This window comes from Paraburkholderia sp. Ac-20336, from assembly GCF_017105025.1.
Taxonomy (GTDB): Bacteria; Pseudomonadota; Gammaproteobacteria; order Burkholderiales; family Burkholderiaceae; genus Paraburkholderia.
This window is the reverse complement of sequence record NZ_JAAGPS010000035.1, coordinates 1-55,321: the sequence shown is the minus strand read 5'-3', so window position 1 is coordinate 55,321 and position 55,321 is coordinate 1. Positions and strand designations below refer to the sequence as shown.

The 55,321-nt window shown below is 62.2% G+C and carries 51 protein-coding genes and 1 pseudogene; 32 read left to right on the top strand and 20 right to left on the bottom strand.

Annotated features, from left to right (window positions below):
* Positions 1 to 148 precede the first annotated feature (148 nt).
* The 8 genes from GXB81_RS13405 to GXB81_RS13370 all read left to right on the top strand — a co-directional run bounded on the left by GXB81_RS13405 (position 149) and on the right by GXB81_RS13370 (position 7,592).
* Entirely contained in the window at positions 149 to 475 is a 327-nt protein-coding gene (locus GXB81_RS13405; protein ID WP_167042665.1) for a hypothetical protein, read from the top strand.
* A gap of 54 nt (positions 476 to 529) precedes the next feature.
* Positions 530 to 1,741, top strand: coding sequence for an AAA family ATPase (locus tag GXB81_RS13400; protein WP_167042663.1), 1,212 nt, complete (start codon positions 530 to 532; stop codon positions 1,739 to 1,741).
* Between the two features lie 21 nt (positions 1,742 to 1,762).
* A complete protein-coding gene (locus tag GXB81_RS13395; RefSeq protein WP_167042661.1) occupies positions 1,763 to 3,130 on the top strand; it encodes a CpaF family protein in 1,368 nt (455 codons plus the stop codon).
* A gap of 22 nt (positions 3,131 to 3,152) precedes the next feature.
* Positions 3,153 to 4,130, top strand: a complete 978-nt coding sequence (locus tag GXB81_RS13390) for a type II secretion system F family protein (protein ID WP_205989375.1) — start codon at positions 3,153 to 3,155, stop codon at positions 4,128 to 4,130.
* Positions 4,131 to 4,173: 43 nt separating this feature from the next.
* Positions 4,174 to 5,139 carry a type II secretion system F family protein gene (locus GXB81_RS13385; protein WP_167283756.1) on the top strand — a complete coding sequence of 322 codons (966 nt, stop codon included), beginning with the start codon at positions 4,174 to 4,176 and terminating at the stop codon, positions 5,137 to 5,139.
* 41 nt (positions 5,140 to 5,180) lie between these two features.
* A complete protein-coding gene (locus GXB81_RS13380; protein WP_205192896.1) occupies positions 5,181 to 5,651 on the top strand; it encodes a TadE/TadG family type IV pilus assembly protein in 471 nt (156 codons plus the stop codon).
* On the top strand, positions 5,648 to 6,142 hold the full coding sequence (locus GXB81_RS13375) for a TadE/TadG family type IV pilus assembly protein (RefSeq protein ID WP_205989374.1): 495 nt from the start codon (positions 5,648 to 5,650) through the stop codon (positions 6,140 to 6,142). Before GXB81_RS13380 ends, GXB81_RS13375 begins: the two co-directional genes overlap by 4 nt.
* A 130-nt stretch (positions 6,143 to 6,272) precedes the next feature.
* A complete protein-coding gene (locus GXB81_RS13370; RefSeq protein WP_205989373.1) occupies positions 6,273 to 7,592 on the top strand; it encodes a VWA domain-containing protein in 1,320 nt (439 codons plus the stop codon).
* A 20-nt stretch (positions 7,593 to 7,612) separates the two neighbouring features.
* On the opposite strand, the gene GXB81_RS13365 is transcribed toward GXB81_RS13370, so the two are convergent.
* From GXB81_RS13365 to GXB81_RS13350, 4 genes are all read right to left on the bottom strand, one after another.
* A complete protein-coding gene (locus GXB81_RS13365) occupies positions 7,613 to 8,257 on the bottom strand; it encodes a trimeric intracellular cation channel family protein (protein WP_167042651.1) in 645 nt (214 codons plus the stop codon).
* Positions 8,254 to 9,522, bottom strand: a complete 1,269-nt coding sequence (locus GXB81_RS13360; RefSeq protein ID WP_205989372.1) for a M20 family metallopeptidase — start codon at positions 9,520 to 9,522, stop codon at positions 8,254 to 8,256. Before GXB81_RS13360 ends, GXB81_RS13365 begins: the two co-directional genes overlap by 4 nt.
* An 86-nt stretch (positions 9,523 to 9,608) precedes the next feature.
* On the bottom strand, positions 9,609 to 10,058 hold the full coding sequence (locus GXB81_RS13355; protein ID WP_167042647.1) for a MarR family transcriptional regulator: 450 nt from the start codon (positions 10,056 to 10,058) through the stop codon (positions 9,609 to 9,611).
* A 142-nt stretch (positions 10,059 to 10,200) separates the two neighbouring features.
* Positions 10,201 to 10,728 (bottom strand): GNAT family N-acetyltransferase, encoded by a 528-nt coding sequence (locus tag GXB81_RS13350; protein ID WP_167042645.1) that lies wholly within the window; start codon positions 10,726 to 10,728, stop codon positions 10,201 to 10,203.
* A gap of 442 nt (positions 10,729 to 11,170) precedes the next feature.
* Between GXB81_RS13350 and GXB81_RS13345 the strand changes: the two genes are divergently transcribed.
* Positions 11,171 to 13,948, top strand: a complete 2,778-nt coding sequence (locus GXB81_RS13345) for a LuxR C-terminal-related transcriptional regulator (protein ID WP_205989371.1) — start codon at positions 11,171 to 11,173, stop codon at positions 13,946 to 13,948.
* Positions 13,949 to 13,992: 44 nt separating this feature from the next.
* Positions 13,993 to 14,107: pseudogene (locus tag GXB81_RS31435) on the top strand (IS3 family transposase); the annotation flags it as partial.
* A 147-nt stretch (positions 14,108 to 14,254) separates the two neighbouring features.
* Here the strand turns inward: GXB81_RS31435 and GXB81_RS13335 are convergent.
* On the bottom strand, positions 14,255 to 15,577 hold the full coding sequence (locus GXB81_RS13335) for an amidohydrolase family protein (RefSeq protein WP_205989370.1): 1,323 nt from the start codon (positions 15,575 to 15,577) through the stop codon (positions 14,255 to 14,257).
* Between the two features lie 636 nt (positions 15,578 to 16,213).
* Here GXB81_RS13335 and GXB81_RS13330 point away from each other — a divergent pair.
* A complete protein-coding gene (locus GXB81_RS13330) occupies positions 16,214 to 17,080 on the top strand; it encodes a MipA/OmpV family protein (RefSeq protein ID WP_205989369.1) in 867 nt (288 codons plus the stop codon).
* A gap of 140 nt (positions 17,081 to 17,220) precedes the next feature.
* Here GXB81_RS13330 and GXB81_RS13325 read toward each other — a convergent pair whose 3' ends face one another.
* From GXB81_RS13325 to GXB81_RS13315, 3 genes are all read right to left on the bottom strand, one after another.
* Positions 17,221 to 17,763: a thioredoxin family protein gene (locus tag GXB81_RS13325; protein WP_205989368.1), complete on the bottom strand. Its 543-nt coding sequence runs from the start codon at positions 17,761 to 17,763 to the stop codon at positions 17,221 to 17,223.
* 1 nt (position 17,764) lies between these two features.
* A complete protein-coding gene (locus GXB81_RS13320) occupies positions 17,765 to 18,481 on the bottom strand; it encodes a cytochrome c biogenesis CcdA family protein (RefSeq protein ID WP_205989367.1) in 717 nt (238 codons plus the stop codon).
* A 179-nt stretch (positions 18,482 to 18,660) separates the two neighbouring features.
* A complete protein-coding gene (locus GXB81_RS13315; protein ID WP_205989366.1) occupies positions 18,661 to 19,635 on the bottom strand; it encodes a LysR family transcriptional regulator in 975 nt (324 codons plus the stop codon).
* Between the two features lie 322 nt (positions 19,636 to 19,957).
* Here GXB81_RS13315 and GXB81_RS13310 point away from each other — a divergent pair, with 322 nt between their 5' ends.
* Both GXB81_RS13310 and GXB81_RS13305 read left to right on the top strand, forming a co-directional pair.
* Entirely contained in the window at positions 19,958 to 21,004 is a 1,047-nt protein-coding gene (locus tag GXB81_RS13310; protein WP_205989365.1) for an alpha/beta hydrolase, read from the top strand.
* Between the two features lie 386 nt (positions 21,005 to 21,390).
* Positions 21,391 to 21,738, top strand: a complete 348-nt coding sequence (locus tag GXB81_RS13305; protein ID WP_205989364.1) for a DUF4148 domain-containing protein — start codon at positions 21,391 to 21,393, stop codon at positions 21,736 to 21,738.
* 14 nt (positions 21,739 to 21,752) lie between these two features.
* Here GXB81_RS13305 and GXB81_RS13300 read toward each other — a convergent pair whose 3' ends face one another.
* Both GXB81_RS13300 and GXB81_RS13295 read right to left on the bottom strand, forming a co-directional pair.
* The gene (locus tag GXB81_RS13300; protein WP_167042629.1) at positions 21,753 to 22,226 is read right to left on the bottom strand and encodes an Lrp/AsnC family transcriptional regulator; all 474 of its coding nucleotides are present in this window, start codon (positions 22,224 to 22,226) and stop codon (positions 21,753 to 21,755) included.
* Positions 22,227 to 22,599: 373 nt separating this feature from the next.
* Positions 22,600 to 23,667 carry a LacI family DNA-binding transcriptional regulator gene (locus GXB81_RS13295; RefSeq protein WP_167042627.1) on the bottom strand — a complete coding sequence of 356 codons (1,068 nt, stop codon included), beginning with the start codon at positions 23,665 to 23,667 and terminating at the stop codon, positions 22,600 to 22,602.
* Positions 23,668 to 23,880: 213 nt separating this feature from the next.
* Here GXB81_RS13295 and GXB81_RS13290 point away from each other — a divergent pair, with 213 nt between their 5' ends.
* The 5 genes from GXB81_RS13290 to GXB81_RS13270 all read left to right on the top strand — a co-directional run bounded on the left by GXB81_RS13290 (position 23,881) and on the right by GXB81_RS13270 (position 30,220).
* Positions 23,881 to 24,906 carry a TRAP transporter substrate-binding protein gene (locus GXB81_RS13290; protein WP_167042625.1) on the top strand — a complete coding sequence of 342 codons (1,026 nt, stop codon included), beginning with the start codon at positions 23,881 to 23,883 and terminating at the stop codon, positions 24,904 to 24,906.
* A 62-nt stretch (positions 24,907 to 24,968) separates the two neighbouring features.
* Positions 24,969 to 26,855 (top strand): TRAP transporter large permease subunit, encoded by a 1,887-nt coding sequence (locus GXB81_RS13285; RefSeq protein WP_205989363.1) that lies wholly within the window; start codon positions 24,969 to 24,971, stop codon positions 26,853 to 26,855.
* 91 nt (positions 26,856 to 26,946) lie between these two features.
* Positions 26,947 to 27,486 carry a VOC family protein gene (locus GXB81_RS13280; RefSeq protein ID WP_167042621.1) on the top strand — a complete coding sequence of 180 codons (540 nt, stop codon included), beginning with the start codon at positions 26,947 to 26,949 and terminating at the stop codon, positions 27,484 to 27,486.
* Complete coding sequence (locus tag GXB81_RS13275) at positions 27,483 to 28,781, top strand: ribulose-bisphosphate carboxylase large subunit family protein (RefSeq protein WP_205989362.1); 1,299 nt, start codon at positions 27,483 to 27,485, stop codon at positions 28,779 to 28,781. Before GXB81_RS13280 ends, GXB81_RS13275 begins: the two co-directional genes overlap by 4 nt.
* Before the next feature lie 23 nt (positions 28,782 to 28,804).
* On the top strand, positions 28,805 to 30,220 hold the full coding sequence (locus GXB81_RS13270) for a four-carbon acid sugar kinase family protein (protein WP_241016349.1): 1,416 nt from the start codon (positions 28,805 to 28,807) through the stop codon (positions 30,218 to 30,220).
* Here the strand turns inward: GXB81_RS13270 and GXB81_RS13265 are convergent.
* From GXB81_RS13265 to GXB81_RS13245, 5 genes are all read right to left on the bottom strand, one after another.
* Positions 30,217 to 30,342, bottom strand: coding sequence for a DUF3309 family protein (locus GXB81_RS13265; protein ID WP_167042616.1), 126 nt, complete (start codon positions 30,340 to 30,342; stop codon positions 30,217 to 30,219). The genes GXB81_RS13270 and GXB81_RS13265 overlap by 4 nt on opposite strands.
* A gap of 42 nt (positions 30,343 to 30,384) precedes the next feature.
* On the bottom strand, positions 30,385 to 30,591 hold the full coding sequence (locus tag GXB81_RS13260; RefSeq protein ID WP_205989360.1) for a hypothetical protein: 207 nt from the start codon (positions 30,589 to 30,591) through the stop codon (positions 30,385 to 30,387).
* Positions 30,592 to 30,946: 355 nt separating this feature from the next.
* A complete protein-coding gene (locus tag GXB81_RS13255) occupies positions 30,947 to 31,156 on the bottom strand; it encodes a hypothetical protein (RefSeq protein WP_205989359.1) in 210 nt (69 codons plus the stop codon).
* Positions 31,157 to 31,348: 192 nt separating this feature from the next.
* Positions 31,349 to 31,630 carry a hypothetical protein gene (locus GXB81_RS13250; protein ID WP_205989358.1) on the bottom strand — a complete coding sequence of 94 codons (282 nt, stop codon included), beginning with the start codon at positions 31,628 to 31,630 and terminating at the stop codon, positions 31,349 to 31,351.
* Between the two features lie 88 nt (positions 31,631 to 31,718).
* Complete coding sequence (locus GXB81_RS13245) at positions 31,719 to 31,988, bottom strand: hypothetical protein (protein ID WP_167042609.1); 270 nt, start codon at positions 31,986 to 31,988, stop codon at positions 31,719 to 31,721.
* Positions 31,989 to 32,412: 424 nt separating this feature from the next.
* Between GXB81_RS13245 and GXB81_RS13240 the strand changes: the two genes are divergently transcribed.
* Positions 32,413 to 34,599: a serine/threonine-protein kinase gene (locus tag GXB81_RS13240; protein WP_205989357.1), complete on the top strand. Its 2,187-nt coding sequence runs from the start codon at positions 32,413 to 32,415 to the stop codon at positions 34,597 to 34,599.
* A gap of 154 nt (positions 34,600 to 34,753) precedes the next feature.
* On the opposite strand, the gene GXB81_RS13235 is transcribed toward GXB81_RS13240, so the two are convergent.
* Complete coding sequence (locus tag GXB81_RS13235; protein ID WP_205989356.1) at positions 34,754 to 36,835, bottom strand: SUMF1/EgtB/PvdO family nonheme iron enzyme; 2,082 nt, start codon at positions 36,833 to 36,835, stop codon at positions 34,754 to 34,756.
* A gap of 433 nt (positions 36,836 to 37,268) precedes the next feature.
* On the opposite strand from GXB81_RS13235, the gene GXB81_RS13230 reads away from it, so the two are divergent.
* The 3 genes from GXB81_RS13230 (at position 37,269) to GXB81_RS13220 (ending at position 38,770) form a co-directional block, all read left to right on the top strand.
* Complete coding sequence (locus GXB81_RS13230) at positions 37,269 to 37,700, top strand: DUF4399 domain-containing protein (RefSeq protein WP_240158978.1); 432 nt, start codon at positions 37,269 to 37,271, stop codon at positions 37,698 to 37,700.
* Positions 37,701 to 37,751: 51 nt separating this feature from the next.
* Positions 37,752 to 38,195: a DUF4399 domain-containing protein gene (locus tag GXB81_RS13225; RefSeq protein WP_205989355.1), complete on the top strand. Its 444-nt coding sequence runs from the start codon at positions 37,752 to 37,754 to the stop codon at positions 38,193 to 38,195.
* 290 nt (positions 38,196 to 38,485) lie between these two features.
* Positions 38,486 to 38,770: a hypothetical protein gene (locus tag GXB81_RS13220; protein WP_167042599.1), complete on the top strand. Its 285-nt coding sequence runs from the start codon at positions 38,486 to 38,488 to the stop codon at positions 38,768 to 38,770.
* A gap of 21 nt (positions 38,771 to 38,791) precedes the next feature.
* On the opposite strand, the gene GXB81_RS13215 is transcribed toward GXB81_RS13220, so the two are convergent.
* Positions 38,792 to 39,184 carry a hypothetical protein gene (locus GXB81_RS13215; RefSeq protein ID WP_205989377.1) on the bottom strand — a complete coding sequence of 131 codons (393 nt, stop codon included), beginning with the start codon at positions 39,182 to 39,184 and terminating at the stop codon, positions 38,792 to 38,794.
* Between GXB81_RS13215 and GXB81_RS13210 the strand changes: the two genes are divergently transcribed.
* From GXB81_RS13210 to GXB81_RS13185, 6 genes are all read left to right on the top strand, one after another.
* Positions 39,108 to 40,520 carry an efflux transporter outer membrane subunit gene (locus tag GXB81_RS13210; protein WP_205989376.1) on the top strand — a complete coding sequence of 471 codons (1,413 nt, stop codon included), beginning with the start codon at positions 39,108 to 39,110 and terminating at the stop codon, positions 40,518 to 40,520. The two genes, GXB81_RS13215 and GXB81_RS13210, sit on opposite strands and share 77 nt — an antisense overlap.
* A 248-nt stretch (positions 40,521 to 40,768) precedes the next feature.
* Positions 40,769 to 43,369, top strand: a complete 2,601-nt coding sequence (locus tag GXB81_RS13205) for an FHA domain-containing protein (RefSeq protein ID WP_205989354.1) — start codon at positions 40,769 to 40,771, stop codon at positions 43,367 to 43,369.
* A complete protein-coding gene (locus GXB81_RS13200; RefSeq protein WP_167042595.1) occupies positions 43,347 to 44,720 on the top strand; it encodes an HlyD family efflux transporter periplasmic adaptor subunit in 1,374 nt (457 codons plus the stop codon). Before GXB81_RS13205 ends, GXB81_RS13200 begins: the two co-directional genes overlap by 23 nt.
* Before the next feature lie 37 nt (positions 44,721 to 44,757).
* Positions 44,758 to 45,510 (top strand): peptidylprolyl isomerase, encoded by a 753-nt coding sequence (locus GXB81_RS13195; protein WP_205989353.1) that lies wholly within the window; start codon positions 44,758 to 44,760, stop codon positions 45,508 to 45,510.
* Between the two features lie 29 nt (positions 45,511 to 45,539).
* Positions 45,540 to 48,599, top strand: a complete 3,060-nt coding sequence (locus tag GXB81_RS13190; RefSeq protein WP_205989352.1) for a peptidase domain-containing ABC transporter — start codon at positions 45,540 to 45,542, stop codon at positions 48,597 to 48,599.
* A complete protein-coding gene (locus GXB81_RS13185; RefSeq protein WP_205989351.1) occupies positions 48,596 to 49,957 on the top strand; it encodes a sigma 54-interacting transcriptional regulator in 1,362 nt (453 codons plus the stop codon). Before GXB81_RS13190 ends, GXB81_RS13185 begins: the two co-directional genes overlap by 4 nt.
* Positions 49,958 to 50,016: 59 nt before the next feature.
* Here the strand turns inward: GXB81_RS13185 and GXB81_RS13180 are convergent, their stop codons facing one another.
* Positions 50,017 to 50,787, bottom strand: a complete 771-nt coding sequence (locus GXB81_RS13180; RefSeq protein WP_205989350.1) for a protein phosphatase 2C domain-containing protein — start codon at positions 50,785 to 50,787, stop codon at positions 50,017 to 50,019.
* Positions 50,788 to 50,792: 5 nt separating this feature from the next.
* Entirely contained in the window at positions 50,793 to 51,080 is a 288-nt protein-coding gene (locus tag GXB81_RS13175; RefSeq protein WP_167042585.1) for a hypothetical protein, read from the bottom strand.
* Between the two features lie 470 nt (positions 51,081 to 51,550).
* Here GXB81_RS13175 and GXB81_RS13170 point away from each other — a divergent pair, with 470 nt between their 5' ends.
* Both GXB81_RS13170 and GXB81_RS13165 read left to right on the top strand, forming a co-directional pair.
* Positions 51,551 to 52,072, top strand: coding sequence for a lecithin retinol acyltransferase family protein (locus GXB81_RS13170; protein ID WP_167042583.1), 522 nt, complete (start codon positions 51,551 to 51,553; stop codon positions 52,070 to 52,072).
* Positions 52,073 to 52,126: 54 nt separating this feature from the next.
* Positions 52,127 to 52,378: a hypothetical protein gene (locus GXB81_RS13165; protein WP_167042581.1), complete on the top strand. Its 252-nt coding sequence runs from the start codon at positions 52,127 to 52,129 to the stop codon at positions 52,376 to 52,378.
* A gap of 70 nt (positions 52,379 to 52,448) precedes the next feature.
* Here the strand turns inward: GXB81_RS13165 and GXB81_RS13160 are convergent, their stop codons facing one another.
* Positions 52,449 to 53,315, bottom strand: coding sequence for a LysR family transcriptional regulator (locus GXB81_RS13160; protein ID WP_167042579.1), 867 nt, complete (start codon positions 53,313 to 53,315; stop codon positions 52,449 to 52,451).
* A 330-nt stretch (positions 53,316 to 53,645) separates the two neighbouring features.
* Between GXB81_RS13160 and GXB81_RS13155 the strand changes: the two genes are divergently transcribed.
* Positions 53,646 to 54,137, top strand: coding sequence for a DUF4126 domain-containing protein (locus GXB81_RS13155; RefSeq protein WP_167042577.1), 492 nt, complete (start codon positions 53,646 to 53,648; stop codon positions 54,135 to 54,137).
* A 556-nt stretch (positions 54,138 to 54,693) separates the two neighbouring features.
* Positions 54,694 to 55,188 (top strand): DUF3828 domain-containing protein, encoded by a 495-nt coding sequence (locus tag GXB81_RS13150; RefSeq protein ID WP_205989349.1) that lies wholly within the window; start codon positions 54,694 to 54,696, stop codon positions 55,186 to 55,188.
* Positions 55,189 to 55,321: the final 133 nt, after the last annotated feature.

Below are 55,321 nucleotides of genomic sequence, written 5' to 3'. Positions count from 1 at the left end.
CGCGCCATCGGCGGCACTGTCGGACGACCGGACCGCGACGGTGGCGGCGCAAGCGGGCGGCACCACGGCCCACGCCGCCGGCGGCGACGGGCCCGCGCTCGCCAAAACCGATCCGGCCAACCAGTAACGCGCTGCGAAGGGGACTCTCATGAAACTCGAACATCTTGTGACGCATCTTGCGACGACTCGCCGCGCGGCGTTGCTGCTGGCGCTCTACGCAACCCTGGGCGGCTCGTTGAGCGGCTGCATGACGAGCACGCCGATCTGGGACGCGCACTTCGGCGAAGCCGTGCGCACCGTGACGCGGATGCAGATCATCGATCCGCACGCGGGCGAGCACACGCCGTCCACGCCGGGGGTCGACGGCAAGGCCGCCGTGGCCGCGCAGGACCAGTACGACAAGTCGTTCCAGGCGCCCGTCACGACCATCAATCCGTTCGTGATCGGCATCGGCACGAACGGCGGCAGTCAGTGAAGCACAGCGCGGCGACGTCCGCCGGATAACCTTGATCGCTTGGGCGAGAACATCATGATCAACATCCTGGCCCTCTCTGAAGACAGCGCGCGGCTCGCGCAGATCGCGCATCTGAGCGGCGAATGCGGCGACTATCGCTTCACGCGCGCGACCGGCGGGCCGTCGCTGCTCGGCGAGCGCGGCGACAGTCTCGACGCGTTCGACGTGCTGATTGTCGATGCGGCGTCGCTGAAGGACGCGGAGCTGCCCGTGGTCGAACGTCTGCATCGCGCGCATGGGCGGCTCACCTGCATCCTGCTGATTCCCGATGCGTCGCCGGATACGCTGATCGCCGCGATGCGCGCGGGCTTTCGCGACGTGCTCAACTGGCCGCTCGATCCGCGCCAGTTAGGCGACGCGTTGCAGCGCGCGCAGTCGCGGGGTTTGCAAAGCGGCACGCGCGATACCCAGGTGCTGTCGTTCGTGTCGTGCAAGGGCGGCGCGGGCACGAGCTTTATCGCCGCGAACGTCGCGCATGCGATCGCGAGCCTGCCGCAGAAAAAGCGCGTACTGCTGATCGATCTGAACCAGCAGTTCGCCGACGCCGCCTTTCTGGTCTCCGACGAAACCCCGCCCTCGACGCTGCCGCAAGTCTGCGCGCAGATCGAGCGCATGGACGCCGCGTTCTTCGACACGAGTCTGATGCACGTCACCGAGAACTTTCATATTCTCGCCGGCGCGGGCGATCCGGTGAAGGCGGCCGAGATCAAGGAAGACCGCCTCGAATGGATGCTCGGCGTCGCGGCGCCGCATTACGACTTCGTGCTGTTCGATCTCGGTCAGACGCTCAATCAACTGTCGATGCTCGCGCTCGATCGCAGCGACCAGATTCATGTCGTATTGCAGGCGAGCATGCCGCACGTGCGCGCCGGCCGCCGGCTGCAGGAAATTCTCTGCTCGCTCGGCTATGCACAGGAGCAGATGCGCCTCGTCCTGAACCGCTACACGCGCCACGGCGAACGCGCGCGCACGGCGCTCGAATCGGTGCTCGGCATGCACGCGTACCAGGTCATTCCCGAGGACGCCGAGGCCGTGACCGAGGCGATGAACCAGGGCCTGCCGGTATCGAAGACCGCGCGCAGCAGCGGGGTCGCGCGCAGTCTGCAAACGCTCGCCGAGAACATCGTCAGCCGCGCGACGACGTCGGAGCGCAAACGCGCGAAGAGCGATTCGCTGTTCGCGCGGCTGCTCGGCCGTCAGGCGGCGCCGAAACTTGAAACGCTGTAATACCTGAGAAGGGGAGAGGCCATGTCGCTTCGTGAGCAGATTTCCGCGCAACGCGCGCAACCCCTGGGCGAGCGCCAGGACTCGTCGGGTACGCCGGCCGGCATGCTGCGCGCTGCCTATCAGAAACTCAAGCGCGAGATTCATCAGGCCGTGCTCGAACGTGTCGAACTCGAACGCCTGTCGCGTTTGCCGTCCGATCAGGTGCGCCAGGAGATTGCCGCGCTGATCGGCCGCATTCTCGAAGAGCAGAAGGCGCCGGCCAACGATCTCGAACGCCGGCAGCTGGTGGGCGACGTGCACGACGAAATGTTCGGCTTCGGTCCGCTCGAAGTGCTGCTGCGCGACCCGAGCGTGTCGGACATTCTCGTCAATACGTATCGCCATACCTACGTCGAGCGGCGCGGGCGGCTCGAAGCGACCGACGTGACCTTCTACGACGACGCGCATCTGATGAAGGTCATCGAGAAGATCGTTTCGGGCGTGGGCCGCCATATCGACGAATCGAGCCCGATGGTCGACGCGCGCCTGCCGGACGGCTCGCGCGTGAACGCGATCATCCGGCCGTGCGCGGTCGACGGTCCGTTGCTGTCGATCCGCCGTTTCGCCGCGAACCCGCTGCAGGTCGCCGATCTGGTCGAACTGCAAAGCCTCACGCCGCCGATGGCCGAAGTGCTCGATGCGCTCGCGCGCGCGAAGGTCAACATTCTCGTGTCGGGCGGCACGGGCAGCGGCAAGACCACGCTCCTGAACGTGCTGTCGGGATTTATTCCGGATGACGAACGTATCGTCACGATCGAGGACGCGGCCGAACTGCAATTGCGCCAGCAGCACGTGCTCAGACTCGAAACGCGTTCGCCGAACATCGAGGGGCGCGGCGAGATCACGCAGCGCACGCTCGTGCGCAACGCGCTGCGGATGCGGCCCGATCGCATCATCCTCGGCGAAGTGCGCGGCGCCGAAGCGCTCGACATGCTCAATGCGATGAACACGGGCCACGAAGGCTCGCTGTCGACGATCCACGCGAACACGCCGCGCGACGCGCTCACGCGCCTCGAAAACATGATTAACCTCGGCGGCCTGTCGCTGCCGACACGCACGATGCGGCAACAGATTTCGTCGGCGATCTCGGTCGTCGTGCAGGCCGCGCGTTTGACCGATGGACGCCGCAAGATCATCAGCATTTCGGAGTTGACCGGCATGGAAGGCGACATGATCAACATGCAGGAGATCTTCGTGTTCCGCCGCGCCGGTGTCGATTCGAAGGGCAACGTGCGCGGACATTTCTGCGCGACCGGCGTGCGGCCGAAATTCGCCGAGCGCCTGCAAGCATTCGGCGTGGCGCCGTCGGATCAGATCTACGATCCGGCCCGCCGCTTCGAGACGACGTGATTCGCTGTTTCAGGAGACTTGCATGAACCCGATCTTCTACGCCGCGATCATCCTGCTCTTCGTGGCCGTGGTGCTTGCGACGAGCGGCGTGTACGAGTACTGGGACAGCCGGCATGGGCCGACCGCGCGGCGCGTTGCCGCACGGATTCGCGCGGTCTCCGCGGGCGGCCAGGTGAGCCGCGAGCGGCTGTCGATTCTGAAGACGCGCATGCTGGCCGAGTCGGCGTGGCTCACGCGGTTTTTGCTGCTGATCCCGCGCGTGCATGCGCTCGATCTGTTTCTGCAGCAGTCCGGGCTCCAGTGGTCGGTGGGCCGGCTCGTCGGCACGTGCGCGGTATTGCCGCTGTTCGTGCTGATGATCGGCGCGAGCGTCGCGTTGCCGTGGTTCGTCTCCGTGGCGATTGCCGTGTTGGCCGCGCTGTTGCCGATCGCCTATGTGCAGCGGCGGCGCAATCGCCGCATCCGGCAACTGGAGCGGCAGTTGCCCGACGTCTGCGACATGCTGGCGCGCGCGCTGCGTTCGGGCCATGCGTTCACGGGGGCAATCGATATGGTCGGCAACGAGTTCGCCGAGCCGATGAGCGGCGAATTCCGCATCGTGTTCGACGAGATCAACTATGGCGTGTCGATCAGCGAGGCGCTGACGAATCTCGCCACGCGCGTGCCGATTCGCGATTTGCGCTACTTCGTGATCGCGGTCGTGATCCAGCGCGAGACGGGCGGCAATCTCGCCGAAGTACTCGACGGCATCACGGCGCTGATTCGCGACCGCTTCAAGCTGTTCGACAAGGTTCGCGTGCTGTCCGCGGAAGGCAAGATGTCCGCGTGGGTGCTGGGACTGATGCCGTTCGGCGTCGGCGCCGCGATGATGGTTCTCAATCCCGACTTCCTCGACATACTGTGGCGCGACTCCACCGGCGTAAAAATGGTCGTGAGCTCGGGCGTCGGGATGCTGTTCGGCATCTTCTGGATGCGGCACATCGTGAAGATCCGGGTTTGAGCGCGTCGTACCGCCCGCGAAGAACAACTACCGAGGAGAGACCATGCAAACGCTGAACATCACGCAGATTCTGCTGCTCGCCGCCGTGTTCGCGATCGTGTTCGCGGCCGCGTTCGGCGTGCTGCATCTGGCCGCGCCGCGCGACATGAGCCGGCGCATCGAGCAGGCGGGCGGCGCGAACGTCGTGCCGGCGCCGGAGCAACTGGCGCCATCCGCGGACACCGCGTGGTACGAAAAGCTCGTCGAAATTTCGCAGCCGATTTCGAAGCTGTCGGTGCCGAAGGAAGGCTGGGAGCAATCCGCGTTGCGTGTGCAATTGATGACCGCGGGGTGGCGCTCGGCCAACGCGGTGCCGATCTACCTGGCCGCGAAAACGGCGCTCGCGATCCTGTTGCCGTTTCTCGCGATGCTCGCGCTCTACGGCTCATCCTTCGCGCCCACGCTGCTCGGACGCTCGATCGTTCTCGTGCTGCTCGCCGGGCTCGGCTACTACCTGCCGAATCTCGTGCTGGCAAAACGTATTGCCGCGCGCAAGCGCAGCCTCGTCGAGGACTTTCCCGATGCGCTCGATCTGCTGACGGTCTGCATCGAGGCGGGGCTCAGTCTCGATGCGTCGCTGATGAAGGTGGGCGAGGAAATCCGCATGCGCAGTGCGGTTGTGGCGAGCGAACTCGAACTGATGCTGCTGGAAATGCGCTCCGGTTTCTCGAAGGAAAAGGCGCTGCGCAATTTCTCCTTGCGCACGGGCGTGGAAGATATCGACGCATTCAGCGCCATGCTGATTCAGGCCGAGCGTTTTGGCACGAGCATCGGCATGTCGCTGCGCGTGCTTTCCGACACGCTGCGCACGCGGCGGCGCATGCGTGCCGAGGAGCGCGCCGCGAAGATTGCGCTGAAGCTGCTGTTTCCGCTGATCTTCTGTATTTTTCCGGCGCTGCTCGTCGTGCTGATGGGACCGTCGATGATTCATATCTATCGGGAACTGCTGCCGAGCATGGCGGGCGCCTGAGCCTGCGCAGGCCGTTGCCTGTCAATACATACGAGAGTGGGATGAGAGAAAAAGAACGCATAAAACGAAAAACTCAACGGGGCGCGGCGGCGGTCGAACTCGCGCTTGTGCTCCCGCTACTGCTGGCACTGATATTCGGCAGCGTGCAATTCGGCTGGTTCGTCAACAACTATCTGATGCTGACGAATGCCGCCGCGCTCGGCGCGCACCAGCTTGCGTCGGAGCGCGGGTACGCAGCGCCGTACACCGACACGGCGAATGCGATCAACACGCAGACAGGCGCATTGAAAGGCACGTTGACGATCTCGATGAGCGTCGGCGGTACGTCATGTACCAGCGACAGTACGTGCGCCAGCGCGTTGGGTTCGGGCACGCAGGCGCCCGCGGCCGGCACGCAGGCGATCGTGCAGCTCGGTTATACGTTTGCGCCGCTGTTCGGCGGCGCTTTGTTTGGCCTGAAGAGCATCATGCCGTCGAGCCTGAGCGCGAGCATGTCGGAGGTGGTGCAATGATTTCAGGCACGAGACCGACGCACCGATTACGGGGAGCGTCGGCGCTGAAAAAGCAGCAAGGCGTGGCGGCGGTCGAATTCGCCCTGCTTGCGCCCGTGCTTCTACTGATTGTGCTCGGCGTCGCGCAGTTCGGCTGGCTGCTCGGCAACTACGTGATGGTCGCAAATGCGGCCTCGGCGGGCGCGCGCTATTTCGCGTCGCAACGCGGCACCACCAGTCCGTATACGGCGACGCAGACTCAGGTGAACGCGTCCGCGTCGCTGCTCAAAACCTCGAATCTGTCGATCGCGACGTCGGTGAACGGCACCGCCTGCACGAGCGATTCGGCCTGCGCGTCGGGCCTGACGAGCGCCGGCGGCACGTCGGCGGTCGGAACGGCGACGGTGACCGTCTCGTACACGTTCGTACCGATCTTCAAGGGCAGCCTGTCCGGTCTCTACGCGATGATGCCGACCACGCTCAATGCAAGCGCGGTGGAGCGCGTGCAATGACTGGCGCAAAAAGCAGGTGCGCAAAATCTTGTGCGCAAAAGAAGCGCACACAAAAGGAAAGCGTGCAAACAGACGGCATGCAAAAGAGCGTGAGCAGCAAGAAAGCGGTTCAACCGTTTTGGGGGAAATCATGAGAAGAACGACAACTGGCCCGCGCGGCGCGCTTCGTCGCCAGCGCGGCGCCGTCTCCATCCTCGTGGCGATTTCGATGGTGATGCTGTTGGGCTTCGCCGCGCTCGGCGTCGATCTCGGCTATCTGGCCTACAGCCAGAGACGCCTGCAGAGCGCAACCGATGCCGCGGCGCTCGCGGGCGCGGTGGATTTGTGGACACAGTCGTGGGCCACCGCGTCGAGCAACGCCCAGGCGTTCGCGGCCGGCAACAACAACACGCTGCCCGGCGGCGTGATTCCGGCGGCCGCGACGATCACGGGCCTCACGTTGTCGAGCGTCGCGCTGCCCTACAAGCAGGCCGCTTCCGGCTACAACGGCATCCAGGTCACGCAGCAGGCCACCGTGCCGCTCTATTTCGCACGAGTCTTCGGCAAAAGCCAGCAGACGATCTCGGCAACCTCGAAGGCGGGCGCGGGCGGCGGCGCGGAGCCCGCGCTCTACAACGTAATGATCGTTCTCGACACCACGCGCTCGATGGCCACCACGACGGACAGCAACTGCAAGAACGCGAAGGGAGCCGCGCAAACACGGCTGCAATGCGCGCAGGCCGGCGCGTTGCAACTGTTGACGGGTCTCACGAACGCCGGTGACAACGTCGGCTTGATGGCGTTTCCGCCGCAAACTTCGTCGACGTACAACTTCTCGTGCTCGGGCAAGTCGCCGACCATTGCGAGCAGCTATTCGGCTTCGAGCGCGAGCTACCAGTATTCGTCGCCGAGCTCGGGTTATCTCGGCAGCAACGGCCAGGTCAGCACGAGTTCGGGCATCGTGCAGGCGCTCGGCGGCGGCAGTTGCAGCGGCCTGCCGGCGCCGGGCGGTCTGGGCACGTTTTACGCGCAGGCGATTACGGTGGCGCAAACTTCGCTGGCCGCCACCGCGTCAACGCAGCATCCGCCCGGCCAGAACGTGATTATTCTGCTGAGCGACGGCATCGCTTCGTCGACGACGACCCAGTTGGGCACGACCTATAGCAGCACCTACGGCAGCGAGTGCCAGGCCGCGATCAATGCGGCTTCCGCCGTGAAGAACAATACGGGCACGTTGATCTATACCGTCGCGTATCTCGGCGGCGAGTCCAATTCGGCGCCGAGTTGCGGCGACGGCGCCGATAAGCTCACTGCGTGCAATACGATGGCGTCGATCGCCTCGGGGCCGTCTTATTTCTATTCGGACACCTGTGCGAACGCGGCGGGCGGCACGAATAGCCTGAATGCGCTGTTTTCGCAGATCGCCTATAGCCTGACCAAGCCGCGGCTGATTCCGCTGGCGGCGAGCTAGTTGCAACGCTTCGGCGCGCATTACCGGTGGTCGTGCGTTTCGGCCGCGCTCTTTCCCTGAAAGATCGGCAGGCGCCAGCCGTAACGCAGCGACGCGAGCCGAACCAGCACGCAGGCGAGCGTCGCGAACCAGGGTGTCCACCAGTCGGTCCAGCCCGCATACGAAAAGCCCACCTGCACCGATGCGCCGAGCAGCGCGGCCGATGCGTAGATATCTCGCTCGAGAATCGCGGGTACGCGCGAGAGCACCACGTCGCGCATCACGCCGCCGCCGACCGCGCTGACGATGCCGAGCAGAATCGCGAGTTCGGCGTTGTGGCTATGCACGAGCGACTTCTGCGCGCCCGACACCGCGAAGAGGCCGAGCCCGATCGCATCGAAGAACAGCACCGGTTGGCGCAGTCTGCGCACTTGCGGATACGCGAGAATCGTGACTGCCGAGGCGGCCAGCGCGGTTGCCAGGTAATGCCAGTTCGACAGGCCCGCGGGCGGAATCGCACCGATGCAGAGATCGCGCACGATGCCGCCGCCGCACGCGACCATGAACGCGATCACGACGATGCCGAACAGGTCGAGCCGCCGTTGCCGCGCGGCCACCGCGCCGCTGATCGCGAATACGAACGTACCGACCAGATCGAGAAGGGTATAGACCGCGTGCGAATTCACAGTGCTTGTTCTCGCTGATCGAACCAGGCGCCGGCTGCGCACAGCATCGTTTCGATGCCGGTGCGCAGCGTCGGGTGAAGCAGCGGGGCGAACTTCGGCGAATGGTTGCTCGGGATTTCGTTGAGCTTCTTCGCCTCGCGCGCTTTGCGGAAGGTCTCGGGATCGGTGCTGCCGACGAACCAGAACGAGTACGGCACGCCCCATTCGCGGCCGAACAGGCTGAAGTCTTCGCTGGCGGCGGCCGGTTGCGCCTCGTACGCATGCTTGCCGAAGCGCGCTTCGAAGGCGTTGCGCAGACGCTCGGTGGCGGCGGCGTCGTTGACCGTGAGCGGATAGCTCGACAGCGTGGTGAATTCGGGTTCGCGCGGCGCGGTCGACGCCACGCATTCGGCACAGCAGATGCGGCGGATCGCGCCGAGCATGTACTCGCGCACGTCTTCGTCATAGCTGCGCACGTTGAGCTTGAGCGTCGCGTCGTCGGGGATGATGTTCTCTTTCGTGCCGGCCTGTATCGAGCCGACCGTCAGCACGGCGCTGTCGCTCGGCGCGATTTCGCGCGACACGATGGTTTGCAGACGCAGCGTGGTGGAGGCCGCCATGATGACCGGGTCGATCGAGGTTTGCGGCTGCGAGCCGTGCGAACCGCGCCCGAACAGTTTGACCTTGAGGCTGTCGGCGGCCGAGAGGATCGTGCCGCTGCGATAGCCGACCGTGCCGGCCGGACCGAACATCACGTGCTGGCCGAGAATCACGTCGGGCTTCGGAAAGCGCGTGGTCATGCCGTCGTCGAGCATGCTGCGCGCGCCGCGCCCGATTTCCTCGCCGGGCTGGAATACGGCCATCAGCGTGCCGCGCCATGCGTCGCGATGCTCGGCCATCAGACGCGCGGCGCCGAGCAGCCACGTGACGTGCATGTCGTGGCCGCACGCATGGGCGACGCCGACTTCGATGCCGTCTTCGTCTTTCGCCTTCACCGTGCTCGCATAGGGCAGGCCGGTGGCCTCGGCCATCGGCAGCGCGTCCATGTCGGCGCGCAGCATGACCGTGGGACCGTCGCCATTGCGCAGCAGCGCGACGACGCCCGTGATGCCGACATGGCGCGTCACCTCGTAGCCGAGCTTTTCGACGTAATCGGCGACGATGCCCGCGGTGCGCACTTCCTGCATCGACAGTTCGGGATGCTGGTGCAGGTCTTTGTAGATGGCTTCGAGTTCGGGCAGAAGCGCGTCGATGGCACTCGACGTCGTTTCGATCAGCTTCGACATGGAAGACTCCTGGTTGCAGGATGAGCAGTAAGAAAGGCTGAAAAGAAGAGGCCGCAAAAAAACGGCGGGCAAAGTCGCCGGGAAGATCAATGCGGCGGCGTGCTCACGGACTCGCGTGCCAGCAGGCTGTTCGATAGTTTGCTGAGCAGCTGTTCGAGCAGCTTGCGCTCGCTGTCGCTCAGCACCGTGGCGAGCTGCGCTTCCATCGCGAGGCCCAATGCTTCCGACGCTTTCGCGACTTTCAGCCCGTCGGGCGTGGCGCGCAGCGCGATGCTGCGGCGGTCCGACGAATGCGCGTTGCGCGTGATGAAGCCGCGTGTTTCAAGCTCGGTGAGTACTTTGGAGAGCAGTGTCTTTTCGATCAGCGCGCGTTGCGATACCGCGGTGGGCGTGATGTCGGGCTCGGCGCAGACGAGGCGCAGCACGCGCAAGGCGCGCACGTCGAGGTTCCAGCGCTCGCGATAGACCACGTTCGCGCGGTTGGTCAGCAAGGCGCTGGTCAGATCGAGCCTGAAAGTCAGAAAGTCCGAGTACAAGATTGCTCCGCGTGTCGACCGTCGTGCCCGTTGCGGACACGACGGCCATTATAGGCATGTAGTTGAAATTTTCAATTACATGTTTGTGGCGGAGTTTCGGCGTAGTGGGCGAGCCAGTGAATGGCCCAGTGTTTGCTTCGGCTCAAAGCTGCTTGCAATAGAAGGTCGTGCTGCAGAATGCGCCGTCGGGCATCAGCGCGTAATTCGGCACGTTGCCCACGCGCTGCCAGCCGGCGCGTTGATAAAGCCGCTCGGCGTCGCCGCCGGTGACGGTATCGAGCACGAGAACCGACTTCTTTTCTTTGCGCGCGGTGCGATCTATTTCGTCCATCAGATGCTGCGCGATTCCGCGCCGGCGTGCTTTTCGATGCACGAGCATCTTTGCAACGTCGGCGCGATGTGGCTGATTTTCCGGCTGCGCGGTAATCAACTGCACGGTGCCGACGATTTCTCCATGGCCGTCTTCCGCGATCAGCAGCGCACGCTCGCCGCGCCCGACGCCCTCGGCGACGCCGCGCCAGAACGTCAGCGCGGTTTCCCGCGAGATCGGCAGCATGAAGCTGACCGAGGCTCCACCTTCCACGCAGTCGATCAGCACATCGGCCAGCGCTTCCAGGCAGGCCGAAACCTCGTCGGCGCCGACGCGCCGCACGGTCACATTGCCAATCATCCGGTTCTCCTGTCCAGTATTACCGTTATTACAGTTGTATATTTTTTGTTATAGTTTATTTTCACTATTATGTGAGTATATGCTGATGCGGGTCATGGCTAAATCGAGGGAGCATGAACGCTACGCATTGCATGAACGTCTCGCACACCTGTTCAGATGCACTGAATTAGGGCAGATTACCGGCATATATCAAGAGACTGCCGGGCACAGTCGAACACAAGAACGACTGACAACCCGCCGAATGGATTGACGAGGCAATTCATTCGGTGTGCGCTACCTTTTCGGGCGGCACTGCCGGCCGGATTGACAACGGCCTTATCGGCCATCCTCTGCCATGCCGGCCACGGCGGCGGTGCATTCATCGGCCGAATTAAGCGCTGATAGAACACCTGCTGAGAAAACTGAACGACCCGCGGTTGATCCCAGGAGACGGAGGGTGCTCATGGAAACGCCTTCAGACTTTGCCGACAGAACATGGAGCGCGTCGTTGATTCAGACCAAAATGGTGCCGCCGCTTCTTCCTTTTGGATGCGTTCGCCGGCACGCGCTGCTCGATCGGCTGAGCGAACAGCAGACTCATGGCATAACCGTGGTGACCGCGCCGGCGGGTTTCGGCAAAACGACGTTACTCGCGGGATGCAGTGAAGTACTTTCGCGGCAGGAGTATCCGGTTGCTTGGCTCAGTCTCGATGGCGAGGACAATCAGGAGCAGCAGTTCGGCGCGTATCTGGTCGCGGCGTTTTGCCGGGTGTCGAAAGACATCGGCAGGCCGGCCCAGCAACTTTTGAATAGCGATGCGCGAACCTCCATCAAAACGATCATTTCCGTGCTCCTGAATGGAATCGCGGCATTCGGCCGACGTGTTTTCCTCGTGCTGGATGACGTTGACCGCCTCACGTCGGCGCCTGTCATTGCCGTCGTGTCGCGTCTGCTCCGCTATGCGCCCGAAAATATGCACGTTTTGCTTGGTGCGCGCGGCGAACCCGGCATGAAGCTCGGTCAGCTTCGGGCACCGGAGAAGCTCACGCGGATCAGTGCCAATGACCTCCGTTTTTCGATCGACGACGCGGAGAAATTTTTCGAGGAGACCTGTGCTTTATCGCTCGACCGTGCCAATGTCGAGTTGCTGAATGGCGTGACGGAGGGGTGGGTGGCGGGCTTGCAACTGGCCGCCCTTGCGCTGCGTCAAACCAGCGATCCCGCTCAGGTAGTCGGCCGGTTCACCGTTACCCGCTCCGGAATCGACCGTTACCTGGACGATGCGGTGCTGACCCAGCTGCCACCCGCTATGCTGGAATTCCTGCTGAGCACGTCGATTCTCGAACGGCTTTCGCCCGCCGTGTGCGATGCCGTCATGGCCGTCGAGGGCGGCAGCGGTGAAAAGCTCGAATGGCTCGAGCAGCATAACGTCTTTATCCGGCCGCTCGATGAACGGCGTGAATGGTATCGCCTGCACGCACTGCTGTCCGATGCGCTGCGGCGTCGTCTTCTCGCTCATATGCCGCAACAGGTTCCGGTATTGCATCAGCGGGCGTTTCGGTGGTTCGCGGAAAAGCGGCTGTGGTCGGAGGCGGTCAGACATGCATTGGCAGCGGGAGAATTCGAGCAGGCCGCCCAGCTGGTCGAGAACGGTGCAATGGAGATGCTCGAACGCGGCGAGTCACGCACGTTGCTGGAGTGGGTCGCGAAGCTGCCACCGGATGTCGTTCTCACGCGGCGCTTGCGTCTTGCCAAAGCGTGGGCGCTCGCTTTCTCGCTTCAAACGACGCACGCCATCAAGGAAATTCGTGTCGTTACCGATGAGATTTATCGGATGCGCCGCGAGAGTGCCTGCAGCATCGACGAAGTCGCGCTGGCGGAGGTGAATGCCATCAGCGGGATAATCGCCTCTGCCAGCGACCAGAGCGAACATGCATTCGAATTCGGGCACGCCGTCGCGACCTCATCGGCGATTGCGGCTCCCTGGGTCAATAGCTGCGCGCAATTCGCGCAATTCTTTGGTCTATTGCATCGAGGCGAATTCGACCAGATACGTCGGATATGGGGAGGCGCTCAAGATCGACCGGAACAGGGACGGGGGTCGATCTACACGGATCTGTTTCGAAACACGATGTACGGCCTTGCCGCGCAGATGCATGGCGAACTGGCCGAAGCGGGGAGAGTTCTCGAAGAAACGCTCGTGCGTGCCGAAAACGCTTTCGGCTACGCATCGTCCTGTGCCGTGATCGCGGCGGGTTGCCTGGTGTCGATTGTCTACGAATACAATCAACTTCCTCGCGCACGGAAGTTGATTGCGAACCGCACGACGATTGCCCTGGAGGTTTCTCCACTCGGCACGCTGCTCCGGCATGTGCTGACGGAGGCACGCCTGCTGCAACGCAACGGGCAAGTGGGGTCGGCGCTGGCTGTTCTTGAAGATGGCCGGCAGGTTGCCATAACCCGACAATGGCTGCGTCTCAAGATGGCGTGCGACGCGGAGACGGTCAGGTTGCTCCTTCATAGCGGTGACGTGACCCGCGCGAGGCAGATCGCTAACAAACTACGCGCGAGTATGCCGGTGGTGCTTGACGAGCAGGCGGGAGCCGCGACTGAAACCTGGACACACTACTGCTTCCTGCAGGCTCGGGTTCTGATTGCCGAAAATGATGCTGAAAAGGCAGTCGCTTTTCTCGTACGCCTGCTCGATGCTTTAGCGGCCAGGGGATGGCGTTATCATGAAGCGATTGCTTCCCTGTTGCTCTCGCTCGCATACGAGCAAGGCGGAGCGTCCGGAAGCGCGCTCGGCGCGCTGGATCGTGCGCTACGTCTCGGAGAGGCTGTTGGCATGGTAAATAGCTTCATAGACGAAGGGCAAGGAGTCCGCGCATTGCTGCAACGGTTTCGGTGGAACGCTGGGGGCGACTCCACGGTGGACGCCACCTATGTCGACAAATTGATCCATGCTTTCGATAACGTCGACGCGCCGTCGTCTACGTCTCCCAGGCCGGTCAGGAACCTGAAGATGTCGTCTGAGGCTCTGAGTGCGCGGGAGTTCGAAGTACTCCGTTGCGTGGCCCATGGTCAATCGAATAAGGAAGTGGGCCGATCGTTAAAGCTCGCACCGGAAACGGTCAAGTGGCACATGAAGAACATTTTCGAAAAACTCGATGTCACTTCGCGAATTGAAGCCGTGCAGAGCGTGTTCGGATTCGGCGTGAGAGAGGGTAGCGACGCTATGTAGTCATTGAATGCCTTCCACGAGAGACGGAGTTGGCGCAAGTCAGATTCGAGAACATCGATGCACTGAAGGCCGGCATCAAACCGTACCCACTACTACAACCACAAGCGCATCGAGCTGAAATTGAAAGGGCTGAGTCCTGTGATGTACAGAACCCAGCCCTCACGGCCTAACCGACCAAATTGTCCAACTTCGCAGGGTCAGTTCAAGATTGCGCGCCCGTATTCCACGGGCACATGAAATGATTTCGCAGATTCAGACCGGGTACGTGCCGCGAGTTTTACGGCATGTACCCGGTTTGATGCTTCGTTATGCCTTGAGCGTGTTCTTGTAGAACTTGCCGTCTTTCATCACGATACGCAGGTTCTGCTCGGGGTTCGCGATAAGGTCGAGATTCTCGAGCGGATTGCCGTCTACGAGCAGCAGATCGGCATAGGCACCTTGTTCGAGCACGCCGAGTTTTCGCGGATACGGATTGCGATGGCCGGATAGCGCGAGCAGTTCCGCGTTGGTACTCGTGGCCATTTCCAGTGCTTCGGCCGCGCTGTACCAGCGCTTCATATGCGTGAGCATCGTGCCTTGCCGCGCGGCGAGCGTCTGCGAGAAGATCAGGTCGGTGCCGAATGCGACCTTGATGCCGTGCTTGCGCGCGAGCTTGTACATGTTGTCCGTGCCCGCGGAGACTTCCTGGAATTTTTCGATGCCCGGCCCGGAGAGCGGCGCGACATCGTCCTGGCTGACGAACGGTTGCGTGCTGAGCCATGTGCCGTTTTTTGCCATCAGCGCGGCGGTTTTGTCGTCCATCAGATGACCGTGCTCGATGCAGCGCACACCCGCCGCGACGGAGCGCTGGATCGATTCGTTCGTGTACGCGTGCACGAGGACATACGTGCCCCAGTCCGCGGCCGTATCGACGGCCGCTCGCAACTGCTTTTCCGTGAACGTGAGCATGTCGATCGGGCTGCGCGGGGTCGATACGCCACCGCATCCGACCAGCTTGACCTGGGTGGCGCCCTGAATGAACTGCTCGCGCACGCGCACGCGGACTTCGTTTTCGGTATCGGCAATCGCGCTGCCGCCGTCGAGTTCCGACTGGCTGACCCGCGCGCCGCTGCGCGGCAGATCGCTGAGCGGACGGAAGTCGCCGTGGCCGCCGGTCGTCGTGATCATCGCGCCGGACGGATAGATGCGCGGCCCGGAAATCATGCCGCTGTCGATCGCCTGCTTCAACGCGAACGAGGGGCCGCCCGCGTCGCGTATCGTCGTGAAGCCGCGCAATAGCGTGCGCTCCGCTTCGGCACTGGCCGCGAGATGCACGAACGCAATGTCGGATTGCAGCACGACCTGGATCGGCAGCGACGCGAGCAGCGAATGCCAGTGCATGTCGATCAACCCGGGCATCATGACCTTGCCCCCGCAATCGACGACGATCCTGCCCTCGGTCGAGGCGGGCTGGCCCTGACCCAACTGACTGATGGCATTGCCTTCGACGACCATATACAGGCTATCGCGCAACGTCGACGATTTGCCATCGAACAGGCGGAAGTTCGTGAATAGCACCGGCCTGGCGGGTGCACTGGGCGGCAGGACACTTTGAGCGTGGCCGAGTCCGGGCAGCACCAGGCCCAGCATCGAAGCCGCAAGACCGGTAACGAAGCCGCGGCGCGACAGATCGGCACTGATGCGGCGGTTCGCATATTGCGCTTGTGACTTGTCACAAAGACATGAAAGAGAAGGACTGACTGCTTTATTGCCGATGTACTTTCCTGAAGGCATAGCTCACCCATAACGTAAATCATCGTGCATAGAAAGCCGCCGCATAACGATAACTCGCGGGGAAGAACGTCAATCGAGAAGAAGAGTATCGCCTGCGGCGCCAGATGGCAAATGTTGAACCGGTCAATGACGATGGAAATTACTGTTCAGAATTCATTCGCAAAGAGGCAATGAAATGAGAATTGAATTGTGAATTAATGTGACAACGTTGCGAGATTAACTCATTGCACTGAGTGATTTAAAAAAATTGACTTGCGACGCCCGAAAAAAAGCGGCTATGCTCATATCACTCGCCGGCACGGTGAGGATTCCGGAAGAACACGCAGTGGCATTGAACGCGCTATCGCGAACTGGTACGCGCGTCCTCGCTTTTCAATAACGACAAAAGACATTTCCGCGGAATTAAGTTGCAGCACAGCATCGGTATTACGCAATCGACGTCAGGACCGGTGCCATTGCATCGTCCTGTTCATTTTCCACGGAGAAACCGAGATGATTGATGTGTCCACGCCACGCATGACCAAGGTGCTGGCCGGCTCCGCGCTGTCGCTGTTCGCCGTTGCCGCCATGGCGGACGATACGCTGGGCCTGTCGGAAAGTCTGTATTCGATCGGCGCCCCGGAAATCACCCAGGCATCCGGAGCCGGCGCAAGCCCGTGGCATTTTTCCGTTGGAGCCGGGGTGGTGAACATGCCGAAATTCCCCGGCGCGAGCGGCACGAAATGGGAAGTGGTGCCGACGGTCAGCGCGAATTACGACCGCTTCTTTATCGGCGCCAATCCGGATGCGGCTTCGCTGCTGTCGCTCGGCGGCTATCTGTATCGCGACAGTAACTGGCGCATCGGCGCGGCCCTGACTTACGATTTCATCCAGCCGCGCAGCGAGTCCGACGACGCGCGGCTGCGCGGTCTCGGCGACGTCAAGCGTACCGCGCATGCCGAACTGTTTGGCGTCTATATCTATCAGTTCATTTCGGCGCGCGCGAGCGTATTGACCGATATCGCCGGCAACGATCGCGGCACGGTCGCGACCTTCGACGTGCTCGGCAGCTATCAGCCGATTCCGCAATTGACGCTCACCGCGGGGCCCGGTTTGACCTGGGCGAGCAGCAAGTACAACCAGACCTATTTCGGCGTGACGTCGGAGCAGAGCGCACGCTCGGGACTGCCGGAGTTCTCGGCCGGTTCCGGTCTGAACCAGTTGCGCTTTTCGATAAACGGCGCGTATCGGATCGCGGCACGCTGGAATGTCGGCGCGAGCGTTTCGTTCGCATGGCTGCGCGGCGATGCGGGCGACAGCCCGATCACCGAGAAGACAAGTCAGATAACGTACGGCCTGTTCGCCAATTATCTGTTCTAGCCGGTTCATCGAATAGTCGAGCAATCATCGTCGAACGGTAAGCCCACCTGTGTCCGATTGTTCAGGCACAGGTGGGCTTCTTTCATTCAGCGAGCGATAAAGGCCACTTTGTTTAACACCGTTTCTCCGGCAATGTCGCATCAACTCTTCCGCGCAAGCAGCGCCTGAATCTTTGCCTCGGTCTGCGCATAGTCGCCTTCTCCGAAGTGCGAATAGACGATCTGCCCTTTCTTGTCGATCAGATAGAACGCGGGCCAGTACTGATTGTTATAGGCATTCCACGTCGCATACTGATTGTCCTGCGCGACCGGGTAGCTGATGCCGAGCCGCTTGATCGCGGTCTTCACGTTACCGGTGTCGCGCTCGAACGGATACTCGGGCGTATGCACGCCAATGACCGTGAGTCCCTGATCCTTGTATTTCTGGTTCCAGCTTTTCACATACGGCAGTGTGTTCGCGCAATTGATGCAGCTATAGGTCCAGAAATCGACCAGTACCACCTTGCCGCGCAATTGCTGCAGTTTCAGCGGTTCGCTATTGAGCCATTGCGTGATGCCGGTGAACTCCGGCGCGGGCGGATCGTTTTCCAATGGCGCGGCGATGGCGGCAGTACTGGTGGCGGCCGTCGCGGCGAATGCACTGAAAGCGGCGGCAAGAGCGAATGTCCTGAGTCGGGCGTTCATGTCAAAGTCCTTTGAGTGAGGGGAAAAGCGCGGCGAGCCGGGCGTACAGCAGCACGTCGTATTGCAGATAGATGGCGAGTGCCGTCAGCATCACCAGTACGCCGAATACCTGTTGCAGACGATGCGCATGGCGCGATACGGCGCGTACATGCCGGGTCACGTAATGTCCGCCGTAGATGATCGCGAGCATCGGAATCGCGGCGCCGATCGCATACAGCGTGAGCAGCAGCGCCGACCAGCCGAGGTCCTGTGCCTTGACCACGAGCACGAGGATCGACGCGAGCACGGGCCCCGCGCAGGGTGTCCATACCGCGCCGAGTGACATGCCGAGCACAAAGCCGCCGGCGTTGCCGCTGCCGGGCTGACTGCCCGGTGCAATGGCCGCGCCGATGCGTTCGAGCGGCCCCTGCACTCGCGCGACGAGCCAGTCGTAGGGCCGGGGCCAGACGCGCATGAGGCCGGACAGTGCGAGCAAGGCGATACCCGTGTTGCGCAGCACCTGCTGCGCGACGTGGACGGTGCTGGACACCGCGCCTAGCAGCAAGGCGAACGACGCGAAAGTCAGAATAAAGCCGGCGACGATAAAGAGCGGTCGTGTACGGCTCGGCTGTTCGACCGACGTGCCGAGCAGAATCGGCATGACCGGCAGGACGCAGGGCGATGCGATCGTGAGCAGGCCCGCGAGCAGGGCGAGCGGCGTTTCGAGCGTGCTGTGCATGGTGGGCGTTCCGGTGGGCGGGTATGGCCGTATTGGAACGCCCGCGCGTATCTGGTTTATGTCGCGGGAATGAGGCGTGTGCAATGTTTTGTGTCTGCGTACCGGGTAGATACATTGCGACACAAAACGGCGGGCGGACGCAGCGTGGATGCGCCTTTACGCGCTGTGCGAACGTGCGATCAGCGAGTTTTGCGCTTTCGTGCCGTATTTGCCGATGGTCTCGCCGCCCGTTTCTTCGTTTCAGGCGGCGAGAACATCGGCATGCGCTCCTGAATCCAGCGCAGCAATTCGAGCGGAGCCGGGGCGAGCGGCCGGCCGGCTTTGACCAGTACTCGCGCCTGTGCGCCCGAGAAGAGCGGATGCACAACCGGCACGGTGGTCAATTCGCCGCTCGCGATTTCGCGGTATGCGGCGAATTCGCCGATCAGCGTCATGAAGTTCTCCATCGTCACGAATCGCTTGAGTCCGCTCAGCGAATTAGTCGTTAGCGTCGCGCGGATCGAAACGTTCTCCGCCAATTCGGTCATCTTGACGACATGACCAATGCCGAATGTCGAGGGCATCAGCGCAAGAGGGTAGGCGCGCAGATCGTCGAGCGTGGCGGGGCGTTTCCTTTTAGCGAGCGGATGATCGCTTCTCAACAACAGCACGACGGGTTGCGAACAACTGGCGCGGGACTCGATGCGCGGATGCGGCGGCGGATTGTAGGCGAGCCCGATATGTACGCGGCTTTCCGCGATTTCTTCCTGGATTGCATCGACCGCGAGCATGTCCATGGCGATTTCCAGTTCCGGATATTGCGCACAGAACGGCGCGAGCACGTTGTCGACGAGCGTATCGACGAAGCCTTCGCTGACCGCGAGCCGGATATGCCCTCGCTGAAGACCTTTTAGCGCATGCAGCTGATCTTCGAGCTTCTCCTGCTGCGAGCGGTAGCCGCGCCAGAATTCGAGCAGGTGCATGGCGGCTTCGGTCGGCTTGACGCCACGCGGCTGACGCTCGAACAGCACGGTGCCGAGTTCGTCTTCGAGCAGCTTGATCTGCCGCGTAATCACCGACGGCGACGTATTGAGGTTCTCGGCTGCGCCGCGAATCGTACCGTGGGTCAGGACTTCGTTGAAGTACCGAAGGCGTTGCTGGTTGATCTCTCGCATGGGCTCACTCGACCGCGGTTAATGCGTTGCTCATTGGGCAACGATATGTGAACTTAGTTGCTCTTGCTGTCAGTGGTTGGGGCTGCCATTATGTATCTAAGCCTTGCGACAGCGGCAATTCACCGGTCCTGCCGGCAAAGCACTGCGTTTCAGATTCGCGCGGTTGCGCTTTACCGCCTTTACCACCCTTACCGCTTTTACCCATTCATGTTCGTTCCGTTCGCGTTGCGATTGCGTGCGGTGGCATCGTCATGCCGTCGATTTTTGCCGCTGCACGAGAGACGGGCGCACGGGCCGGATGAGTCATTCAAGGAGAATCAGCATGTCGGATCAGATCAATAGTCGGCGCCGTCGTTTTCTCGGAACGGCCGTGGCGGGTATCAGCCTGCTCGAACTGGGACTGAGCGGAATCGCGCATGCGCAGTCGACCGACGCGACCGGCATCGCGAAAGCGGGGCCGCGCGTTACTTCGTTCGAGAAGATTCGCTCGATCGATGCCGGCACGCTCAATATCAGCTATGCGAAAGCGGGTCCGCAAAACGGGCCGGTGGTGATTCTGCTGCATGGCTGGCCTTACGACATCTACAGCTTCGCCGAGGTGACGCCGCTGCTCGCGGCCGCGGGTTATCGCGTGATCGTTCCTTATCTGCGTGGCTATGGCCCGACGCGTTTCCTTTCCGCCGACACGCCGCGCAACGGTCAGCAGGCCGTGGTTGCCGTCGACATCGTCAATCTGATGGACGCGTTGAAGATCGACAAGGCCGTGCTCGGCGGTTTCGATTGGGGCGCACGCACGGCGAACATCATCGCGGCGCTGTGGCCACAACGCTGCAAGGCGATGGTCTCGGTGAGCGGTTATCTGATCGGCAGCCAGCAAGCGAACCGCGCGCCGTTGCCGCCGCAAGCCGAACTGGCCTGGTGGTATCAGTTCTATTTCGCCACGGAGCGCGGCCGCGCCGGGTATGAGGCGAACCGTCACGACTTCAACAGGCTGATCTGGCACACGGCCTCTCCGAAATGGAACTTCGACGATGCGACGTTCGAGCGTACCGCCGCATCGTTCAATAACCCGGACCACGTTGCTGTGGTGATTCACAACTACCGCTGGCGTCTCGGTCTCGCGCAGGGCGAGCCGCAATACGACGAACTCGAAAAGCGTCTCGCGACGGCATCGGCCATTGCCGTGCCGACCATCACGCTCGAAGGCGATGCCAACGGCGCGGCGCATCCGGAACCGGCTGCGTACGCGAAGAAGTTTACCGGCAAATACGAGCACCGCAATCTGAGTGGTGGTATCGGCCATAACCTGCCGCAGGAAGCGCCCAAGGCATTTGCGCAGGCTATTGTCGATGTGACGCGTATGACGTAATGCGGGCCGGCGAGTGCCGGCTGACTATTGCGGTTTCAGATCCGAACCCCAAGAGTTCAACACCGGCTTCTGGGTTTTTTTATGGGCGCGAGTCGCGAACGAGATGTGAGAGCGAGATGTGCGAACAAGATTAGTGGACAAAGCAGGGAACACGCAGAGCCGCTTTTTGTATCGCAATGTATCAGCCTCGTACGTAGACAAATACGCTTGCATAAAGGGGAGAAACGAAAACATTCCAGATACGTTGGCGCGCTCAAATGTCTTCACGCAAGGTTGATTCGCAACGTTGCGTGAATCAGGCGGGACATGAAGGCATATCGGCTTCGGTGGTCCGGTGTTCCGCTCAACCCTTGAATCCCGTGTATTCAGATATCTGGAGAGAACTCATGAAATTCGTTCAATCGCTGATCGTCGCCGCTCTCGTTGCCGTTCCTGTCGCTTCGTTCGCGCAATCGCAACATGAAGTCACGCGTGCCGAAGTGCGCGCGGAACTGGTCCAGTTGCAGAAGGCCGGCTACAACCCCGCGAGCGACAACGCGCAATACCCGCGCAACATCGAGGCGGCCGAGGCACGCATCAATGCCGGCAACAACGCAGCGGTCAATGCATATGGCGGCGTGGCGCAGAGCAACTCGGGCAGTTCGGCCGCGGGTTCACAGGCGTATGCGCCGATGAATCGCGCGGCGCCGGACCAGCCCGACATCATCGGCCTTGGTCCGATCTACGCGCATTGAAGTACGGCGTGTGCTCAGATCGCAATCGACGGAATGCTCTTCATGCAGCGCAGCGCGAACATCGAGCGGCTATGGCGAATGCCTGCGATCTTGTAGAGCTTTTCGCGCAGGAAGCGCTCGTAGCCCGCGGTGCCGTCCACGGCGACCTTGACGAGATAGTCGTAGTCGCCGGACACGAGATACGCTTCGAGTACTTCGCTGAGTGTCGCGAGTTCGGCGCCGAAGCGCGCGAGCGCGTCGTCGTCGTGGCGGTCGAGCGTGACTTCGAGCAGCACGATGTCGGCGAAACCGAGTTTCTGCTGATCGAGCAACGCGACATAGCCGCGTATATAGCCTTCGCTTTCGAGCTGGCGCGTGCGATTCCAGCAGGCCGTGGTCGACATGCCGACCAGCTCGGCGAGTTCCGCGTTGCTGAGGCGAGCGTTCTTCTGCAACGCGCGCATGATCTTGCGATCGAGCTGGTCGAGCGGGCGGTTTCGGGTCGTCATTGGCGTGAATGGAAGAATATTCCTTAAAAATTCATTATAGATGTAGATCGTCCCGAAGCAGCACCGCAACGCGATGTCTTTAAGAAGCCTATCCAGCGGGGCTCCCGGTATATTTTCTCCATGCATTCATGCCCGGGACAACCGTCCGGGCCGCGGGTCTCGCACTCAGCGGTCTGTTGCGGCCACAAGCCGCGCTCCGGTGTCTCGCCGTCTTCACAGGAAGGCGGCACGCGGGCGAATTCCGGCGCTACCCGTGCCGGAAGGCGCGCCCGCCGGGCATGGACGCATGTCATCGCAAGCGACTATCGCAAGGCTTGCATTTGCATTGCCCCCACCCTGGCCTCTGCCCCTGCATACCGCGAATCGCCCGCCATCAAGGCAGGTTCTCGCGCAACACGATACTGAACTGCACCGGCTTCACGTCGCTCAGTGCATCGCGTTTCTCGTGCACGTTGCGGAAAATTCGCAGACAGTTGCCGACCATGGCTTGCGGCGTTTGCGTAATCAGCGCATCCATCGTGCCTTCGATCAGCAATGCGCGCGTATCGGGCGTCAAGCCATGTCCAATGAACAGGATCTTCTGTTCCGAACGCGCTTCGACGATCGCGCGCGCGACGCCGTCCGAACCGCCGCCGCTGTTATAGATGCCCGCGAGATCGGGGTGCTCTTCGAGCAGCTTGCGCGTTTGCCTATAGTTGCGCTCGCTATCGTCGTGACCTTCGCGCAGTCCTATGACGCGCACTTGCGGAAAGGTCGATTCGATCAGATGCAGAAAGCCGATTTCGCGTTCCTCATGCCCGCGATAGTTGAGGCTGCCCGCCAGCATCGCAATCTTGCCGCTCGGCCGCGGGCCCATGAAACGGCCTAACAGCAACGCCGCGGTGCGTCCCGCCGAACGGTTGTCGATGCCGACATACGCGAGCCGCCGCGAATTCGACAGATCCGAAATCAGCGTAATCGCCGGTACGCCCTGGTCCGCGAGCGTATTGACCGCGTCGCGCACGACCGGATGTTCGAGCGCCATGAACACGACACCATCGGCACGTTGCCCGTAATACAGCAGACGGTCCGCGAGTTCGTTCGGATTGAAACTCTCGACGTAGTGCGCGCGGCACTTCATGTCCAATGCGCTCCACTGTTCATGGGCGAATTCGATGTAGTCGCCGAGCATGTGCAGATAGCGATTGGTGCCTGCGGGCAACAGAAACGCGATGCGCATCGGCCTTGCCGTCGCGACGGTGGGCGCATCCGGCGTAAGCAGATAGCCGAGCTGCGCGGCCGCTTGCAGCACGCGCTGCGCGGTGACGGCGCGCACGCCTTCGCGGCCGTTGAGCACGCGATCGACCGTGGCGGTCGATACGCCGGCCGCGCGCGCAATGTCGGGAATGCGTGCGCGCGCGTTGAGCGGCGCGGTTCCGGTGAGATGACCCGGTTCTGACATGGTAGTCCTCAACAGATGAGGTCCATCAAAAAACATCAAGCTCGCGGTTTGACAGCGGTTGCCGCGAGCGCCTAGTCTTGCAGCTATCGCACGACATCGCAACGCGCTTGACCGGAAATCAGCGCGTTGCAGCGGGTGATGATGAATTTTGATGGATTCGACAGTCACATCAATTATAAGCAGCAAACCCCATGCATGGGATAGGAGACGCTCATGACCAACCTCGCGAGACGCAGCCTGCTGCGTGCCGCAGCCGCCGTGCCGGTGGCCAGTACGCTGGGATTCCCGGCGATCGTACGTGCGGCATCCGGCCCGGAGTTCGTGTTCAAGTACGGCAATAACCTGCCGCTCACGCATCCGCTGAACGTGCGCGCTCAGGAAGCGGCGAATCAGGTCCGCGAGGCGTCCAAAGGGCGCATGGAGATCCGGATCTTCCCGAATAACCAGTTGGGCGGCGATACCGACATGCTCGCGCAGGTGCGCAGCGGCGGCATCGAAATGTTCACGCCGTCGGCGCTCGTGGTATCGACGCTTGCGCCGTCGGTCGCGATCAATGCGGTCGGCTTTGCGTTCGCCGATTACGACCAGGTATGGCGCGCGATGGACGGCAAGCTCGGCGCCTATGTGCGCGGGGCGATGCAGAAAGCCGGGCTCGAATCGTTCGAGAAGATGTGGGACAACGGCTTTCGTCAGACCACGACGAGCACCGCGCCGATCGTCAACGCGCAGAACATGCGCGGACTGAAGATTCGCGTGCCGGTGAGTCCGCTCAGCATCGATCTGTTCAAGGGGCTCGGCGCGGCGCCGACCAGTCTGCAATTCAGCGAAGTGTATTCGTCGTTGCAAACGCGCATTGTCGACGCGCAGGAAAATCCTCTGCCGATCGTGCTGGTTGCCAAGCTCTACGAAGTACAGAAGTACTGCTCGCTGACCAATCACCAATGGGACGGCTACTGGTTCGTGCTGAACCAGCGCGCGTGGCAGCGCTTGCCGAAAGACCTGCAGACGATTGCGAGCGACGCCTTCAACCAGGCGGCGATCAAGCAGCGCGAGGACGTCCGCAAGCTGAACGATGCGGCCGTCGCCGATCTGCAAAGCAAGGGTCTCGCGATCAATCGTCCGTCGCCCGACACGTTTCGTGCCGCGCTGCGTCAGGCCGGTTTCTATAGCCAATGGAAAGGCCGCTTCGGCAACGACGTGTGGGATCTGCTCGAGCAATCGGTCGGTAAGCTCGCGTGAGCGCGCCGGGTTCCGGCGAGCATCGGACGACGCGCGGCGCGCGGCCGCAAGGAGACAGCACGATGTCGAATCACGCATTGAATCCGGCGGAAGCGGCTGCGCCGTTGCACGCGGCGAGCCTGCCGCGGCGCTGGCTGCGCAGTTTCGATCGCGGTTTGATCGCGCTCGTCGAAGTGTGCGCCGCGACCTTGCTCGCGATCGAAATCGTCGTGATGCTGGCGGGTGTCGTGTCGCGTTACGTATTGCATGAGCCGCTCGTGTGGTCCGATGAACTGGCCGGCATTCTGTTTCTGTGGCTCGCGATGCTCGGTGCCGTGCTCGCGTTGCGGCGCGGCGAACATATGCGCATGACGGCGCTCGTCAGCCGTTTGTCGCCGCGAGCGCGCGCGTTCGTCGATACGCTCGCGATCGTCGCGTCGATCGCCTTGCTCGCGCTATTGATTGCGCCGGCTTACGATTACGCGTCGGGCGAAGCGGCGATCGTCACGCCCGCCTTGCAGATCAGCAATGCGTGGCGCGCGCTGGCCTTGCCGATCGGCGCGGTGTTGATGCTGCTGGTCGGCGTGATCCGCCTCGCGCAGGTGAGCCGCGTGCTCGACGTGCTGATCGTGCTGGCGATTGCCGCCTTGCTCGGCGCGGTGGCGGTGTTCGCGGGAGACTGGTTTCAGACGCTCGGCAAAGCCAACCTCGTGATCTTTTTCGTCGGCGTGGTGGCGGTCGGCATTTTCTCGGGCGTGCCGATCGGCTTTTCATTCGCACTTGCGACATTCGGTTATCTCGGCCTCTCGACCTATACGCCTCTCGAAGTGATGGTCGGCCGCATGGACGAGGGCATGTCGCATCTCGTGCTGCTCGCCGTGCCGCTGTTCGTCTTTCTCGGCCTGCTGATCGAAATGACCGGCATGGCGCGTGCGATGATCGAATTTCTCGCGAGCCTCGTCGGTCACGTGCGCGGCGGTCTGTCGTTCGTGCTGATCGGCGCAATGTACCTGGTGTCGGGCATTTCGGGTTCGAAAGTCGCGGACATGGCGGCCATCGCACCGGTGCTGTTTCCGGAGATGAAAAAGCGCGGTGCCTCCGAAGGCGACCTCGTGGCCTTGCTCGCGACGACCGGCGCGCAAAGCGAAACGATTCCGCCGAGCATCGTGCTGATTACGATCGGCTCGGTAACGGGGCTGTCGATTTCCGCGCTGTTCACGGCCGGCATGTTGCCGGCCGCGGTATTGGCGCTGATTCTGTGCGTCGTCGTGTGGTGGCGTTATCGCAAGGAAGACCTGAGCGGTGCGCAGCGTTACACGCGCAAGCAGATCGGGCGGATGTTCGTCGTGTCGTTCCCCGCGCTTGCCTTGCCGTTCGTGATTCGCCTGGCCGTGGTCGAAGGCATTGCAACGGCCACCGAGGTCTCGACGATCGGCATCGTCTATTCGATGCTGACCGGGCTGCTGATTTACCGGCGCTTCGAGTGGCGCCGGCTCGGCCGCATGCTTGTCGACGCGGCCACGCTGTCGGGCGCGATTCTGTTCATCATCGGCTGCGCGACCGCGATGGCCTGGGCGCTCACGCAATCGGGCTTCTCGCAGGACCTTGCGCAACTGATGGGTTCGATGCCGGGCGGCTCGTACGGTTTTCTCGCGATCTCGATCGTCGTGTTCGTGATGCTCGGCAGCGTGCTCGAAGGGATTCCCGCGATCGTATTGTTCGGGCCGCTGCTGTTTCCGATCGCGCGGCTCGCCGGGGTGCATGAAGTGCATTACGCGATTGTCGTGATTCTCTCGATGGGTGTCGGCCTGTTCTCGCCGCCGTTCGGCGTGGGTTACTACTCGGCGTGCGCGATCAGCAAGGTCAATCCCGATGCGGGCATTCGGCCGATCATCGGTTATATGAGCGCATTGATCTTCGGTTTGCTGCTCGTCGCGGCGATTCCGTGGCTATCGATCGGATTCCTCTAGACAGTTCTTACTTCACTGACATTCGGGCGCTGCGTTGCACGGCGCCGGGGTGTCGCTCGTCCTTCAAAACCCGCAGCAACGGGAGAGTTTCATGAGTCGTTTCTTTGGCGAAATCCGGCAGGCAGGCTACGTGGTGCGCGATATCGAGGCCGCGATGGACTACTGGAGCCGCGTGCTCGGCGTGGGCCCGTGGTTTTACAACGAACGCGTGCCGATCGAAAACTACACGTATCGCGGGCAGCGCTATGAAGTGCACAACTCGGTTGCGCTCGCGAACTCGGGACCGTTGCAGGTCGAATTGATCCAGACGCGCAACGACGCGCCCTCGATGTATCGCGACTTTCTCGCCGCGGGCCATACGGGCTTGCAGCACAACGCGTACTGGACCACGTCGTTCGACGCCGATCTCGCGCGTTTGCAGGAGCAGGGCTTCAAGGTTGCGATGAGCGGCGAGGTGGGGCGCAACGGCCGCTTCGTCTACTTCGATACCGAGAATCATCCGGGCACGGTGGTTGAACTATCGGAAGTCGCGGGGCCGAAGGGCAAGCTGTTCGACATGATCTACGCGGCCTCGCGCGACTGGGACGGCCGCGAGCCGGTGCGTCCGTTTCCCGATCTGAGCACGCTATGAACGTTATTCAGGCGCAGCGGCCAGTCGATAGCGATACGCTCGAAGCCGACTATCTGATCGAAACGCCGCTCGATCCCGCGCGCGTCGCGGACGTGATGGCCGGCGAGCAATCGAGCGGCACCTTCGTGCGCGTCGCGAACGAATCCGATGCACTGCGCGCGCGCAGCCGCGCCAACGTGCTGCATATCGAAGAGCTCGAAGCCGCCGCGCAACCGAGTCTGCTGAGCGCATGGCTCACGCGGCAGCGCACGCCGGGGCCGTGGCGTCGCGCGCGCATTAAGCTGTCATTTCCGCTGGCCAACATCGAGGCGAATCTGCCGACGCTGGCCGCGACCGTCGCCGGCAATCTGTACGACCTCGGCGAAGTGACTGGCATGCGGCTGCTGTCGCTGCGTTTGCCGGCCGCGTATCGTGCGCGTTTCGAGTTGCCGCGTCATGGCGTGGCCGGCACGCGTGCGCTGACGCAAGTCAGCGGCCGGCCGATGATCGGCACGATCATCAAGCCGAACGTCGGCCTCAGCGCGGACGAAACGGCCGCACTCGTGCGCCAGTTGTGCGAGGCGGGCGTCGATTTCATCAAGGATGACGAAGTTTGTGCGAACCCTGCGCATGCGCCGCTTGCCGAACGCGTGCGCGCCGTCATGGCCGAGGTGCGCGCCTATCGCGAACGCAGCGGCAGGCCCGTGATGGTCGCCTTCAACATTACCGACGATCTCGACGCCATGCGCCGTCATGCGGACCTCGTCGAGCGCGAGGGCGGTAGCTGCGTGATGGCGAGCATCAACTGGTGCGGCTTCTCGGCGATCCAGACGTTGCGCCGTGCCACGCCGCTCGTGCTGCATGCGCATCGCAACGGCTACGGGATGATGTCGCGCGACCCGGCGCTCGGCATATCGTTTCAGGCGTATCAGACGCTCTGGCGTCTCGCCGGTGTCGATCATATGCACGTGCATGGGCTGGCCGGCAAATTCGCGCAGAGCGACGCCGAGGTGATCGAGTCGGCGCGCGACTGCGCGCTGCCGCTCGCGCCCGGCTGCGACGACAGCGTGCTGCCCGCGTTTTCGTCGGGGCAATGGGCGGGTACCGCGCAAGCGACATACGACGCCGTGCATTCGACCGATCTGCTCTTCATGTGCGGCGGCGGCATTCTCGCGCATCCGGACGGTCCGGCTGCGGGCGTTCAGAGCGTGCGCCAGGCGTGGGCGGCGGTGCAAGCCGGCACGCCGCTCGCGAGTTACGCGCAGAACATGCCGGAATTGCAGCGCGCGCTGACGTTCTTCGGCGGCCGGGGTTGAGGGCGATGCCAGGCGCAGAAGAGATGAACAGTTCGCGCGATTCAGGCACGGACTACGCGTTCTACGGCGACGACTTCACCGGCGCGACCGATACGCTCGCGCATCTCGCACGCGCGGGCTTGCGCGCGATGCTGTTTTTCACGCCGCCCGATGCGGCGCGTCTGTCGATGCTGGGTCAACTCGACGCAATCGGCGTCGCGGGCGCGGCGCGCACGATGGCGCCGCCCGCGCAACAGCAGGAGCTTGCGCGTGTCGGCGCCGCATTCGCCGCGCTCGGTGCGCGCGTGATTCACTACAAGGTGTGCTCGACCTTCGATAGCGCGCCACATACCGGCAGCATCGGCGTGGCGATTCGCACGCTGCGCGAGTACTGTGCGAATGAACTCGTTGCGATCGTCGGCGGGCAGCCGAATCTGCGGCGCTATTGCGTGTTCGGTCAACTGTTCGCCGCGGCGGGCGCGGACGACGAACAGCCCTCGATCTATCGGATCGACCGTCATCCGACGATGAGCCGCCACCCGGTCACGCCGATGAACGAAGCGGACCTGCGTGTGCATCTGCAGCGTCAGGGTATCGAGCGGGTGCGGTCGATCGACTGGCGGTGCTATGCGGCAGGCGAAGCGGCATTGCAGGCCGAGGTACGCCGCGAACTCGATACGAAGCCCGAGGTACGGCCCGACGCGTTGCTGTTCGATGTACTCGACGATACGCATTTGCGCGCCATCGGCAAGGTCATCGTGCATTATGCGGCGAGGTCGGCGCCATTGCTCGCGGTCGGGGCGAGCAGCGTTGCGCAGGCTTATGCATCGGCGTGTGGAGTGCGCGGCAATTCCGATGTAGAGAACGAGGCCACCCCAGCATTGGCGCGCGCACGCGGCCCCGTATTCGTGCTGGCCGGCAGCCTCTCGCCCTTGACGGAAGTGCAGATCGGCGCCGCGCATTCCTATTTGCGAGTAGAGCTCGACCCACACAAGATGACGGGCGATACGGCAGCGGCCTATCTGGCGGATCGTGTCGCGGCCATTGCCGGACCCTTGCGCGACGGGCGCAACGTGCTGGCGTTTACGACACGAAAGGTATCGCACGCGACGCCAGTCGCTCAGGCGGCGAGTGGCGAAAATACGGCGAATGCCGACAACGAAAACGAAGCCACGCCACCGTCCCAACTCGCGCATGCGTGCGCGACGCTATTGCAACAGGTACTCGGCGCGGTGCGATTGCAGCGTATCGGCATCGCGGGCGGCGATACGTCGAGCTTTGCGGTGCGTGCGCTGGACGCGTGGGGACTGTCCTATCTCGCGCCGCTTTCGGCGGGCGTGACCGTGTGCCGTCTGCATTCCGATCGCGCCGAACTCGACGGCATGGAGACCATGCTCAAAGGCGGCCAGATGGGCGACGCCGATCTGTTCGAGCAGTTGATCGACGGTTATGCGGGCTAGCGCACATCGGCAATCGGCCGCACGATCGCCACGATCGGTACGCGGCCGACACCGCCGGTAGGGCCGTCGCCCCACGAGCGGCTATGCGGCCGGAGCGGCGCCCGTCTCACACAAAAGAACATCAGGCGGGTGCGCTCTTTCCAATTGCGGACACTTCGCGCGTCCTATAGATAGGTTCCGGTGATACGGCCTTCGAAGATGGCGGTATTGATGTCCCAATCGTCGACGTGACCCGTCGAAGTACCGTCCACGGTGACGACCACCGAGCGGCCACCGCGCAGGATTTTCATCTGTTCGACGGTGAGGGCTTTTTCGGCGGATGCGTCGTCTGCGCGATGCGGCAGGTCCTTGATGATGACAGTGGTTTTCATGGCATTACTCCTTGAGATCGAGAGGCGAGCACAGTGCAGCGCCCGTCTGGATTTTTGCAAGGCATATGCCAACGTGCCGAGGTGTGATGTGGAAAAGCGGTCACTCGCCGCCATGCGCATCCAGACAGGGATGCGCGCGCCCACCTCGCCGAATCGCGCGGATCGGGCCGGCGCATGCGAGGCGAAGTGTTCGTGCGAAGCCCACGTATTGCGCGTGCATGGTGGATTTGCCGCACCGCTTCGCGAAAAGCGGACAGCGACACGACGCATGGCGGAAAGTGGGATTGGCATGGAAACGGCACGCGCGAAGCGCGCGTGCCGTGGCGATGAAAAGCGGTGGGCGGTTCCGGCGGCGTTACCGCTTCGGCTTCAGGGCGGCATTGCCGATAGACAGATGCGCAGCGGGAAAGCCGGGTGGATAGTCGACGACACGCGTTGCGGCCGGCACGAGCGGCGCGGCGAGATTCGAGCGCGCCCCGATGCGCGCCCCGCCGACGATCGCGGCCATTGCCTCACGGTCGAGTTCGACACTTTCGGTCAGGTCCTTGATGACAAGCTTGGTCATGAGGGCTCCAGAAAAGCAATGAGGCGGCTCGGCCCGTCGAGGGTCCAGCCGCCGCGTTGGCGGAATGTTTGGCCTGTCGTTCGATGTACTGAGGTCTCGACGCACTTCGAGTATAGGAAATCCGTGTGCGGCCTGGGGCATGTCAATACAGCGGCAGTGCCGGAACCCCCGTTCCCGCGCTGCTGCATGCGCTTACACGGCGGCGTAGTTGGCGCCCCACAGCGTGGGGTCGACGTTGAGCTTCAGCGGCACGAAGCCCGCGCCGATCACGCCGATGTTGTTGAGTGCCGCGACGTTCACGTTTTGCTGCTGGAAGAGGCTCTGGTTCACCGTCACGTTGACGTTGGCAATGCCGGCGAGGCTGCCCAACGGCAAGCCGGGCACGCTGCCGCCGGTCCCGCCGGCAAGCGCGGACATGGCCCGGCGGTCGAGTTCGCGGGTGCCGGGCAGATCGCGAATCATGAGGGATGACATGATGTTTCTCCAAGGGTGCGCGAAAAGCGGAGACGAATGGCGTGCGGCGAAGCGGCCCGCGTGTGCGGGTGCTTCGCCGCGTCGCGCATTACATGTGGATGTTGTTGTTCGACGTCACGAACGGATCGTTCGTCGAGGTGATGCCGGCGGCGAACGCAACGTTGTTGCCGTTGGCGTTCTGCTGGTTCAGTTCGTTGCTGATCAGTTGCGTGGCGGTGAGGTTCTTGCTGTTGTTCGGAGCGACGATCGGGCTGAAGTTGTAGTACAGGCTCGGGCCGAAGCCGCCGCGCACGGCACGCATGGCCTGGCTGTCGAGTTGTTCGGTGACGGACAGATCCTTGATCATGAGCGTTTTCATGGTGAGTCTCCAGAAAGAAGTCATCGCAATGTTGCGAGTGGTGTTGAGCAACCTGTTTGCTCGGATATCACTCATGCACAGGCTGTGCCAGATTTGCTCAAGTATCCTGATGAAATGCCGGGAGTCTCGATTAACAGGGCGTTCCGGCGTGAAGCAGTCCCGGCGTGCCGTGCGTCCGCGCGGCTGATCGGGCGGCAAGCGGTGGTGTCTCTCCGACAGACGGTGCAATCCTGTTGGTTCGCATACGACACTCGCGTCACGCGCGTGCATGGCGTCGCGAGGGTCATTGCCGGTTTGCGAAAGCGCGGACCGGGAGCTAGTATCGAAGCGGCACATGTAACTGGTTACGACAGGTTTCTTATCGACCCGCGTGGCGTCGGTCGCATGCGACACGGTCCAGCGGCAACGGCGGTGCTTCGCACAAATGGCTAGCCTTGCGCGTGTGATTCACGATTTCCAGAGCGGCGAGCTGTCTCGTGACGAGTTCGTCGCCCGGCTCGACAGCGCGTTGAAGGCCGAGCAACTCGGTTCGACGCAGTTGCTGGAGATGCTGGGTGCCGCGCATCGGCAAACGCCATTGCCCGAGGAGTTGTATCTGGAAGTACGGCGGCGTATCGAGTTGCTGCGCTTATCGAACGTCGCGGCAGGCGGCGAGGAAACCGGCATCCAGACGACGGTGGAGATTCCGTCGCTGCGTTCGGGCAGCGCCGGTGTTGCGGGCGTTTCGGGTGTTTCGGGGACGGCGGACAATGCTTCCGCGCACGACACGATCAAGGGCATCGGCGATACGCTCAACAACCGTTTCGTGCTCGAGGAGTGCCTGGGCGTCGGCGGCATGGGCACCGTGTACAAGGCGCTCGATCTGCGCAAGCTCGAAGCATCGGATCGCAAGCCGTATCTCGCGATCAAGGTACTCAACGTCCAGTTCCGCGGCAATCCGAATTCGCTCGTCGCGTTGCAGCGCGAGGCGCGCAAGGCGCAGGTGCTCGCGCATCGCAACATCATCACGGTGTACGACTTCGATCGCGACGGGCCGATCGTCTATCTGACCATGGAGTACCTGAGCGGCAAACCGCTCAGCCAGTTGCTGCGCACGCCCGGCTATCAGGGCATGCCGGTGCGCGCGGCACTGCCGATCGTGCGCGGCATGTGCGCGGCGCTCGCGTATGCGCACGAGCGCGGCTTCGTCCATTGCGATTTCAAGCCCGCCAATGTGTTTCTGACGACGAACGCCGAAGTAAAAGTGATCGACTTCGGCATTGCGCGCGTATTCCAGCGGCCGGAAGAGGAAAGCGATGCGACGGTATTCGACCCCGGCACGCTCGGCGCGTTGACACCCGCGTATGCGAGCCCGGAGATGATCGAGCATGGGGAGCCCGATCCGCGCGACGATATCTATGCGCTCGGCTGCATCACGTACGAACTGTTGACCGGCCATCATCCGTTCGATCGGCTGTCCGCGACGCAGGCGCGCAATGCCGATTTCAAGCCGCAGCGTCCACCGAATCTCGACTCGCGGCAATGGCGCGCGCTGCGCGCTGCACTGTCGTTCGATCGCGCGACGCGGATGCCAAGCGTCGTGCGCTTTATCGCCGAGTTCGACAATGAAGCGCGCGCCGAGAAGTCGGGCACGCTCGCGAAGGCGGGACTCGCGGGGCTCGCCGTGGTTTGCGCGGCGGCGGTCGGCATTTTCGCGCTGCGTTCCGGGCCGAGCCGCGAGAGCGAGCCGCGAACCGACCAGGTCGATCGCGTGGGCGGAGCGTCGGCAATCGTGTCGTCGAACAGTACGGCGCAGACGTCGCCCGCTTCCGCGGTAACTTCTGGAGCAACTTCCGCGGTAACGAATGAAGCAGCTAATGCATCGGCAAACGCGGGGTCTTCTTCGTCTGCGCCGTTGCCACCGGCTTCACCGCCGCCGCCCGCTCCGAAGCCCGCGTTGACGCTAGCCGCGATTACACCGGTGCTCGCGCAGGTGCCGTGCTCGGCGCTATCGGCCGGGGTGCAGGATCACGCGCTGACGGTGCGAGGTTTCGTCTCGCAGCGTGATGGCGCCGCGCATCTGAAGGACACGTTGGCGGCGTTGCCGGGCGTCGATACGTTGACGCTCGACGTCCAGCCGCTCGCCGACGATAAATGCGACACCGTCAAAACGCTCGCGCCGTACTGGATGCGTAACTGGCAGCAGGGCCGCGTCGCCGCGCTGCACGTGCGGCCGCCGAGCGGTTTATTGAGCGATGGCGATGCACTCGTCGTCGACGTGAATACGCCCAACTTCGATTCGTTCGTGAGCGTCGACTATTACCAGCTCGATGGCCGCGTCGTACACATGGTGCCGAGTCCACGCGCGAAGGACAATCAGGCGCCGCCGAACTACTCGGCGACGATCGGTGGCGCGGACGACTGGATCATTTCGAAGCCATTCGGCTCGGAGATGGTGGTGCTGCTGATTACGCCGGTGCAGCTCTTCGACAAGCTGCGTCCGGAAAGCGAATCGCGCGCGGATTATCTGCGTGCGCTCGATGCGCGACTCGCACAAATTGGCGGTAAATACGGGCAAGACCATATCTTCGCGGATTTCGCGCCGATTACGACGAAGCCGCGTATGCCGTGAAGTCGCGATAGGGGGTGCAGTGCGAATGCGCAATGCCGTGAGTCGAGCCTGTGAGGAAAGAATGGCAATCGCCGGCGCAATCGTAAGCGCGCGAGCCGAAGCGCACTGCAACCGCGCTTCGGTGCCTTGTGCGTAGCCTCGAAGCTCAAGCGCCTTAGCGCAGATCCTTCACGACACGAAAACCATCCTGCGATTGGCGCACGCCCGCGCTGTACTTGAAGCGCGTTGCACTGAGCATGTAATTGCCGCCCTCGCGCCACGAGCCGCCGCGAATGACGCGCATTTCGCAGGCCGGGCTGTCCCATGCGTGGCCGTCGGCAGGCGCGCCCTGATACGAGTTGTGCCAGCAGTCGGCGGTCCATTCCCAAACGCCGCCATTCATGTCGTACAGGCCGAGCGGATTCGGCATGTACGAGCCGACGCTCTCCGGTCCTTCCTTGTGCCACGGGTCGCCGCAATCCTTGCAATTGGCGGTGCCCTTGCGCATCTGTTCGCCCCACCAGTACGCGGTCGTGGTGCCGGCGCGGTCCGCGTATTCCCATTCGGCTTCGGTGGGCAGGCGGTATGGTTTGCCCGTGGTTTTGGCGAGCCATTTGACGTATTGCTGCGTGTCGTCCCAACTGAGGTCGCGTGCGGGCGCGGCCTTGTTGGTATTGCTTTCGGGCGTGAGCTTTTGACATGCATTCGCGGCCACGCAGGCATTCCATTGCTCGACCGTCACCGGGTATTTGCCGATCGCGAACGATGCACCGATGCTCACGTGATGAACGGGCTTTTCCGATGGGTCGTCGGTGTTGCTGCCCATGGCGAACGAGCCGGCGGGTATCGCGATCATGATCGGACAGGTCGCGCAATCGCGTATTTCGCCGGCAGTCGGCGGATGGGCGACGGTTTTCTGCACGAGCGGGGCGGCGGTTGCAGCGGCGGCGGGCGGCGGCGCGGAAGGAGCGGGTTGTGCGGGTGATGCCGGTGTTGTGTGGGCGGGCGCCGGGGTTGCGGCACTCGCTTGTGCGGTAGTGGTCGTGCGTGTGGCGGGTGCCACCGTGGCGGCTTGAGAAGCCTGGCTGCTTTTCGCCGCGGGTGCAACCGCGGACGCCGCAGGCGCCGCACCGACCGTGGCATTCGAGGCGGCCGCCGCGCGCAACCGGTCGATCCGCGCATGCGCGAGCGTGGCGAAGCGGCCATCCGGATAGGCCTTCAGATAAGCCTCGTAATCGGCGGGGTAGTTGCTGTCCTTGATCGAATTCCAGAACGTGATTTCGTATTGCTCGTTGCTGTCTTTGGGCAGAAGGCCGCGGCTGCGCAGTGCGATGACGTCACGATCCGATGCGCCCGGTCGCGACACGGCGTCTTCGCTTACCGGCTCGACGGCGGAAAGCGCGGCCGTGGTCCACGGTTGTTGCGCACCGTGCGTTGCCTCGCGAACTTCGGCGGCGACGCGTGGCAGCAGGTCGGCAAGCGATTGCGACGGCGCATTTCGCAGTGCGCGCAGCCATGCGGCGGTATAGACGCCGTGACGCGGACCGTCCGCCGCAAAACTGCCCGGCGCGGTGGCATATGCAATCACCGTGTTGGCAGGCAGCGCCGAGGTACTCATGGTTGCCGCCGCGGGTGTAAATGGATTGTTCAGACAGGTATCGAGAATCACGAGGTTGAGCCGGCCGGCGCGCGACGATTGCATCGCATGCAGGACGGTATTCAGATCGACGCCGCTCCTGAGCAGTGAAGCAGGCGCGTGCAATAGCGCGTCTGCTTCGGGCTGCGCCGGCACAAGCAGCGTTTGCTGTTCTATTTGCAGGGCGTGCCCGGCGAAATAGAACAGTGCGATATCGCCTGTTTGCAAGCGCTTTGCGAATTCGTCGATGGCTTGCCGCATTTGCGACGGGGTCGTATTCGTGCGGGAAATGACGTCGAAGCCGCGCGCGCGTAGTACATCGCGCATCGCCTCGGCATCGCGCGGCGCGTTGTCGCGAAGCGGTTCCAAAGGATTGCCGTATTCGCCATTGCCGATTACTAGCGCAATACGTCGTGCGTGCTCATTGCCGCGCGATGGAGTAAGTGGCGAGAACATCGGCGCATTTTTTTTCCTCTCCGCCGAAGTACTCGCAACCGCGCTCGCGACAGTACTCACCGCGCTACTCGCGCCGATATTCTCACGTTCCGTCGCGGCAATAGAGACGCCCGACTGCGCGTGAATTGCCCCGGCCATGCACACCAGCAGGAATTTTCGCCACATCTTCATATCCTGTTTGTACCGGACAGAATTCAGGTATTCGAGGACCGCGTGGTTCGCGGTATCCGCTGAAATACGGCGGGGAAGCATCGATGCCGCTATCGGACATTGACCCGCAACCTGTCAATAACGATAGCACGCGCTTTGCACGTCACCACTGTCCGGAAGCGCTCGGCGCGTCATACGGTTAACGAGTATCGCGTATCTTTTTCGCAAGTTACGTCCTAAGCTGATTCACAAAGTCGCGCCGCATGGTCGTTTTAAGTAGGCGGCAGTCCGGACATCCGGGTTCGCGACATGCCGCTGGAACGCCCGGAAGGCCATGCGCGGCCGGGCCTGCCATGACCCCTCTTCGGGAGAGTGAGCGATGCGAAGAACCCGTATTCCCCATCTTTCCAGCCGGCTTGCGGCGCGCGCGCGTGGCGGCGCATTGCGCATGAGCTTGTGCGTGGCGGCCGTTGCGGTATTCACGAGCGTCGGGCCAAGCGGTGCCGCCTATGCCGAGCAGACGCCGTCGCCGCCGGGGGCGGAAGAGTACATCATCTGGCCGCCGGACGGCGCGGTGATTCATGGCGGCAAGCTCTGGGTGCGCATGGGCTTGCGCAATATGGGCGTGTGTCCGAAAGGCGTTGCGATTCCGAATACCGGCCACCATCATCTTCTGATCGACACGGACTTGCCGCCGCTCGATCAGGAGATTCCCTCGGACCGGCAGCATCTGCACTTCGGCGCCGGCGAAACCGATGCGCGTATCGAGTTGCCGCCTGGCAAGCACACGTTGCAACTGATACTCGGCGATCACAATCACGTACCGCACGTACCGCCTGTGTATTCGAAGAAGATCACCATCACCGTGCTGAAAGACTAGCGCACCCGGTTCGTTCCGTTCGAAACGGATCGGCGGCATCGGAGAGACCTCATGGACAAGATCATTGCGGCCGCGGCGCTGCTCGCAGCCTCGGCATTGACGGTGTGGGCCGTGCCGGAAGCGGCATGGGCCGGCACCACGCCGGCGCCGCCCGGCGCCTATGCCTATATCGGCTATCCGAACGACGGCCAGGTCGTGCCGGCCAACAAGCCTTTTCGCGTCTGGTTTGGCCTGCGCTTCATGGGCGTCGCGCCGAAAGGCGTCAAATACCCGAATACCGGCCACCATCATCTGCTGATCGACACCGACCTGCCGCCGATGGACCAGGAGATTCCCTCGGATCGTCAGCATCTGCATTTCGGAGCAGGCGAAACGGAAACGATGATTCAATTGCCGCCCGGCAAACATACGCTGCAATTGTTGATGGGCGACGACATGCATATGCCCCACAACCCGCCGGTGTACTCGAAGAAGATCACGGTCATTGCGCGCTGAGCGATGTATGGCATGACGTACGGAAGCGCGCGTGATCGACTGTCGCGATGCAGCCAACCATTTCGAATGCGATGTTGGCTGCAATCCACCACTTCCCGTTTCATCTTCCATCGGCCAGGTTTCCGAGCCATGTTGCCGATTCGCTGAAGCCCTTTGCGAGCAGGCGTTTCGAGGTATCGACCGGAAGGGAGAGCACGGTTGGCATAGCTCATGCGTGAATGGCGTCCGAGCAGACAGGTTGCTCGATTCCCAACGCAGGACTATGCGCTTGCCCTTCCAGGAGATTGACCATGAACACGCTGACGATCAAGGATCTGTCCATCACCGAGCAACTCGACAGCCAGGCCATGCGCGCCGTGCGCGGCGGCAACGGCTATTACGCTCCGTGGTCGTCGTATTACAGCTTCGCGCCCGTGTATGCGCCGAACAACAGCAAGAACGTCGACGCGACTCAACTGATCAGCACGACGATGAATATCCAGAGCGCCAACGGTAACAACTCGGCGCTCGTCAACGGCACGACGACGCAGATCGATCCGCATGTGACGTCGAACAACAACATCTTCGTGTCCTGAGCGACGCGGCGCACGCGCGCCTTATTGTCCGCGCGTGCGCATTTCACAGACGAGTTGCTTAAAAGACCGCTTATTCAATCGTCTTTTCCATGCACCCTTCGCGCTTTCGACTGATTTTCGACTGATTGCCGCTCGATTTCCGCCTGTTTTCCCGTGCCGACATTTCCGCTGCTTCGTGGCCGAAGCCGCGCGGCAGCGATTCGGTCTCGAACGCCGGTTTTTCTCGCGGATAAAGCGGGTGCCACCGGAGACAATCGTGTCATCGTTGCTCGATTCCTTGCTGCCTGAATCTTCGGCTTCCCGCCGCGCTCTTTCCGCGATCGCGGCATCGAGCGGTATTGGCAGTGCACTGCGCGGCGTTTGTGCCGCAACGGTCTGCGCGCTGTCGCTGTGCGCCTGTGTCGATGTCAGCATGCCGGCGTACAGGCGCCCCGACACGCCTGCAAAGACAGCGTGGTCGGATCAGAAGGGCCCGCCGGTCTCGGCTGCCGCGACGATCGAGCGCGACTGGTGGAAGGGTTTCCAGGACCCGTATCTCGACACGCTGATCGACAAGGCGATTGCGGGCAACTTCGACATTCAGGTGTTGGCCGCGCGGATCGACGTCGCGAGCACGCAGATCAGCGAAGCCAAGGCAGGGGCCTTGCCGACCATGGACCTTGGCGCGGGCGCCGATTTCCAGAAGACCACCGGCTTGCCTTTTACGAAACAGTACAACCTCGCGACCCAGGTGAACTGGGACATCGATATCTGGGGCAAAGTCGAAAAAGGCGTGCAGGCGCAAAAGGCCGAATTTCATGCGAGCGAAGCGGATTGGCGTGCCGGTTATCTCGAACTGGTCGCGAATGTTTCCAGCACCTATTTCCAGATCCTGCAATTCGACGATCAGATCGAGCAGCAGCAAAAAACGCTCGGCACGAACCGGCAGATTCTGACGATTTACGAAGGCCAGGCGCGCAATGGCCTCGTGCCGCAAACCCTGGTATTACGGCAGCAGGCCGAAATCAACCGGTTGACGCATGACCTGTACGAATTGCGCCGCGCACGTGCAGTCGCCAATAACGCGCTTTGCACACTGATCGGCGTGCCGGCCGGCGAATTCCAGCTGCCGCCGGGCCATTTGCAAGAACGCGTGAAACTGCCGGTCGTGCCGGAGGGTTTGCCCGCGCAATTGCTGTCGCGACGGCCCGATGTGGTCGCCGCGGAATTCCGGGTACTCGAGGCGTATGACCTCGTCGGCCAGGCGAAGCTCGCGCAATTGCCGAGCATTGGCCTGACTGCCCAAGGCGGTACGGCGAGTTTCGCGCTGAATCAACTGTTGAAATCGTTTACGTTCGGCATCATGCCGAGCATCGATATTCCCTTGCTCGATCCGGGCGTGCGTGCGCATGTGAAAGTGGCCGAGGCGCAATCGAAAGTCGCCGAACAGCAGTATCGCGTGGCCGTCATGGGGGCGTTCGAGGAAGTCGAAAACGCACTCGTCAATCTGAGCGCGCACAAGCAGCAGCGCGAGGAATTGCTGCAGCAGGTTGCGCGTTTGCAGATCGTGGCCGATCAGATTCAGGCGCAATTGCGGCTTGGCGTCGTATCGCAACTCGAAGTTTTCGAAACCGAGCGGACTCTACTCGACGCACAGCAGGCGCTGCTCGAAAATCATCAGGAGATTCTGTCCGACACGGTACTGCTGTACAAGGCGCTCGGCGGCGGCTGGCCGAGCGTCGACGTGCAGGCGCAAGTCAAAGACAAGTAAAGGAACATTGAGCTAATCCGCGTGGTGGCGTACGGCGCGGGTATTTAGGCCGCGAATGACGCATCCGTGCTGTTCCCGGCAGACGATATGGAAATTGACACTCGCCATGCGTGACTTACAATTCTTTAGGGGTCTGCGTTCGCGCGGCTCCTCACGACAACATCGTTGCGCCGTGGTTCTTCGTCCCTGTTCCACCGTGTCCTTCGCGTTCCCATCGCGACAGGTACACGCTTAGTGATCCAGACAAAATGGCCGCCGGCGAAGATTCGATTGCTGAGATGCGCGCGACAGTGGACGCTGCCTTCGACGTGGTGCTGTCGCCGGTTGCGTCCGCGCAACGCCCGTCGTTCGACGCGATCCGCATCGTCGACACGCTGTTTGCTGTCGGCCGCAGCGAAGCACCGTTCAACGATTACCCCGCGCAGTGGACCGCGAGTCTGTCGCGCCGTCATGCGCGCATTTTTATCGAGCATGGCACGGTGTATGTGGCCGATCTCGGCAGCAAGAACGGCACGACCGTGAACGGCGTCGCGGTGCGACAAACGCCGGCGCGCGTGCGCGCGGGCGACGAGCTGTGCTTCGGCGGCGAGTTTCGCTACCGCGCCGGCATCGAGCCGCGCGCGCGCATCGTCGCGAGCAGCGGCGAGTCTTGCGCGCTTCGTCTGCTGCTCGCGCCGCAGCGCGACGACCTCGGTCTGCAACCGGTCGAAGTACACGCGTTTCCATTTCTCGTCAGCAAGACGGACGAGGTTTTCTCGCGTTACAAGGAACGCTATCCGCATCAGGTCAATTACATTTCGCGGCGCCATGCGCATCTGTTTCTGAAGAGCGGCGAGTTGTTCGTCGAAGATCTCGGCAGCACCAATGGCACGTTCGTGAATGGCGCGCGGCTCGACGAAGCGGCATTGCCGCTCGCGGACGGCGACGTCGTTGCATTTGGCGGCGATCATTTCGTCTACAGAGTGTCGCTACAGAAACAGCCAGACGTCGAGCCCACCGTGACCCAGATTTCACTGAACCCGGCCGCGGACAGCGCGGCCGATGCCGACAAGACCACATTCGTGGGCGCCGCGAATTCGTTCCTCGATATCTTTTGCGTCGATCCGGCGCTACAACGCGAGGACGAGGTGAACGAGGCGGCACAGGTGGCGGCTGCGCAGGCAAAGCGCGACGGGGCCTATTCAGGAAGAAACGGTGCGCAAGCCGCCAATGGTGTGGGCAATCGCGGCGGCGCAATCGGTAAGAGCACGGCGAAGCATGAAAAGAATGCCGCGAGAAGCCAGTCGCGCTGGCGCCTGCTGGCCGGAGAATTCAAAAAGGCGCTCGCCGACGGCGAACGCACGAACGTCCGTCGTATCGCGGCGTGGGGCGGCGCGGGTGTCGTCGTACTGGCCGGACTGGGTGTCGCGCTTTATCTGCATGGCTCGTCGGAGCGCGAGTTGAAGAACCTGCTCGCCAGCGGAGAGTACGCGAGCGCGGTTACGGTTGCGCGGAGTTATCTCGCCAATCATCCGACGGACACGAAAATCAGTGCGCTCGCGAGCGAAGCACTCTTGAAGGCGCAACTTCCAGGCTGGCTCGATACGCTGCAAAAAGCGCAATTCGATCAGGCCGATGCGCGGCTCAAGGAGATGAAGTCGTTGAGCGCGAACAATGCGGACGCGGGCTCGCTGGTCGGCGAATTGCAATGGGTCGGCGATCTGGAGCGGTTCGTCGTCGCGCGCGGTGGTGTCGATGCGCCGATCCGCATGTATGCGGACGAACCGACGATCAGCAACCTGCTGCGCCGCTGGAACGACGATGCGAGAACGCACCAGCGCGCGCTCGACCGGATTGCTGGCTACGTGCCTCAGTTCGCGGAGCCCTATGCGCTGGCGCTCAGTCATTTGCGCAAGCTGGAAAGCGACGATTCGGTGTATGTTGCCGCAATCGATCGGCTGAACGGCGTGATTCGCGCCGAGCTTGCGCGCGACAAACCCGATGCACTCCCGGCCGTACTCGACGATTATGCGCAGCGTTATCCGCGCCTTGCGGGCCTCGATCGCGTACGCGAGGACTTGCGCCAATACACGGCATTGCTCGATGCCGCGTTGAGCCGCCAATTGACGTCATTGCTCGCGATGATGAAGTCGGCGCATTTCAGCACGCCGCCGTTTCAGGCGCAATTCCGGCAACTGGCCGCCGCGCGCTTGCCTTCGGCGGAAATCGTCAGGCAGCAGAATCGGGTCGATGCCGCATGGCAGCGTGGCGATGCACAACAGGCGCTGGCCGGTTTGCAGTCGATGCCCGCGAGCGCCTGGTCCGACGTGTTCGCGGCCGAATCGGCGCACAAGAAAGCGCTGTTCGATCAATACACCGATTTGCAGAAAACGCGCGATGCCAAAGATTATGACCAGCGTCTGCTGTCGTTCTACGCGAGTCTCGATCCGCAAACGGATGCGTGGTTCGTGCAGTCGATTCAGAAGGACGTCGCTGCATTGCACGACAAAGCGCTTGCTCGTGCGCAGGACTCGATGCTGCGCGCGCAGAGCTTGTGGAGAGCGTATCGCGCGAGCGGTCCGATCGGCGGCACGCAACGGCTCGAAGCCGGCATTTCGCCCGGCTTTCGCAACGAGGCGCGCCTGCTTTCCGATGCGCAAACCGCGGCCCAACAAGGCATGCGCATCTACACGCAACTGAAGGCCGACCGTCCGGCCGACTTCGACCGCCTGCTCGCGGATATCGAGGCCGAGGCGAGTCTGCAGCGCCGCTCGCTGACCGAATTGCGGATGGTGCTCGACCCCGCGCTATTGAAAGCGAAGCTCTCGCTGATTGGAGGCGATCAGAGTGAAACGCGACCCACACCCTAGACCGTTGTCCGAGGCGCTCGAAGATCACAGCGTCGAAGGCATCGCGATTCTGACCTCGGAGCCGGTGCGGATCGCGCGCGCCTTGATCTGGGCGATGGTGGCGCTAGTCGTGACGGGACTGCTGTGGTCGTTCGTCGGCCGCGCGGACGTGATCGTCAGCGCGCCGGGCACCTTGTCGCCGGAATCGGAGGTACGGCGCATCTACGCGCCGATCGACGGCGAACTCGCCGACCTCTATATCGCCGAGGGACAGCCGGTGTCGAAAGGCGACGTGCTCGCGCGGCTCAATGCACGCGGCGCGATCGAAGCCGCGAGTAATGCGTTGCAGGCGCAACTCAAGCTCGAAGACGCCGAGCGCGAATGGAAGCAGTTTCCCGAGAAAAAGGCGCTGCTTGAACGCAAGGCCGCTGCATTGAAAGCGCAACTCGAAGTGGAAGAGCGACTGCACGAAAACCGCGTTTCCGAGGGTACGACGAAGCTGGCCGAAGGACAGAAAGCCGAACTCGATGAAGCCCGCAGCGCACTCGACAATGCGCGTCGCACGCGCGAAGCGGCACGCCAGGAACTCGACCGGTATTCGCGGCTTTTCGCGCAGCCCGGTGGCGGCGGCATTGCCGAATTGCAGGTCGAGCAGAAGCGCACGGCGGCGCTCGAAGCCGATAACGCCTATCGTGTCGCGCAATCGAAACTTGCGGAACTCGACTTCCGCCTGAGCCACGAATACGCGCAGGCGAATGCGCAACTGGCAACCAGCGGGCAGCAAAGCACTGATCTTCAGTTGCAATACGACTCGGCCGTGCGCGATATCACCGATGCCGAAGACAAGCTGCGCGTGCAATTGCAAAGCGCGCGTCTCGAAGCCGATGCGGCCGCGCGAGTCCGTTTCGAGAACATCGACAAAGATAACTTCCTGCTGATTCTCGCGCCGGTTTCGGGCGTCATTACCGACGTCACGTCGACGCAGCGCGGCGACAAGATTCAGGCGAATGCGCCGCTCGGCGGTATTGCGCCGAAAGACGCGCGGCCCGTGCTGAAGATCGAAATCGCCGAGCACGATCGCGCGTTTCTGCATGAGGGGCAACCGGTCAGGATGAAGTTCAATGCGTTTCCGTATCAGCGCTACGGGCTTATCAGCGGCACGCTCGCATCTATTTCTCCGGCGACGAAACCGTCGGTGCAGGACAAGCAGCCGGTCTACGAGGGCCGCGTCACGCTCGATAAAGACTACTACCAGGTGGCCGGCACGCGTTATCCATTGCGTTATGGCATGACCGCCAACGCGGAAATCGTCGTGCGCGAGCGGCGCCTGATCGACCTCGGTCTCGATCCGTTCAGACAGGTGGCGGGTTGAGCACAACGATGACACGTCAATCAAAGGAGCGGATCAAATGACCGCGATAGTGCGTATCGACGACGAAGTCGTGGACATCGACGAGTTCATTCGTCTTCTGAAACTGACGGGCCAGTTCGAGAGCCTGATCGAGCAGATCGTGCGCGACAAGCTCACCGTGCATGCGGCGAAAAAGCAGGGCGTGGCCGTGAGTGCCGAAGAAATCCAGCAGCGTGCCGACCAGTTTCGCCGCGTGCGCGGGCTGCATCGCGCGGCGGACATGAATCATTATCTCGACGCGCTGCATGTGAGCCTCGACGAATTCGAGGTATTCATTACCGACGGGCTCTATCAGGAGAAGATGCTCGACGAGGTCGGTAACGATGTCGCGATCCGCGATTACTTCGCGCTCAATTCACCGAAGTTCGATTCGATCGAGGTGAGCCATATCGTGCTCGACAGCGAGGGCAAGGCGAAGGAAATGATTTCGTATCTGCGCGACGACCCCGGCAGTTTCGCGGAAATGGCGCAGGAGCATTCGATTGCCGATACGCGCGAATCGGGCGGCGTAATCGGCAAGGTACTGCGCGGTTCGTTGAAACCCGATATCGAAGCGAAAATCTTCAATGCAGCGGTCGGCGATCTGCTCGGACCATTCGCCTCGGCGGACCGTTCGTGCTTCGAGATTTTCGCGGTGACGGCCAAATATCCGGCCATGCTCGACGCCGACGTGGCCACTGAAATCCGCCGCCTGCTGCGCGAGAGCTGGCTGATTGCCCGCGCGCAGGAACACGTGATCGAAGCGCGCTAACGCGCTCGCCCGATTCGAATTCGACGCCCATGGACGCTCCCCAGACCGCGCCTTCCACCGCCGAATTTCTGGCCTCGGTGGAAATACTGTCGCCGTTCTCGCGCGACGAGATCGAGCGGCTCGCCGAGTATGCGCAGGCACGTTTCTATTCGTTCGGTGAAACGGTCTGCTCGACCGGCGAAGTTGCCGATGGTCTGTATGTGATCCGCTCCGGTTCCGTGCGCATCTTTACCGAGGAGCATGGCAAGGAAACCAGCATGGGCGTGCGCAAGTCGGGCGAGATCTTCGCCGACATCGCGATGTTGCGCACGTATATCCACGAAGCGTCGGTGCGTGCTTCGGCAAAAACCGAATTGCTGTTTATTCCGCGCACGGCGATCGAGCCGGTGATGGCCGGCAATCAGGCGGCGTTGGCGTTCGTTGCGAGCTATGTTGCGATCAATTCGGCGGGCGGCTTCGTCGCGCAACTGTTCGATCTGCGCGGCAAGCTGAACAAGGCCGAACTCGAAGAATACGTGCGCAGCGTCGGTGCGAAGAAAGTGTCTGCCGGCAAGGAGATTCTCAGGCAGGATGGCCGTGACGATCGCCGTCTCTATGTGGTGCGGCAAGGCGAGGTTCGCATCGTCCGGCACGAGGAAGGGCGCGATTACACGCTCGCGACGCTCGGCGAGGGCGAGATATTCGGCGAAAAGGCGTGCCTGATGCGCCAGGAGCAGATGGCTTCGGTCGTCGCGTCCACCGACACGCGTTTGCTCGTGATTCCCGAACGCACGGTGCATTTCATTCTCGAACGCAATCCGAAGCTGCGCGAAGTACTCGACGAACGCATCCGTTATGGCGACCGCGAATTGCAGCGGCAAAAGCGCCTGGAGCAGCGCCGCAAGCTGCCGTTGATGCTCGATTTGCGGAGCAAGCCGGAATTCGGCGAGAAGATCATCAAGCGCTTTGCGCTCGTCGAGCAGGCCGAGGAAATGGATTGCGGTGCCGCGTGTCTCGCGATGATCTGCCGCCACTACGGCATTCCGATGACGCTCGGCAAGCTGCGCGAACTCGCGAACGTAACGACGCAAGGCGCGACGCTCGACAGCCTCGCGCGCGCCGGCGAATCGCTCGGCTTTGCGACACGCGGCGTGCAATGCACGTTCGATTCGCTGCGCGGCTTCGATCTGCCGTTCATCGTGCATTGGGAAGGCTATCACTACGTCGTCGTGTACGGGCTTTCGAAAGAGTATGTGTGGCTGGCCGACCCGGCGCTCGGCTTCAGAAAACTCACGGTGGAGGAGTTCGAGCGCGGCTGGAGCGGTACGTGTCTGCTGTTTACCGGTGGGCCGCAGCTATTGCAGATGTCGGCCGCGCGCTCGCCGTGGATACGTTTTGTCGGCTACCTGAAGCCATACCGGACGATACTCGGCTACCTGTTTCTCGCGACCTTCGTGATTCAGGTATTGGGCGTGATCCCGCCGCTGATTATCCAGAATATTCTCGACGGCGTGGTCGTGCATCAGAACGTGAGCTTGCTGCATCTGCTAATCGGCGGCCTGATTATTTCCAACGTGTTCTCGCAATTGATGTCGACGATTCGCGCCTATCTCGCGAATTTCATGGTGCGTAACATGGACTTCGCGATGATGTCGCAATTCTTCAAGCATACGTTGTCGCTGCCGTTCTCGTTCTTCGCGAAGCGAAAAACCGGCGATATCTTCGCGCGCTTTCAGGAGAACCAGACGATTCGTGCGTTTCTGACCGAGTCGACCGTGACCACCGCGCTGAATCTGCTGATGATCTTCATCTACTTCACGATCATGTTTGTCTACAACGTGAAGATGACGCTCGTCTTGATCGCGTTCGTGATTCCGATCATGGCCTTGACCGTTATCGCGACGCCGAAGATCAAGTCCTATGCGCGCGAGGTGTTCACCGCGTCGACCGAGGCAAAGTCGTTCCTGATGGAAGCGCTCTCCGGTGTCGAGACCGTCAAGGGTATGGGCATCGAACGGCCCGTGCGGCTGCGTTGGGAGAAGAAGTACGCGAAGGCGCTCGAATTGCAGTATCGCGCGCATGCTTTCGGTATTCTCGTCAGCTTCGGCAGCCAGTTGCTCAATGCGGCGACGACGATCGCGATTCTATGGGTCGGCGCGAATCTGGTGCTCGCGCATGAATTGTCGATTGGTCAGTTGATCGCGTTCAATGCATTCATGGGCAGCGTACTGGGTCCATTGATGGGGCTCGTCGGCCTGTGGAGCATGCTCAACGACGCGGGCGTGGCGATGGAGCGGCTCGGCGACGTGCTCGACATCGAGCCCGAACAGAAACCGCAGGACCTGCCTTCGCGAGTCATGCTGCCGGAACTGCAAGGCGAAATCAGCCTGAGCGGCGTCTATTTCCGCTATGGCGAAGACGATTCGGCTTATGTGCTCGAAAACATCAGCTTCGACATCAAGCCCGGCGAACTGGTGGCGATAGTCGGGCGCAGCGGCTCGGGCAAGACGACGCTCGCGAAACTGCTGGTCGGCTTCTATCAGCCAACCGAAGGCAAGATGACGATCGACGGCTACGATGCCGGTGTGATCGACAAGAACTATTTCCGCGCGCAGATCGGCTACGTGATGCAAAGCAATCTGCTCTTTTCCGGCACGATTGCCGAGAACATCGCGAGCGGCGACGATGCGCCCGAGCGCCGCCGCATCGAGGAAGTCGCGAAGATGGCCGACGCGCATGGCTTTATCAGCAAGATGCCGCTCGGTTATGAGCAGATCGTCGGCGAGCGCGGTATCGGGTTGTCGGGCGGGCAGATCCAGCGGCTCTGTATTGCACGCGCGCTTTATCACGATCCGCGTCTGCTCGTATTCGACGAAGCGACCTCGGCGCTCGACTCGCAATCGGAGAGCAATATTCTCGGCAATATGCACGACATTCTGCGAGGCCGCACTGCGATAATCATCGCGCACCGGCTCAGCACGATCATGCGCGCGGACAAGATTCTCGTGCTGTATGAAGGCGCGATTGTCGAACAGGGCCGTCACGAAGAACTGATTCAACGCGGCGGCATGTATTACCAGCTCGTGCAGAAACAGTTGAGTGCATCATGATGAAGATACTCGATCAGACGGAAGAGGCCAGTCCCGCGATTTCGTATGCAGGGCTGATCGAGCGGATCGAGATTCTGCGCTCGACGTTGCGCTGGTCGTCGCGGCTCGAACGCGCGGATATCGACAAGCTGCTCAGGCAAGCCACCTCGCTGCGCGACGAAGTGATGCAGCTTTCGCACAAGGAGCGTTTCGTGCAGGCGGCCGTGGCCGCCGAGCCGCAGGAGTCCGCGGATCAATCGCGCGGCGCGCGCCGCAAGGCATTGCTCGAACGCAGCTTTATTTTCGAGGGAACGTTCGGTGACAATCCGCGCCTGCTTGAATCGCTCGAAATCGCCGAGAAAGCGGCGCCGACCGATTTGCCCGTGTTGATCGACGGCGAGAGCGGCACCGGCAAGGAGTTGATGGCAAAAGTGATTCACGCGAATGGCGCGCGTGCGGACAAGCCGTTTATCTCCGTGAATTGCGGCGCGATTCCAGACAACCTGCTTGAATCGGAACTGTTCGGTCATCGCAAGGGCGCGTTCACGGGCGCATCGAATGATCGCAAGGGCAAATTCGAAAGCGCGCATACGGGGACGATCTTTCTCGACGAGATCGGCGAATTGCCGCTGGCGGGGCAGGTGAAACTGCTGCGTGTGCTCGAAGCGCACGAGATTCAGCGTGTCGGGTCCGACGAAACGATTGCGGTCGATACGCGCATTGTCGCGGCGACCAATCGCAATCTGCGCAAGCTCAGCGAAGAGGGCAAATTTCGCGAGGATCTGTTCTATCGGCTCAGCGTGATTCACGTAACGCTGCCGCCGTTGCGCGAGCGTCGCGATGAAATACCGCTGCTGATTGCATGGTTCGGCGACGAGGCGGCCGGCAGCCTGAAGCGCCGGCCCGTCAGATTGACGCCGCGTTTGCGGGACTTTTTGTTGAGCTATGCGTATCCCGGCAATATCCGCGAATTGCGCAACGTGATGTACCGCATTTCATGTCTCGCGGGCGAGATGGCCGACGTCGATCATCTGCCGCTCGATATGCGGCCCGCTGCGCCTGGTTCCACGACGGCCGCCGCGGATGATGGCATGCACGCAAACGGCGCACAGCCGATCAGCGTCGCGAATCTGATGTCGTTGAGCGACGCGAAGCGTGCCGCGAGCGACGACGCCGAAAAGGCGTTTCTCGAACGTGGACTGCGCGAGGTGAGCGGCACCGTTGCCGAACTGGCGAGACGGATCGGCATGAACCGCTCGCATCTGCAGATGCTGCTCAAAAAGCATGGACTGCATTCGAAGGATTATCGCAATCGCAATGTACCGGCGGGAAAACAGAACGGCAGCGACGAGCCGGAGGAAGAAGACGGCGAAGCCTGAAGTCCGGTCGGCTCCAACGCGATCCGGAACCGCACGCAAAAGCGCAAGAAAAGCCGCGCTCACGGCGCGGGATTCAATAAGGTCTTCTCCGACGCATTCGGGTCTTGCGCTTCGACGACCACGGCCGTGATATTGTCGCGTCCGCCGCGTGCGAGCGCGAGTTCGACCAGGGCTCCGCATACGTTCTCGCGCTCGGTGGACGTCAGCACGCCGGCGATGTCGGCGTCGCTCAGTTCGTTGCTGAGGCCGTCGCTGCACAGCAGGAACAGGTCGCCGTCGGCGACTTCGATGGCATCGTCGTCGAGTTCGAGCAGGTCCGTTGCGCCGACCGCGCGCGTAATCATGTGCTGCGCGGGATGATGGCGCGCTTCTTCCTCGGTGATGACGCCGAGCGAGCGCAACTCCTCGACATGGCTGTGATCGCGCGTGAGTTGCCGCAACTGTCCCGCGCGATACAGATAGATGCGGCTGTCGCCTGCCCATACGTAGCCGCAAAAACGATCGTACGCGAGCAGCACGACCACGGTGCTGCCGATTCGCTGCACCCGGCGGCGCGCGGCCTCGTCGCGTAGCTGGCGGTTCGCGCCTTGCAGCCGCGCGCGCGTATCGGCGATCAGGGTTCTGATGCTGCGCGGCGCCGCGAGCCGGCTCAACGCTTCGATCACGGTGCGGCTCGCGAGATCGCCGACCGCGTGCCCGCCCATGCCGTCGGCGACGGCCCAGCGGCCGGCTTCGGGCAGATCGAGGCAGGCGTCTTCGTTGATTTCGCGTACGCGTCCCGCGTCGGAGCGCGCGGACGACGTCCAGCGAAATGGGCTCGCACAGGTCACAACGGCTACACCATATCGTTTCTGCTGCGTGCGTCGGGAGAGACGTTGATGTTCGAGTTCGAGCCGGTGTTGCGCACGTCGACCGACTGGAACTGGTTGATCATCTGGTTAGCATAGAAGTTGTTGGACACCTCGTACAGATTGACGACGGGTCCGATGCTCGGCGTTTGCGGCACGTAGGGCTGAATCCAGCCATATACCCACGGCGCGCCACCGCCGCCGCGAATCGCGGCCATCGCCTTGCGGTCGAGCGCGAGGTTCAGCGGGAGATCATCGACTGTGATGCGGGACATGGCGTTCTCCGGTTCGTCGCGTGTGCAACGCGCGCGGTTGAAGGATGTTGCGGACAACGATGCAAGTGCCATGCCAATGTGTGCCGAGCGCCGCGCATTTCGGGCCGTGCGTTGACTGTCGGGCGATTCCGGACGCCGTGCGTGATGCAAGGGACGACGCCAATGGCAATGAGTCGGCCTGCGGCCAACACACGCGCATTCGAATCGGTGTGTGCCCCAACACGTCGAACGACTTCCTGGTGTTTTTCCCGAGGCCGGCCTGCCGCGCGGTACGCGCTCCTACGAGTGCCGCAAAAGAGCGCCGCGCGCCAACATATCGACGCGAATCCTGTCGGCTTGCCGCCGACATCCTCACCCTTCAGAAAATCCGAAATCAGCCGAAAACCCTGTAAACAAGGGCTTTTCCATGCATGGCCCGGATGATGCGAAAAGCTGTCGCAACCGTGTTGGAAATCCGAACGAGGCCAGCCATGAACACCCGCACGCTCGATACAGGCAAGGAAAGCCGGCAACGCAGTGACGCATCATCGACGATCGATCTGCCGATCGGCGCGCATCTCGTCACGCAACGCAACGGCTACGAACATCACGGCATCTATGTCGGCAACGGCCGCGTCGTTCATTACGCCGGCTTTGCGAGTTCGGCGCATCGCGGGCCGGTCGAGGAAGTGGAGATCGCGCGCTTCGCGGCCGGTCATCCGCTGTCGATCCGTCCGACGCCGAGCGCCCGCTATGCCGGCGACGAAGCGGTGCGCCGCGCGCGTTCGCGTCTCGGCGAAAACCGCTACCGCCTGCTGACCAATAACTGCGAACACTTCTGCGCATGGTGCCTGCTCGGCGAAAGCCGCAGCGAACAGGTGCATTGCTGCCTGCGCCATCCGCGTACGGGTATGCGCGCGCTGATGTGTCTCGTGAAGGCGTTCGTCGAAAGCGGGGCGAGCAACGGTGCAAAAAGCCGCGGACGTAGTGCGCGCGTCGCGCAACTCGCGTGAACGTAGCGCAATCGGGGCCGCGCGCGCAGCAGCAGAAGATTCGAGGAGAGCATCATGGTTGCCGTCGAAAAAACCTTGCGCTGGGCCGTCGACAAATGGCTCGCGCCAACGCCGTCGACGCCCGCGCGCGTCGTGCGGTTCTGCCATCGCACCTCGCAGCGTTATGTCTGCGTCGAGGCGCTGAAGCCCGAAGGACTGCTGTCGATCTTCTTCTTCCGTCACGGCGACGGCTCATGGAACGTGTTTCCGCCGCAAGCCGAGCGGCCTGCAATGAGCGGACAATGCCGCGCGGTGCCCGCCTGCTAGTTTCAAGTAGTCTCAAGCAGTTTCAAGTCGGCACAAGCTTCGGGCCTCGAGATGCAAATCACGCAAATCCCTAAGCGGCCGCGGCCTTCGTGATCCATTGACTGAATAGCACCATTGCCGGTGTCATCGGCTTGCTCTTCAGACAGGTCAGCCAGTAGCTGCCCGCCTGGACTTCCACGTCGAACGGGCGCACGAGACGTCCCGTGTTGATCTCATGCTCGAACATCAGTGCGGGCGCGAGTGCGATGCCTGCGCCCTGCATCGCGGCTTCCGCCATCAGCCGCGACGAATCGAACACCGGCCCGCGCACCGGCCGCGGCGCGATGCCGGCGGCGGCAAACCAGCTCATCCAGTCGTCCACGCGATAGGAGCGCAGCAAGGTTTCGTTGGCGAGATCGTCGGGTCGCGCGAGACGCGCGGCGGTCTCCGGCGTGCAGAGCAGCGTGAGCGGCGCGTCGAGCAGTTTTGTCGCGAGCGAGCCGGGCCATGTGCCGTCGCCGAAACGGATCGCGAAATCGAGGCCCTCGGTCGCGAGATCGACGAGGTTGTTGTTCGTCAGCAGTTGCAGTTCGACGAACGGATGCGCGTCGCGAAACGATTTGAGCCGCGGCATCAGCCAGCCGACCGCAAACGTGCCCACCACGCCGACCCTCAGCACCTCATGAAAGTGACCGCCGTCGAACCGCCTGAGTACGGCCTCGATGCGATCGAATGCATCGGAGAGTACCGGGCGCAGCGCGAGACCTTCTTCGGTCATCGCGAGGCCGCGCGGCAGACGCTTGAACAACGCGGTGCCGAGCCGTTCTTCGAGCGAGCGGACCTGCTGGCTGACGGCAGCCTGGGTCACGTTCAGTTCGAGCGCGGCGCGCGTGAAGCTCAGATGTCGCGCGGACGATTCGAAGGCGCGCAACGCGTTCAGCGGAAGATACGGTCTCATGGTGCAGGCATTAGATTTTCTTGTGAGCTGGATAAATTAGCATCGTTGACGGCGACCGTATATCGTCGCGTCAGATTTTGTTCAGAAGAATTGTGCGACACTAGGGCCGCATCGAAGAGGGCGAGCACCGGCGCGGCGACGCCTGGACGATAACGGGCGCGCGGCGTGAAGCGGCAGGGAGGGGACGGTGACGGGCGGCTACGGCGGTTGCCTCGATGTGTAGCGAGAAGTTGACTGTTCAGATGGAATGATCGACATGTTCCGCCGGCGCGCGAGTGAAGGCGTCGGCTCGTTCAACCGTACGTCATTACCCTCGATCGGGAGCCCGCTATGTCCGTGTATGTTCTGGCTTTGCTCATCGGTGTCGTCGCCGGCCTGCGCGCCATGATTGCACCCACCGCCGTCAGTTGGGCCGCGCGTCTGGGATGGCTGCCCTTGCAAGGCACGCCGCTCGCTTTTTTCGGTTTTGCTGCCACCCCGTATATCTTCACCGTGCTGGCCGTGGTCGAACTGATTACCGATCAGTTGCCCGAAACACCGAGCCGCAAGGTGCCGCTGCAGTTCGGGGCGCGCATCGTGCTCGGTGCGTTGAGCGGCGCGGCGATCAGCGGGGCGCATGGCGGTCTCGCGGGTGGTGCGATCGTCGGCGTACTCGGGGCGGTGCTCGGTGCGGTCGGTGCGATCATCGGCACGCTCGGCGGGGCCAAGGCGCGCGGCGCGCTGGCGCGAATGTTCGGGCGCGATGCACCGGCGGCGCTGATTGAAGACGTGGTGGCGATTGTCGTTGCTGTGCTGCTCGTCGTGTCGCTGCACGGCTTATGAGGATTTTCTGTCAATGGCGGGACGCTGTGCGCGTCCCGCCGCCTTCGTTCGATAGATCGAGCCGATCGACTAGCTGGCGCGAGCGACTCGCGAGCCGGCCGTGATGTGCTTGACCGGCGCGGCAGCGGTTGTTGCGTTCACGCAATCGATGGCTCACTGTAAAAGGAGGCGGCGAAGCGGAGAACGTGGGAAACGCTCGATAAATAGCGCGGGCGTCTCAAGGTGGGTTTTCGCGGGGGAGTGGGAACGTTGGATGGGAATGTGAACAGGAAAATGCGAGTGTCTGCTGAACGGGCTGGCTTAGATACCCGTTCGCGCGAGCAGAGAGATATCGTGGAGTTTACCTTCTGCAATGTTTGGTCGCCAGTACCTCGCGGCTGATCTATCAGGTAGATCGACGGTCATGGCGTGCCAGGTCAACCGCTTTGCTATTCATCGGGACACGGTTTGTGTTTACGAGGGCCGTTTGCCACTACTCGTTTGCACGACAATCCAATACCGTGGAACTCCTTTGTGAAAACCGGCCCGCCGACAAAATCTATCGACACGACTGACGATGAAAAACATTTTCTTGCGCACGTTCGCCTTGCTGGCCGTTGTTCTGGGCTTGAGCATCATGCAGTCCGCCGTGGCGGCGGAGACGCCCGAAGCGACGGTCCGGGAGTTCTACACCTGGTACATCGGAAAGCAGGACACGCGCGATGCCCACTACTTTCAGCTAACGGACAACGCCATCTATCGCTACGTGTCGAAAAACACGGTAGATACGTTGAGAGACGACTACAAACACCACCGTCTCCCTGGGGATGCCGACTACTTCACGCGCGTTCAGGATCTCGACCCGCATGTATGGCTTGAAACGATGCTCGTGCATCCTGCCATCATGCTCGATGGCGTGGCCGTTATACCGGTGACTTTTGGCGTGAAGCCACAGGATAGGCAAAACCTCGTGGTGTTCGTCGCGAAGGAGAACGGGCACCGGCGAATCACCAAGGTAGAGGACACCCATAACGGCTACCTCGGCTATCACCAGTACGATGCGGCAGACTAGAGCGTGTTAGATGGTATGGACGCCTCCCCCCGGCAACGGGTAAGGGAAGCCAGGCGACAGAGCGCATCTGCAACTGCCTGTACAGTGGATGCGTCGTGCCCATCAGCTCACGCAGGAGGTTTCCAAATGAAGA

Excerpts from the sequence above, each read along its gene's own strand:
- GXB81_RS13405 (WP_167042665.1), top strand. The coding sequence starts at position 149 with ATGAAACTCGAACATCTTGTGACGCATCTTGCGACGACTCGCCGCGCG.
- GXB81_RS13400 (WP_167042663.1), top strand. The coding sequence starts at position 530 with ATGATCAACATCCTGGCCCTCTCTGAAGACAGCGCGCGGCTCGCGCAG.
- GXB81_RS13395 (WP_167042661.1), top strand. The coding sequence starts at position 1,763 with ATGTCGCTTCGTGAGCAGATTTCCGCGCAACGCGCGCAACCCCTGGGC.
- GXB81_RS13390 (WP_205989375.1), top strand. The coding sequence starts at position 3,153 with ATGAACCCGATCTTCTACGCCGCGATCATCCTGCTCTTCGTGGCCGTG.
- GXB81_RS13385 (WP_167283756.1), top strand. The coding sequence starts at position 4,174 with ATGCAAACGCTGAACATCACGCAGATTCTGCTGCTCGCCGCCGTGTTC.
- GXB81_RS13380 (WP_205192896.1), top strand. The coding sequence starts at position 5,181 with ATGAGAGAAAAAGAACGCATAAAACGAAAAACTCAACGGGGCGCGGCG.
- GXB81_RS13375 (WP_205989374.1), top strand. The coding sequence starts at position 5,648 with ATGATTTCAGGCACGAGACCGACGCACCGATTACGGGGAGCGTCGGCG.
- GXB81_RS13370 (WP_205989373.1), top strand. The coding sequence starts at position 6,273 with ATGAGAAGAACGACAACTGGCCCGCGCGGCGCGCTTCGTCGCCAGCGC.
- GXB81_RS13360 (WP_205989372.1), bottom strand. The coding sequence starts at position 9,522 with ATGTCGAAGCTGATCGAAACGACGTCGAGTGCCATCGACGCGCTTCTG.
- GXB81_RS13350 (WP_167042645.1), bottom strand. The coding sequence starts at position 10,728 with ATGATTGGCAATGTGACCGTGCGGCGCGTCGGCGCCGACGAGGTTTCG.
- GXB81_RS13345 (WP_205989371.1), top strand. The coding sequence starts at position 11,171 with ATGGAAACGCCTTCAGACTTTGCCGACAGAACATGGAGCGCGTCGTTG.
- GXB81_RS13335 (WP_205989370.1), bottom strand. The coding sequence starts at position 15,577 with ATGCTGGGCCTGGTGCTGCCCGGACTCGGCCACGCTCAAAGTGTCCTG.
- GXB81_RS13330 (WP_205989369.1), top strand. The coding sequence starts at position 16,214 with ATGATTGATGTGTCCACGCCACGCATGACCAAGGTGCTGGCCGGCTCC.
- GXB81_RS13325 (WP_205989368.1), bottom strand. The coding sequence starts at position 17,763 with ATGAACGCCCGACTCAGGACATTCGCTCTTGCCGCCGCTTTCAGTGCA.
- GXB81_RS13320 (WP_205989367.1), bottom strand. The coding sequence starts at position 18,481 with ATGCACAGCACGCTCGAAACGCCGCTCGCCCTGCTCGCGGGCCTGCTC.
- GXB81_RS13315 (WP_205989366.1), bottom strand. The coding sequence starts at position 19,635 with ATGCGAGAGATCAACCAGCAACGCCTTCGGTACTTCAACGAAGTCCTG.
- GXB81_RS13310 (WP_205989365.1), top strand. The coding sequence starts at position 19,958 with ATGTCGGATCAGATCAATAGTCGGCGCCGTCGTTTTCTCGGAACGGCC.
- GXB81_RS13305 (WP_205989364.1), top strand. The coding sequence starts at position 21,391 with ATGAAATTCGTTCAATCGCTGATCGTCGCCGCTCTCGTTGCCGTTCCT.
- GXB81_RS13300 (WP_167042629.1), bottom strand. The coding sequence starts at position 22,226 with ATGACGACCCGAAACCGCCCGCTCGACCAGCTCGATCGCAAGATCATG.
- GXB81_RS13295 (WP_167042627.1), bottom strand. The coding sequence starts at position 23,667 with ATGTCAGAACCGGGTCATCTCACCGGAACCGCGCCGCTCAACGCGCGC.
- GXB81_RS13290 (WP_167042625.1), top strand. The coding sequence starts at position 23,881 with ATGACCAACCTCGCGAGACGCAGCCTGCTGCGTGCCGCAGCCGCCGTG.
- GXB81_RS13285 (WP_205989363.1), top strand. The coding sequence starts at position 24,969 with ATGTCGAATCACGCATTGAATCCGGCGGAAGCGGCTGCGCCGTTGCAC.
- GXB81_RS13280 (WP_167042621.1), top strand. The coding sequence starts at position 26,947 with ATGAGTCGTTTCTTTGGCGAAATCCGGCAGGCAGGCTACGTGGTGCGC.
- GXB81_RS13275 (WP_205989362.1), top strand. The coding sequence starts at position 27,483 with ATGAACGTTATTCAGGCGCAGCGGCCAGTCGATAGCGATACGCTCGAA.
- GXB81_RS13270 (WP_241016349.1), top strand. The coding sequence starts at position 28,805 with ATGAACAGTTCGCGCGATTCAGGCACGGACTACGCGTTCTACGGCGAC.
- GXB81_RS13265 (WP_167042616.1), bottom strand. The coding sequence starts at position 30,342 with ATGTTCTTTTGTGTGAGACGGGCGCCGCTCCGGCCGCATAGCCGCTCG.
- GXB81_RS13260 (WP_205989360.1), bottom strand. The coding sequence starts at position 30,591 with ATGAAAACCACTGTCATCATCAAGGACCTGCCGCATCGCGCAGACGAC.
- GXB81_RS13255 (WP_205989359.1), bottom strand. The coding sequence starts at position 31,156 with ATGACCAAGCTTGTCATCAAGGACCTGACCGAAAGTGTCGAACTCGAC.
- GXB81_RS13250 (WP_205989358.1), bottom strand. The coding sequence starts at position 31,630 with ATGTCATCCCTCATGATTCGCGATCTGCCCGGCACCCGCGAACTCGAC.
- GXB81_RS13245 (WP_167042609.1), bottom strand. The coding sequence starts at position 31,988 with ATGAAAACGCTCATGATCAAGGATCTGTCCGTCACCGAACAACTCGAC.
- GXB81_RS13240 (WP_205989357.1), top strand. The coding sequence starts at position 32,413 with ATGGCTAGCCTTGCGCGTGTGATTCACGATTTCCAGAGCGGCGAGCTG.
- GXB81_RS13235 (WP_205989356.1), bottom strand. The coding sequence starts at position 36,835 with ATGTGGCGAAAATTCCTGCTGGTGTGCATGGCCGGGGCAATTCACGCG.
- GXB81_RS13230 (WP_240158978.1), top strand. The coding sequence starts at position 37,269 with ATGAGCTTGTGCGTGGCGGCCGTTGCGGTATTCACGAGCGTCGGGCCA.
- GXB81_RS13225 (WP_205989355.1), top strand. The coding sequence starts at position 37,752 with ATGGACAAGATCATTGCGGCCGCGGCGCTGCTCGCAGCCTCGGCATTG.
- GXB81_RS13220 (WP_167042599.1), top strand. The coding sequence starts at position 38,486 with ATGAACACGCTGACGATCAAGGATCTGTCCATCACCGAGCAACTCGAC.
- GXB81_RS13215 (WP_205989377.1), bottom strand. The coding sequence starts at position 39,184 with ATGCTGACATCGACACAGGCGCACAGCGACAGCGCGCAGACCGTTGCG.
- GXB81_RS13205 (WP_205989354.1), top strand. The coding sequence starts at position 40,769 with ATGGCCGCCGGCGAAGATTCGATTGCTGAGATGCGCGCGACAGTGGAC.
- GXB81_RS13195 (WP_205989353.1), top strand. The coding sequence starts at position 44,758 with ATGACCGCGATAGTGCGTATCGACGACGAAGTCGTGGACATCGACGAG.
- GXB81_RS13190 (WP_205989352.1), top strand. The coding sequence starts at position 45,540 with ATGGACGCTCCCCAGACCGCGCCTTCCACCGCCGAATTTCTGGCCTCG.
- GXB81_RS13185 (WP_205989351.1), top strand. The coding sequence starts at position 48,596 with ATGATGAAGATACTCGATCAGACGGAAGAGGCCAGTCCCGCGATTTCG.
- GXB81_RS13175 (WP_167042585.1), bottom strand. The coding sequence starts at position 51,080 with ATGTCCCGCATCACAGTCGATGATCTCCCGCTGAACCTCGCGCTCGAC.
- GXB81_RS13170 (WP_167042583.1), top strand. The coding sequence starts at position 51,551 with ATGAACACCCGCACGCTCGATACAGGCAAGGAAAGCCGGCAACGCAGT.
- GXB81_RS13165 (WP_167042581.1), top strand. The coding sequence starts at position 52,127 with ATGGTTGCCGTCGAAAAAACCTTGCGCTGGGCCGTCGACAAATGGCTC.
- GXB81_RS13160 (WP_167042579.1), bottom strand. The coding sequence starts at position 53,315 with ATGAGACCGTATCTTCCGCTGAACGCGTTGCGCGCCTTCGAATCGTCC.
- GXB81_RS13155 (WP_167042577.1), top strand. The coding sequence starts at position 53,646 with ATGTCCGTGTATGTTCTGGCTTTGCTCATCGGTGTCGTCGCCGGCCTG.
- GXB81_RS13150 (WP_205989349.1), top strand. The coding sequence starts at position 54,694 with ATGAAAAACATTTTCTTGCGCACGTTCGCCTTGCTGGCCGTTGTTCTG.